General features: G+C 71.5%; 54 protein-coding genes and 1 pseudogene (1 of these 55 running past the window's edge). 14 read left to right on the top strand and 41 right to left on the bottom strand.

The window, feature by feature from the left end; all coding sequences use genetic code 11:
• The 3 genes from rpe to fmt all read right to left on the bottom strand — a co-directional run.
• Nucleotides 1-284 carry the beginning of a ribulose-phosphate 3-epimerase gene (rpe, locus tag AWC19_RS09835; RefSeq protein WP_085077868.1) on the bottom strand. Its footprint begins 415 nt before the window's first position, so the window shows 284 of its 699 coding nt (coding positions 1-284); it begins with the start codon at nucleotides 282-284; the stop codon falls past the left edge of the window.
• A gap of 143 nt (nucleotides 285-427) precedes the next feature.
• Complete coding sequence (locus AWC19_RS09830; RefSeq protein WP_085077867.1) at nucleotides 428-1,804, bottom strand: RsmB/NOP family class I SAM-dependent RNA methyltransferase; 1,377 nt, start codon at nucleotides 1,802-1,804, stop codon at nucleotides 428-430.
• Nucleotides 1,801-2,733 (bottom strand): methionyl-tRNA formyltransferase, encoded by a 933-nt coding sequence (gene fmt, locus AWC19_RS09825; RefSeq protein WP_085077892.1) that lies wholly within the window; start codon nucleotides 2,731-2,733, stop codon nucleotides 1,801-1,803. The genes AWC19_RS09830 and fmt overlap by 4 nt, the downstream gene beginning before the upstream one ends.
• A 122-nt stretch (nucleotides 2,734-2,855) precedes the next feature.
• Between fmt and AWC19_RS09820 the strand changes: the two genes are divergently transcribed.
• Nucleotides 2,856-3,674 (top strand): class I SAM-dependent methyltransferase, encoded by an 819-nt coding sequence (locus AWC19_RS09820; protein WP_085077866.1) that lies wholly within the window; start codon nucleotides 2,856-2,858, stop codon nucleotides 3,672-3,674.
• A 25-nt stretch (nucleotides 3,675-3,699) separates the two neighbouring features.
• Here AWC19_RS09820 and AWC19_RS09815 read toward each other — a convergent pair whose 3' ends face one another.
• From AWC19_RS09815 to AWC19_RS09805, 3 genes are all read right to left on the bottom strand, one after another.
• A complete protein-coding gene (locus AWC19_RS09815) occupies nucleotides 3,700-4,188 on the bottom strand; it encodes a MarR family winged helix-turn-helix transcriptional regulator (protein ID WP_085077865.1) in 489 nt (162 codons plus the stop codon).
• Between the two features lie 134 nt (nucleotides 4,189-4,322).
• A complete protein-coding gene (locus AWC19_RS09810) occupies nucleotides 4,323-6,281 on the bottom strand; it encodes a primosomal protein N' (RefSeq protein ID WP_085077891.1) in 1,959 nt (652 codons plus the stop codon).
• A gap of 66 nt (nucleotides 6,282-6,347) precedes the next feature.
• Entirely contained in the window at nucleotides 6,348-7,094 is a 747-nt protein-coding gene (locus AWC19_RS09805; RefSeq protein ID WP_085077864.1) for a lysoplasmalogenase, read from the bottom strand.
• Between AWC19_RS09805 and AWC19_RS09800 the strand changes: the two genes are divergently transcribed.
• From AWC19_RS09800 to AWC19_RS09790, 3 genes are all read left to right on the top strand, one after another.
• Nucleotides 7,093-8,049, top strand: coding sequence for an alpha/beta hydrolase (locus AWC19_RS09800; RefSeq protein ID WP_085077863.1), 957 nt, complete (start codon nucleotides 7,093-7,095; stop codon nucleotides 8,047-8,049). The genes AWC19_RS09805 and AWC19_RS09800 overlap by 2 nt on opposite strands.
• 22 nt (nucleotides 8,050-8,071) lie before the next feature.
• The gene (locus tag AWC19_RS09795; protein ID WP_085077862.1) at nucleotides 8,072-9,046 is read left to right on the top strand and encodes an alpha/beta hydrolase; all 975 of its coding nucleotides are present in this window, start codon (nucleotides 8,072-8,074) and stop codon (nucleotides 9,044-9,046) included.
• Between the two features lie 157 nt (nucleotides 9,047-9,203).
• Nucleotides 9,204-10,682: a flavin-containing monooxygenase gene (locus AWC19_RS09790; RefSeq protein ID WP_085077861.1), complete on the top strand. Its 1,479-nt coding sequence runs from the start codon at nucleotides 9,204-9,206 to the stop codon at nucleotides 10,680-10,682.
• On the opposite strand, the gene AWC19_RS09785 is transcribed toward AWC19_RS09790, so the two are convergent.
• A complete protein-coding gene (locus AWC19_RS09785) occupies nucleotides 10,683-12,302 on the bottom strand; it encodes a GMC oxidoreductase (RefSeq protein WP_245848878.1) in 1,620 nt (539 codons plus the stop codon).
• Nucleotides 12,303-12,530: 228 nt separating this feature from the next.
• Between AWC19_RS09785 and AWC19_RS09780 the strand changes: the two genes are divergently transcribed.
• Nucleotides 12,531-13,622, top strand: a complete 1,092-nt coding sequence (locus tag AWC19_RS09780) for an alkane 1-monooxygenase (RefSeq protein ID WP_372508672.1) — start codon at nucleotides 12,531-12,533, stop codon at nucleotides 13,620-13,622.
• Here AWC19_RS09780 and metK read toward each other — a convergent pair.
• From metK to mihF, 5 genes are all read right to left on the bottom strand, one after another.
• Nucleotides 13,606-14,817 carry a methionine adenosyltransferase gene (metK, locus tag AWC19_RS09775; protein ID WP_085077858.1) on the bottom strand — a complete coding sequence of 404 codons (1,212 nt, stop codon included), beginning with the start codon at nucleotides 14,815-14,817 and terminating at the stop codon, nucleotides 13,606-13,608. The genes AWC19_RS09780 and metK overlap by 17 nt on opposite strands.
• 94 nt (nucleotides 14,818-14,911) lie before the next feature.
• Entirely contained in the window at nucleotides 14,912-16,177 is a 1,266-nt protein-coding gene (gene coaBC / locus AWC19_RS09770) for a bifunctional phosphopantothenoylcysteine decarboxylase/phosphopantothenate--cysteine ligase CoaBC (protein ID WP_085077857.1), read from the bottom strand.
• A 12-nt stretch (nucleotides 16,178-16,189) separates the two neighbouring features.
• The gene (rpoZ, locus tag AWC19_RS09765) at nucleotides 16,190-16,513 is read right to left on the bottom strand and encodes a DNA-directed RNA polymerase subunit omega (protein ID WP_067114083.1); all 324 of its coding nucleotides are present in this window, start codon (nucleotides 16,511-16,513) and stop codon (nucleotides 16,190-16,192) included.
• Nucleotides 16,514-16,602: 89 nt separating this feature from the next.
• Nucleotides 16,603-17,196: a guanylate kinase gene (gene gmk / locus AWC19_RS09760; RefSeq protein ID WP_085077856.1), complete on the bottom strand. Its 594-nt coding sequence runs from the start codon at nucleotides 17,194-17,196 to the stop codon at nucleotides 16,603-16,605.
• 13 nt (nucleotides 17,197-17,209) lie between these two features.
• A complete protein-coding gene (mihF, locus tag AWC19_RS09755; RefSeq protein ID WP_067114085.1) occupies nucleotides 17,210-17,524 on the bottom strand; it encodes an integration host factor, actinobacterial type in 315 nt (104 codons plus the stop codon).
• 452 nt (nucleotides 17,525-17,976) lie between these two features.
• Between mihF and AWC19_RS09750 the strand changes: the two genes are divergently transcribed.
• The gene (locus AWC19_RS09750) at nucleotides 17,977-18,399 is read left to right on the top strand and encodes a TOBE domain-containing protein (protein ID WP_085077855.1); all 423 of its coding nucleotides are present in this window, start codon (nucleotides 17,977-17,979) and stop codon (nucleotides 18,397-18,399) included.
• A gap of 15 nt (nucleotides 18,400-18,414) precedes the next feature.
• On the opposite strand, the gene pyrF is transcribed toward AWC19_RS09750, so the two are convergent.
• Genes pyrF through pyrR form a run of 7 tightly spaced genes read right to left on the bottom strand, consistent with a single transcriptional unit; the run spans nucleotide 18,415 to nucleotide 27,127 of the window.
• Nucleotides 18,415-19,242 (bottom strand): orotidine-5'-phosphate decarboxylase, encoded by an 828-nt coding sequence (gene pyrF, locus AWC19_RS09745; protein ID WP_085077854.1) that lies wholly within the window; start codon nucleotides 19,240-19,242, stop codon nucleotides 18,415-18,417.
• Nucleotides 19,239-22,640 carry a carbamoyl-phosphate synthase large subunit gene (gene carB / locus AWC19_RS09740; protein WP_085077853.1) on the bottom strand — a complete coding sequence of 1,134 codons (3,402 nt, stop codon included), beginning with the start codon at nucleotides 22,638-22,640 and terminating at the stop codon, nucleotides 19,239-19,241. The genes pyrF and carB overlap by 4 nt, the downstream gene beginning before the upstream one ends.
• Complete coding sequence (gene carA, locus AWC19_RS09735; protein ID WP_085077852.1) at nucleotides 22,640-23,782, bottom strand: glutamine-hydrolyzing carbamoyl-phosphate synthase small subunit; 1,143 nt, start codon at nucleotides 23,780-23,782, stop codon at nucleotides 22,640-22,642. The genes carB and carA overlap by 1 nt, the downstream gene beginning before the upstream one ends.
• Complete coding sequence (locus AWC19_RS09730) at nucleotides 23,783-24,295, bottom strand: PH-like domain-containing protein (protein WP_085077851.1); 513 nt, start codon at nucleotides 24,293-24,295, stop codon at nucleotides 23,783-23,785.
• Nucleotides 24,292-25,584: a dihydroorotase gene (locus AWC19_RS09725; RefSeq protein WP_085077850.1), complete on the bottom strand. Its 1,293-nt coding sequence runs from the start codon at nucleotides 25,582-25,584 to the stop codon at nucleotides 24,292-24,294. Before AWC19_RS09725 ends, AWC19_RS09730 begins: the two co-directional genes overlap by 4 nt.
• Entirely contained in the window at nucleotides 25,581-26,558 is a 978-nt protein-coding gene (locus AWC19_RS09720) for an aspartate carbamoyltransferase catalytic subunit (protein WP_085077849.1), read from the bottom strand. The genes AWC19_RS09725 and AWC19_RS09720 overlap by 4 nt, the downstream gene beginning before the upstream one ends.
• Nucleotides 26,555-27,127, bottom strand: a complete 573-nt coding sequence (gene pyrR / locus AWC19_RS09715; RefSeq protein ID WP_085077848.1) for a bifunctional pyr operon transcriptional regulator/uracil phosphoribosyltransferase PyrR — start codon at nucleotides 27,125-27,127, stop codon at nucleotides 26,555-26,557. Before pyrR ends, AWC19_RS09720 begins: the two co-directional genes overlap by 4 nt.
• Nucleotides 27,128-27,260: 133 nt before the next feature.
• Between pyrR and AWC19_RS09710 the strand changes: the two genes are divergently transcribed.
• From AWC19_RS09710 to AWC19_RS09695, 4 genes are read left to right on the top strand one after another with little or no spacing between them, the layout of a single operon-like run.
• Entirely contained in the window at nucleotides 27,261-28,538 is a 1,278-nt protein-coding gene (locus AWC19_RS09710; protein WP_085077847.1) for an HNH endonuclease, read from the top strand.
• A 1-nt stretch (nucleotide 28,539) separates the two neighbouring features.
• Nucleotides 28,540-29,175, top strand: coding sequence for a class I SAM-dependent methyltransferase (locus AWC19_RS09705; protein WP_142281096.1), 636 nt, complete (start codon nucleotides 28,540-28,542; stop codon nucleotides 29,173-29,175).
• A 10-nt stretch (nucleotides 29,176-29,185) separates the two neighbouring features.
• Nucleotides 29,186-30,400, top strand: a complete 1,215-nt coding sequence (locus AWC19_RS09700) for a serine hydrolase domain-containing protein (protein WP_245848876.1) — start codon at nucleotides 29,186-29,188, stop codon at nucleotides 30,398-30,400.
• A 4-nt stretch (nucleotides 30,401-30,404) separates the two neighbouring features.
• Nucleotides 30,405-30,944 carry a GNAT family N-acetyltransferase gene (locus AWC19_RS09695; RefSeq protein WP_085077844.1) on the top strand — a complete coding sequence of 180 codons (540 nt, stop codon included), beginning with the start codon at nucleotides 30,405-30,407 and terminating at the stop codon, nucleotides 30,942-30,944.
• 7 nt (nucleotides 30,945-30,951) lie between these two features.
• On the opposite strand, the gene AWC19_RS09690 is transcribed toward AWC19_RS09695, so the two are convergent.
• From AWC19_RS09690 to AWC19_RS09665, 6 genes are read right to left on the bottom strand one after another with little or no spacing between them, the layout of a single operon-like run.
• Nucleotides 30,952-33,639, bottom strand: coding sequence for a fumarate reductase/succinate dehydrogenase flavoprotein subunit (locus AWC19_RS09690; protein ID WP_211284890.1), 2,688 nt, complete (start codon nucleotides 33,637-33,639; stop codon nucleotides 30,952-30,954).
• Nucleotides 33,636-34,373, bottom strand: coding sequence for an ABC transporter ATP-binding protein (locus AWC19_RS09685; protein ID WP_085077842.1), 738 nt, complete (start codon nucleotides 34,371-34,373; stop codon nucleotides 33,636-33,638). Before AWC19_RS09685 ends, AWC19_RS09690 begins: the two co-directional genes overlap by 4 nt.
• The gene (locus AWC19_RS09680; RefSeq protein WP_085077841.1) at nucleotides 34,370-35,227 is read right to left on the bottom strand and encodes an ABC transporter permease; all 858 of its coding nucleotides are present in this window, start codon (nucleotides 35,225-35,227) and stop codon (nucleotides 34,370-34,372) included. The genes AWC19_RS09685 and AWC19_RS09680 overlap by 4 nt, the downstream gene beginning before the upstream one ends.
• A complete protein-coding gene (locus AWC19_RS09675) occupies nucleotides 35,224-36,612 on the bottom strand; it encodes an ABC transporter substrate-binding protein (RefSeq protein ID WP_085077840.1) in 1,389 nt (462 codons plus the stop codon). The genes AWC19_RS09680 and AWC19_RS09675 overlap by 4 nt, the downstream gene beginning before the upstream one ends.
• Entirely contained in the window at nucleotides 36,612-36,839 is a 228-nt protein-coding gene (locus tag AWC19_RS09670; protein WP_085077839.1) for a 4Fe-4S dicluster domain-containing protein, read from the bottom strand. Before AWC19_RS09670 ends, AWC19_RS09675 begins: the two co-directional genes overlap by 1 nt.
• On the bottom strand, nucleotides 36,836-37,609 hold the full coding sequence (locus tag AWC19_RS09665) for a GntR family transcriptional regulator (protein ID WP_085077890.1): 774 nt from the start codon (nucleotides 37,607-37,609) through the stop codon (nucleotides 36,836-36,838). The genes AWC19_RS09670 and AWC19_RS09665 overlap by 4 nt, the downstream gene beginning before the upstream one ends.
• Before the next feature lie 197 nt (nucleotides 37,610-37,806).
• Between AWC19_RS09665 and AWC19_RS09660 the strand changes: the two genes are divergently transcribed.
• Nucleotides 37,807-38,976 (top strand): MFS transporter, encoded by a 1,170-nt coding sequence (locus tag AWC19_RS09660; protein WP_142281099.1) that lies wholly within the window; start codon nucleotides 37,807-37,809, stop codon nucleotides 38,974-38,976.
• Here the strand turns inward: AWC19_RS09660 and AWC19_RS09655 are convergent.
• From AWC19_RS09655 to AWC19_RS09640, 4 genes are all read right to left on the bottom strand, one after another.
• On the bottom strand, nucleotides 38,960-41,803 hold the full coding sequence (locus AWC19_RS09655; RefSeq protein WP_085077837.1) for an aminotransferase class I/II-fold pyridoxal phosphate-dependent enzyme: 2,844 nt from the start codon (nucleotides 41,801-41,803) through the stop codon (nucleotides 38,960-38,962). The two genes, AWC19_RS09660 and AWC19_RS09655, sit on opposite strands and share 17 nt — an antisense overlap.
• 63 nt (nucleotides 41,804-41,866) lie before the next feature.
• On the bottom strand, nucleotides 41,867-42,343 hold the full coding sequence (gene nusB, locus AWC19_RS09650) for a transcription antitermination factor NusB (RefSeq protein WP_085077836.1): 477 nt from the start codon (nucleotides 42,341-42,343) through the stop codon (nucleotides 41,867-41,869).
• Nucleotides 42,340-42,903, bottom strand: coding sequence for an elongation factor P (gene efp, locus AWC19_RS09645; protein ID WP_085077835.1), 564 nt, complete (start codon nucleotides 42,901-42,903; stop codon nucleotides 42,340-42,342). Before efp ends, nusB begins: the two co-directional genes overlap by 4 nt.
• 139 nt (nucleotides 42,904-43,042) lie before the next feature.
• Nucleotides 43,043-44,143 (bottom strand): M24 family metallopeptidase, encoded by a 1,101-nt coding sequence (locus AWC19_RS09640; RefSeq protein ID WP_085077834.1) that lies wholly within the window; start codon nucleotides 44,141-44,143, stop codon nucleotides 43,043-43,045.
• 33 nt (nucleotides 44,144-44,176) lie between these two features.
• On the opposite strand from AWC19_RS09640, the gene AWC19_RS09635 reads away from it, so the two are divergent.
• A complete protein-coding gene (locus AWC19_RS09635; RefSeq protein WP_085077833.1) occupies nucleotides 44,177-44,866 on the top strand; it encodes a B-4DMT family transporter in 690 nt (229 codons plus the stop codon).
• Here AWC19_RS09635 and aroQ read toward each other — a convergent pair.
• The 10 genes from aroQ to AWC19_RS09585 all read right to left on the bottom strand — a co-directional run bounded on the left by aroQ (nucleotide 44,863) and on the right by AWC19_RS09585 (nucleotide 54,439).
• The gene (gene aroQ, locus AWC19_RS09630) at nucleotides 44,863-45,297 is read right to left on the bottom strand and encodes a type II 3-dehydroquinate dehydratase (RefSeq protein ID WP_085077832.1); all 435 of its coding nucleotides are present in this window, start codon (nucleotides 45,295-45,297) and stop codon (nucleotides 44,863-44,865) included. The two genes, AWC19_RS09635 and aroQ, sit on opposite strands and share 4 nt — an antisense overlap.
• Nucleotides 45,298-46,383 carry a 3-dehydroquinate synthase gene (gene aroB, locus AWC19_RS09625; RefSeq protein ID WP_085077831.1) on the bottom strand — a complete coding sequence of 362 codons (1,086 nt, stop codon included), beginning with the start codon at nucleotides 46,381-46,383 and terminating at the stop codon, nucleotides 45,298-45,300.
• On the bottom strand, nucleotides 46,380-46,913 hold the full coding sequence (locus AWC19_RS09620) for a shikimate kinase (RefSeq protein WP_085077830.1): 534 nt from the start codon (nucleotides 46,911-46,913) through the stop codon (nucleotides 46,380-46,382). Before AWC19_RS09620 ends, aroB begins: the two co-directional genes overlap by 4 nt.
• Entirely contained in the window at nucleotides 46,913-48,118 is a 1,206-nt protein-coding gene (gene aroC, locus AWC19_RS09615; protein WP_085077829.1) for a chorismate synthase, read from the bottom strand. The genes AWC19_RS09620 and aroC overlap by 1 nt, the downstream gene beginning before the upstream one ends.
• A gap of 125 nt (nucleotides 48,119-48,243) precedes the next feature.
• Nucleotides 48,244-48,645, bottom strand: coding sequence for a prepilin peptidase (locus tag AWC19_RS09610; RefSeq protein ID WP_085077889.1), 402 nt, complete (start codon nucleotides 48,643-48,645; stop codon nucleotides 48,244-48,246).
• Between the two features lie 31 nt (nucleotides 48,646-48,676).
• Nucleotides 48,677-49,513, bottom strand: coding sequence for a shikimate dehydrogenase (locus tag AWC19_RS09605; protein ID WP_085077828.1), 837 nt, complete (start codon nucleotides 49,511-49,513; stop codon nucleotides 48,677-48,679).
• Nucleotides 49,491-50,735, bottom strand: coding sequence for an endolytic transglycosylase MltG (locus tag AWC19_RS09600; protein ID WP_085077827.1), 1,245 nt, complete (start codon nucleotides 50,733-50,735; stop codon nucleotides 49,491-49,493). The genes AWC19_RS09605 and AWC19_RS09600 overlap by 23 nt, the downstream gene beginning before the upstream one ends.
• Nucleotides 50,728-51,249 (bottom strand): Holliday junction resolvase RuvX, encoded by a 522-nt coding sequence (gene ruvX / locus AWC19_RS09595; RefSeq protein ID WP_085077826.1) that lies wholly within the window; start codon nucleotides 51,247-51,249, stop codon nucleotides 50,728-50,730. The genes AWC19_RS09600 and ruvX overlap by 8 nt, the downstream gene beginning before the upstream one ends.
• Complete coding sequence (gene alaS, locus AWC19_RS09590) at nucleotides 51,250-53,973, bottom strand: alanine--tRNA ligase (RefSeq protein WP_085077825.1); 2,724 nt, start codon at nucleotides 53,971-53,973, stop codon at nucleotides 51,250-51,252.
• A gap of 76 nt (nucleotides 53,974-54,049) precedes the next feature.
• Nucleotides 54,050-54,439, bottom strand: coding sequence for a secondary thiamine-phosphate synthase enzyme YjbQ (locus tag AWC19_RS09585; RefSeq protein WP_211284891.1), 390 nt, complete (start codon nucleotides 54,437-54,439; stop codon nucleotides 54,050-54,052).
• 170 nt (nucleotides 54,440-54,609) lie between these two features.
• Here AWC19_RS09585 and AWC19_RS09580 point away from each other — a divergent pair, with 170 nt between their 5' ends.
• Complete coding sequence (locus AWC19_RS09580) at nucleotides 54,610-55,233, top strand: hypothetical protein (protein ID WP_085077823.1); 624 nt, start codon at nucleotides 54,610-54,612, stop codon at nucleotides 55,231-55,233.
• 17 nt (nucleotides 55,234-55,250) lie between these two features.
• On the opposite strand, the gene AWC19_RS09575 is transcribed toward AWC19_RS09580, so the two are convergent.
• Nucleotides 55,251-55,586 carry a YciI family protein gene (locus AWC19_RS09575; protein WP_085077822.1) on the bottom strand — a complete coding sequence of 112 codons (336 nt, stop codon included), beginning with the start codon at nucleotides 55,584-55,586 and terminating at the stop codon, nucleotides 55,251-55,253.
• Nucleotides 55,583-56,941: a replication-associated recombination protein A gene (locus AWC19_RS09570; RefSeq protein ID WP_085077821.1), complete on the bottom strand. Its 1,359-nt coding sequence runs from the start codon at nucleotides 56,939-56,941 to the stop codon at nucleotides 55,583-55,585. The genes AWC19_RS09575 and AWC19_RS09570 overlap by 4 nt, the downstream gene beginning before the upstream one ends.
• Before the next feature lie 106 nt (nucleotides 56,942-57,047).
• Between AWC19_RS09570 and AWC19_RS31575 the strand changes: the two are divergent.
• Nucleotides 57,048-57,149 (top strand): annotated as a pseudogene (locus AWC19_RS31575) (hypothetical protein); the annotation flags it as partial.

Here is a 57,149-nt window from a genome sequence, read left to right as displayed (position 1 = left end):
AAGGTGACGTTGTAGGCGCCCGCCTCGGCGTACGGGGGCGCCCAGCGGTCCGGGTCCTCGATCATCAGATGGCAGTCCATCGGGATGCTGGAGGCGGCCAACAGGCTTTCCACCACCGGCAGGCCGATGGTCAGGTTCGGCACGAAGTGGTTGTCCATCACGTCGACATGCAGCCAGTCGGCGCCGCGCACGGCGGCCGCTTCGTCGGCGAGCCGAGCGAAGTCCGCGGACAGGATCGACGGCGCGATCAGAGGCCCCCCGGGGGGTCCCGCACTGCGAGGCATGAGCGACAGACTACGCAGCCCGGCGCCCTATCTCACGTCAGGCGCGGCGCAGCGCGGCGGCAAACATGGTTTGGTTCGCCGCCACGCTACCCCGGCAAGCGGCGCAGCGCGGCGGCAGCCTCATGGTTTGGTTCGCCGCCACGCTACCCCGGCAAGCGGCGCAGCGCGGCGGCAAACATGGCATCGGTGCCGTGCCGGTGCGGCCACAGCTGCACCGAGCCCTCCGCGGGACCCTCCGCCAGGTCCGCGGGCTCGAACAGCGGCGTCGTGTCCAGCGCCGACACGGGCTGGCGGCGCAGCGCGTCGCCCACGACCCCGACGGTTTCGGCGAGGTGCGGCGAACAGGTCGCGTACAGCACCACGCCGCCGGGCCGGGTCAGCGCGATCGCCGCGGCCAGCAGCTCGCGCTGCAACTTGGCCAGCACCGGCACGTCGGCCGGCTGGCGCCGCCACCGGGCCTCGGGCCGGCGGCGCAACGCGCCCAGGCCGGTGCAGGGCGCGTCGACGAGCACCCGGTCGAAGATAGGCTCGAGCCCGCTGTCCCGCCCGTCGACGCGCAGCACGTCGACCGGAAGCCCGCGGGTGTTCGCCACCACCATGTCGGCGCGGCGCGGCGCCGACTCGACCGCCGTGACCCGGGCGCCGGCTTTGGCCCCCAGCCCGGCCAGCAGCGCGGTCTTGCCGCCGGGCCCCGCGCACAGGTCCAGCCACCGCCCGGTGTCGCCGTCGACCGGCGCCAGCGTCAGCGCGCGGGCCACCAGCTGGCTGCCCTCGTCCTGGACCAGCGCCGCCCCGTCGCGCACCGGCGCCAGCCGCCCGGGATCGCCGCCCGGCAGGTACACCGCGTACGGCGAATAGCGGCCGAGCGTGCCGCCCACCGCCTCGGCCAGCTCGGCGGCGCCAAGCACCCCGGGCCGCGCCGCCAGGTGCACCTGGGGACGGGCGTCGTCGCTGGCCAGCACCGCGTCGAGCTCGGTGGCGGCCGCCCCCAGCGCGTCGGCGAACGCCTGGGCGATCCAGCGCGGGTGGGCGTGCACGAACGCGGCGTGGCCGACCGGGTCCCGCGACGGGTCGGGGGCCAGCTCGTCGACCCAGGACTTCTCGTCCCGGATGGCGATGGTGCGCAGCACCCCGTTGACGAAACCCGCTCGCGCCGAGTCGAATTCGATGGCGGCCTGTTCGACGGTGGTGGACACCGCGGCGTGCGCGTCGACCCGGGTGCGCAACAGCTGATAGGCGCCCAGCCTGAGCAGGTCGAGCAGCACCGGGTCGATGGCTTCCGGCGGGCGTCCGGCCGCCGCGCCGATGATCGCGTCGAGCAGGCCGCGGGTGCGGCAGGTGCCGTAGGTCAGTTCGGTGGCGAAAGCGGCGTCGCGGCCGCCGATTCCGCGCTCACGCAGCAGCGCGGGCAGGGCCAGGTTCGCGTACGCGTCGCGCTCGGTGACGGCGCGGAGCACCTCGAACGCCGCGGCACGTGCGGGGTCCAGCGGCCGGCGCCGCCGCTGCGGTTTGCGGCTCATGACGCCCGCGCGGCGGGGGCGAGTCGGGCGCCTCGCGCCCAGTCGACGGCGTTCATGAATTTCTTTCCGGGCGGCTGGATCTGGCCAAGCCGCACCGGATCCGAACCGGTGCCGACCCAGACGCTCTTGCGGTCGGCGCGAATCGCGCCGGGCGGCAACGGTTCCGGCGCGGCCGCGTCGATCTGCACCGGCCCCAGCTTGACCCGCAGGTCACCGATCAGCGTCCAGGCGCCCGGGTTGGGCGTGACGGCGCGAATCCGGCGCTCCACCACCGCCGCCGGCAGGTTCCAGCGTACCCGGGCCTGCTCGACGGTGACCTTCGGCGCGACGCTGACCCCGTCGGCCGGCTGCGGCCGCGGCACCAGCGTCCCGTCTTCGATCCCGTCCAAGGTGGCCGACAGCAGCGCCGCCCCCGAAACGGCAAGGCGCTCAAGCAGATCGCCCGCGGTGTCGGTCGGCCGGATAGCTTCGGTGACGACGCCGTAGACCGGTCCGGAGTCCAGGCTCGGTTCGATCCGGAAGGTGGTCGCGCCGGTGATGGTGTCCCCGGCGGCGATGGCGGCCTGCACGGGCGCCGCGCCGCGCCAGGCGGGTAGCAGCGAGAAGTGCAGATTCACCCAGCCGTGCGGGGGCACGGCGAGCAGGTCCTTGCGCAGCAGCGCCCCGTAGGCCACCACCGGACAGCAGTCCGGCGCCAGCCCGGCGAGCTCGGCGACGAACTCCGGCGAGTTCGGCCGCGACGGCCGAAGCACCGGAATGCCGCGGTCCAAAGCCTCCCGGGCCACCGGCGACGGCTCGGGCCTGCCGCGCCGGCCGGAGGCCGCATCGGGCCGGGTCAGCACGGCGATCACCTCGTGTCGCGGCGAGTCGGCGAGGCGACGCAGCGCGGGCAGCGCGGGCTCGGGGGTGCCGGCGAAGACGAGGCGCACCGGCACAGTCTAGGAACTTTCCCGCGGCGCGCCCCGATCAGTTGCATTAGTATACTGTTGCTAACACATACAATTGTCGGTAGTAAGGGTTCGCGCTAGAGCCCGCACCAAAAGGAGGTCGGATGACTCTTGAGACCACTGCTCGCGACGAGATCGCGGCGGCGCACCGGACGATGTGGGCGCTGGGTGACTACGCGCTGATGGCCGAGGAGGTGATGGCGCCGCTGGGTCCGATCCTGGTGGCCGCCACGGGCATCGGGCCGGGCGTTCGGGTGCTCGACGTCGCCGCGGGCTCGGGGAACATCTCGCTGCCCGCCGCCAGGGCGGGGGCGACGGTCGTCTCCACCGACCTCACCCCCGAGCTGCTGCAGCGGTCGCAAGCCAGGGCCGCGGCGCAGGGGCTGACGCTGGAATACCGCGAAGCCAACGCGCAGGCGCTGCCGTTCGGCGACGGCGAGTTCGACGCCGTGATATCGGCGATCGGCGTGCAATTCGCACCGCAGCAGCAGCGCGCGGCCGACGAACTGGTCCGGGTCTGCCGACCCGGCGGGACGATCGGCGTGATCAGCTGGACCCCCGAGGGATTCTTCGGCCGGATGCTGGCCACCATCAGGCCGTACCGGCCGAGCCTGTCGCCGGCGGTGCCCCCGGCGGCGTTGTGGGGACGCGAAGGATACGTCGCGGGCCTGTTCGGCGACCGCGTCGAGCCCGTCAGGACGGCGCGGTGCGACCTGCACGTCAACCGGTTCGACAGCGCCGACGCCGTGCACGGCTACTTCAAGGCGCACTACGGTCCGACGATCGAGGCGTACGCCAACATCGGCCACAACCCGGTGCTGGTCGCCGAGCTCGACGCGCAGCTCGTCGAACTGGCGCAGCAGTACCTGGTCGACGGCGCGATGCGGTGGGAGTACCTGCTGTTCACCGCCCGAAAGCGCTGAGCCGGCGTGCGCGCGCCGAGAGCGGCTAGAGATCGATCTCCGCGTCGAGGTGGACGTCCGGCTCGCCGCCGGCGGCGGTGAACGCGGTCAGCGCCCGCACCAGGCCGTGGCGCTCGGGCGGCGGCATCTTCTCCACGATGGCGGCGATCTCGGCGCGCCGGTACTCGGTGACCCGGCGCACGACCTCGCGTCCGCGCTTGGTCAGCGCGGCCAGCAGTTCGCGCCGGGACGTCGGGTGCGGCAGGCGGTCGATGAGCCCGGCCGCCACCAGCCTGTCGACCATGCGTCCCGTCGCCGACGGCTGCACGCCCAGCAGACCGGCCAGCGTGGCCAAATTGACCGGGCCCCGGTTGGACAGGATCACCAGCGTCCGAAACTGCGGAATGGTGATCGTCTCGTCGACCTGACCCACCGAACGCGCCGATATCGCCATCAGCAACCGGGAGGCCGTCAGCAACGCATCGGTGATCACGTCCAAAGACTCGTCGGCCGTCGTCGTGTTGTCCGCCGCCATCGCGCCCCTCCTCCGGGTGCCCCCGGGCTATCAGCGGGCCAAAGAGTAGGCCAATGAGTAGGAAGTGTAAAAGCCTTCCAATGTCGAACTCAGGAACTGTTTCCCACCCATACTATCGCCCAAGGGGCGATTCGCTAACCGATGTGCAGCGGGTCGACCTGCACCCGCACCGGCTCGGTGTTCTGCCGGGCGCTGAGCACCCCCACGCCGCGGCGCAACGCCGACGCCAGCGTCAGGCCGTGCTCGCGGGGCACCCGCACCAGCATCCGGGTCACCGGCACGTCCGGGGGCGTGCCCGCCGGGCGGCGCACGCCGGGGGGAAGGTCCACCGGGCCGAGCACGTCGGCCCCGTCGGGCAGCCGGACCTCGTCGAGCAGCGCCGAAACCGCCTCGGCCGCACCGTCGATCGCGGCCATGTGCACGCTGGGCGGCAGGCCGACCTCCGCCCGCGCCGCCAGCTCGGCCTCGGCGTGCCCCACCGGATCCCAGCGGATCAGCGATTGCACTGTGGGGATTGTTGATTCGGCGACTACCATCACCACCCCGCCGTCGCCGCGGGCCCGCACCAGCGCGGCGGCGGTCATCCAGCGCCACAGCGCGTCCTCGGCCGCGCGCAGGTCCTGCCGCCCCAGCAGCGCCCAGGTGTCCAGCAGCAGGGCGGCCCCGTAGCCGCCCGCCGCGCGCGGCTCGGCGCCCGGCGTGGCGACGACCAGGGCCGGCCGGGCGGCCACCTCCGCCACGATCGCCTCGCCCGCCGACGTGACGACGGGGGTACCGGCGAACGCCCGGCCCAGCTCCTCGGCCGTGCGCCGCGCCCCGACGACCACCGCCCGGATCGCCTCCGAGCCGCACCGCGCGCAGCGCGGCGCCGGATCGAAGCGCCCGCACCAGCGGCACACCACGCCGGGCGCGCCCCGGTCCTGCAGGGACTCGGCCAGTGAGAGCGGGCCCGTGCAGTGCCGGCAGCGCGCGATGGCGCGGCACCGGGCGCAGGCCAGCGAGGGCACGTAGCCGCGACGGGGCACCTGCACCAGCACCGGCGCACCGGACTGCAGCGACGAGCGGGCGGCGCGCAGCGCGGTCGACGGGATCCGCGCGGTGCGGGCCGCGGGGTCGCGTTCCTGCGCGTAGCCGCTGTCGTCGAGGGCGACCACCCGCGGGGTGCGGGCCCGCACCACCGGCCGGGCCGCGACGATGTCGTGCGCCCACCCGCTGCGCACCAGCGCGTGGGCTTCGGCGGTCCGCGCGTAGCCGCCGATCAGCGCCGCACAGCGCGCCTGATGCGCGCGCAGCATCGCCACCTCCCTGGCGTGCGGGTACGGCGCCCGCGGCTCGGCCAGGCTGTCGTCGGCGTCGGCCCACACCATCACCAGGCCCAGGTCGCTCAGCGGCGCGAATACCGCACTGCGCGTGCCGATTACCAGCCGCGCGGTGCCCCGCAGCGCCGCGAGCCAGCGCCGGTAGCGGGCCGCCGGGCCCAGGCCCGCCGACAGCGCCACGACGCGGCGCTCGTCGATCCGGGCGGTCGCGGCAAGCCACAGGGTGTCCAGGTCGCGCTGGTCGGGCACGATCGCCAGCGCGGAGCGTCCGGCCCGGACGGTTTGCGCGGCGGCGTCGGCGAATCGGTCGGCCCACGACTCGCCCGGCAGCGCCTGCCACACGGCGCGGGCGGCGCGCGACTCGGCCAGGGCCGCCAGGAACTGCGCGCCGCGCCCGTACGCCTCCCAGCCCGAGGGGTCGACGGGCCCGACCGCCGGCGACGGCAGCGCCGGCGCCGGCTCCCGCTCGACCCGGGCGTGCCGCGGGGGCACCGCGAGCCGCAACACGTCGGCCCGGGTCCCCGCGTAGCGCGCCGCCACCGCGTCGACCAGCCGCCGAATCTCCGTTGTCAGCACCGGTTCCGGCGACACGACGCGGTCCAGCCAGCCCAGCTTGCCGGCGTGGTCGGTGTCGTTGCGGCGCTCCAAAACGAACGCGTCCACCAGCCGGCCGTGGAACCGCACCCGCACCCGAACGCCCGGCTGGGCGTCGTCGGACTGCTCGGCGGAAACCAGATAATCGAACTCGCGGTCCAAGTGGGGCACCGAGAGCATCGGCAGCACCCGGGCGATCGGTTCTACCTCGACGGCAATTACCTTGCTGGGCAACAGAACCGACAATTATCCTTCGTCGGGCTCGTAATAGTCCTCGTAGTCCGGCTCGTAGTAGGGCTCCTCGCGCCCGAAGAAGAACCCCGCCGTGATCAGGACCTGGGCCGCGGCGTACAGCCACCAGATCGGCACCGCCAGCGCGTCGTTGTACAGGATGAACCGGCCGATCGCGATCATCGCGTCGGACGCCGCAAAACACACCGCCCCCACCGCCGTCCAGATCGTCGGCAGGTCGGCCAGCAGCGCCATGCAGACCATGGCGGTCAGCACGATCATGTACAGCGTCACCGGAATCGTCAGCCTGTCACGCGCGAGGTGCGGCCAGAACAACGCCAACAACGACACCGACAGCAGGCACATCAAAACGATTGCGGCCAGCCGCGCGCGCGACACCCGGGCCAACGGAAACAGCGCGCCGATGAAACACAAGTGCGCCAGCAGGAATGCGGCCAGCCCGAACCCGAACGACATGGTCCACCACGGGATCGCCAGCAGCCAGTCGCCGACGGCCGACAACAGCAGCGCCGGCATCAACCACCGGCGCTCGCGCACGATCGGGTGCGCCACCGCGGCGGCGGCCAGCAACACCGCCATCGACGCCTTGAACGGCGGCTGCAGAATCCAGTGCCCCGTCAACGCCGTTCCGGGCGGCGAGCGCAACGCGAGCACGGTCAGGTAGACGCCGTAGCCGAGGCCCGCCCAGCCGGCCACCACCCAGCCGCCGGACACCAGGCGGGGTGCGTACGGTACTTCCATGCCCAGCTTGGACACCGCCGACGAGAAACCCGGTATCGACCCCATTCTGCTGAAGGTACTGGATGCGGTTCCGTTCCGGTTAACAACTGACGATGGTGTCGACGCGGCGCGGCAACGGTTCCGCGACCTGCCGCGCCGGCCGTTGCATCCCGAGCTGCGGGTCGAGGATCGCACCATCGCCGGCCCGGCCGGCCCGATACCGGTGCGGATCTACTGGCCTCCAAGCCATCCCGACGGCGGCGCCCCCGTCGTGCTGTTCTTCCACGGCGGCGGCTTCGTGGTGGGCGACCTCGACACCCACGACGGCACGGCGCGCCAGCACGCGGTCGGCGCCGACGCGATCGTGGTGTCCGTCGACTACCGACTGGCGCCGGAGCACCCCTACCCCGCCGCGGTCGAAGACGCTTGGGCCGCAACGCTGTGGGTCGCCGAGCGCGGCGGCGAGCTCGGCGCCGACGCGTCGCGGATCGCGGTCGCCGGGGATTCGGCCGGCGGGACCATCGCCGCGGCGACCGCGCAGGCGAGCCGTGACAACAGCGGGCCGGCGCTGCGTTTCCAGCTGCTGTGGTATCCGTCCGCCATGTGGGACCCGTCGCTGCCGTCCTTCACCGAGAACGCCACCGCCCCGATCCTCGACACGCACGCCATCGCCCAGTTCTCCCGTTGGTACGCAGGCGAACTCGACCCGAGCGACCCACCCGCGGGGCTCGCCCCGGGGCGGGCGACGAACCTGTCGAACCTGCCGCCGGCCTACATCGGAGTCGCCGGCCACGACCCGCTGCGCGACGACGGCATCCGCTACGGCGAGCTGCTGGCCGCCGCCGGCGTCCCGGTCGAGGTGCACAACGCCGAGACGATGGTGCACGGCTACCTCGGCTACGCCGGCATCGTGCCCGCCGCCACGGCCGCGCAGGAACGGGGACTCGCGGCGCTGCGCAATGCCCTGCACGGGTGAACACCGGGCGTACGGTGAACCAATGATCGAGCCGACCCCCGAGCCGGCCAGGGCCCGGCCGGGCATCGACCCGACGTTGAAGATGTTGCTGGACGCCTTCCCGATGACCTTCAACGCCGCCGACGGCGTCGAGGTCGCGCGCTCGAGGCTCCGGCAGCTCAAGGTGCCCCCGGAATTGCTGCCCGACCTGCGGACCGAGGAGCGCACGATCGGTTACGGCGGGCTCGCCGGCATTCCCGTCCGGATCTACTGGCCGGCGAGCGCATCCGGGGCCCTGCCCGTCGTGGTCTTCTGCCACGGCGGCGGGTTCGCGCTCGGGGATCTCGAGACCCACGATCCGCTGGCCCGCGTGCACGCCGTCGGCGCCGGGGCCATCGTCGTGTCGGTCGCCTACCGGCTGGCCCCGGAGCACCCGTTCCCGGCCGGGGTCGACGACTGCTGGGCCGCGCTGCGGTGGGTGGCCGAAAACGCCGCCGAGCTGGGCGGTGACCCGAACCGGATCGGCGTGGCCGGCGACTCGGCCGGGGGTAACCTCGCCGCGGTGATGGCGCACCTGGCCCGCGAAAATGGCGGGCCGGCGCTGCGATTCCAGCTGCTGTGGTACCCGGTCGTGACCGCCGACCTGTCGCTGCCGTCGCACACCGAGAACGCCCACGCGCCCATCCTGGACAAAGACGTGATCGACGCGTTCCTGTCGTGGTACCTGCCCGACCTGGAGATCACCGATCCCACGCAGCTACCGGTCACACTGGCCCCGGCCAACGCCGCCGACCTGTCCGGATTGCCGGCCGCCTTCATCGGCACCGCCGAACACGATCCGCTGCGCGACGACGGCGCCCGCTACGCCGAACTGCTCGACGCCGCGGGTGTGGCCGTCGAGCACCGCAACGAGCCGAACCTGGTGCACGGCTACGCCAGCTTCTCGCTGGTGATACCCGCCGCCGCGGAAGCCACCCAGCGCGGGCTGGCCGCGCTGAGCAAGGCCCTGCACGCCTAGGACGGTGCGCGCCGCGCATATTCGATGGGCGCCCCTTGCGCCGTCAACCCGTTAACAGCCGCCCGCTTCGGCCATACAGTGGGGAGATGGCGACGCTCAGCGTCGAGCGGGGACCCGCTCGCAGGCCTAACCCCCGGACGATCGACTGCGAGCGCGCATGAAGCCCGAGTACCACGCCCTGATAGTCGGCGCCGGCTTCTCCGGCATCGGCGCGGCGATCGAGCTGGACAAGGCGCGGCTACCCGACTTCCTGGTGGTCGAGGCCGGCGACGGCGTCGGCGGGACCTGGCACTGGAACACCTATCCCGGTATCGCCGTGGACATTCCGTCGTTCTCGTATCAGTTTTCCTTCGAGCAGAGCCCGCGCTGGTCGCGCACCTACGCCCCGGGCCACGAGCTCAAGGCCTACGCCGAGCACTGCGTAGACAAATACGGCCTGCGCTCGCGGATCCGGTTGAACACCAAGGTCGTATCGGCACAGTTCGACGACGAGAACCACCTGTGGCGGGTGCGGACCGAACCCGGCGGGGACCTGACCGCCCGCTTTTTGATCAGCGCCAGCGGCGTGCTCACCGTGCCGAAGCTGCCCGACATCGACGGCGTGGACTCGTTCGCCGGCACCACCATGCACACCGCCCGGTGGGATCACACCCAGGACCTGACCGGCAAGCGCGTCGCCGTCGTCGGCACCGGCGCCTCGGCCGTACAAGTCATCCCCGAGATCGCACCAATCGTCAAGCACCTCACGGTGTTTCAGCGCACGCCGATCTGGTGCTTCCCCAAGTTCGACGTCCCGCTGCCGGCGCTGGCCCGCTGGGCGATGCGCATCCCGGGCGGCCGGGCGCTGCAGCGGCTGGTCAGCCAGGCCTTCGTCGAGCTGACCTTTCCGATCGCCGCGCATTACTTCACGGTGTTCCCGCTCGCCAAACGCATGGAGTCCGCCGGGCTCGCCTACCTGCGCCAGCAGGTCAAGGACCCCGAGGTGCGCGACAAGCTCACCCCGCGCTACGCCATGGGCTGCAAACGCCCCGGCTTCCACAACGGCTACCTGGCCACCTTCAACCGCGACAACGTCCGGCTGGTCACCGAGCCGATCGACAAGATCACCCCCGACGCGGTGGCCACCACCGACGGCGAGGCCCACGAGATCGACGTGCTGGTGCTGGCCACCGGCTTCAAGGTGATGGACACCGACAACGTGCCCACGTTCGCGGTGACCGGAAGCGGCGGGAAATCACTGAGCCGGTTCTGGGACGACCACCGGCTGCAGGCCTACGAGGGGGTCAGCGTTCCGGGATTCCCCAACATGTTCACCGTGTTCGGGCCCTACGGTTACGTCGGCTCTTCGTATTTCGCGCTGATCGAGATGCAGAGCCACCACATCGTGCGCTGCCTGAAACGGGCCCGCCGCGACGGCGCCACCCGCGTCGAGGTGACCCAGGAGGCCAACGACCGGTACTTCGCCGAGATGATGCGGCGCCGGCACCGCCAGGTGTTCTGGCAGGACAGTTGCCGGTTGGCCAACAGCTACTACTTCGACAAGAACGGCGACGTGCCGCTTCGCCCCTCCAGCACGGTCGAGGCCTACTGGCGCAGCCGGCGGTTCGATCTGGACGACTACCGCTTCACCGCGTGATCACCTGCGGCCCTGCAGGATTCCCTCGATGTTGCGCTCGGCGAGCGCGGTGATGGCCATGAACGGGTTGCAGCCCAGGAAACCGGGCAGCAGCGACGCGTCGTTGACGTAGAGCTTGTCGTACCCTTTGACCCGGCCGTAGCCGTCGGTGGCCATGCCCCGCACCATCCCGCCCAGCGGGTGAACGGTGTTCGGCGCGAACGCCGTTCCCTCGAAGAGGTCGTCACGGTAGTCCACGCCGTTGGCCGCGGTCACCTTGTCGAAGACCAGCTGCGCCCGCTGGCGCAGGTGGTCGGTATGGCCCTGCGGCCACTTGATGGCGACGGAATCCTTGGCCCGGTCGTAGCTGATCTCGGCGCGGTCGCCGGTGCGCACCATCGCGTAATAGCCCAGCGCGAACGTTTCGACCGGAAGGGGCAGCGAGAACATGCTGGCGTACACGGGGTTGTCCGGATCGTCCCGGCCGTCGAGGTTGATCATCCCCATCAGCGACTGCTGCGTGCCCGCGGGATCGCCGGGCGCCAGCATGTGGGCGACCATGATGTCGCCGTTGTTGCCGTAGCCGCGGCCGACCTCCTGGCTCAGGTCCGGCAGCGTCCCCTTCTCCCTGGCCCGCAGCAGGATCTCGGTGGTCCCGAGCACTCCGGCGGCGAGAAATAGTTGCTCACAACCGATTTCGGCACGCGCGAGCTCCCTGCCGAACCGGTCGATCTCGCGGGTGGACACCACGTATTCGCCGGAACGCTCGCGGCGGATCCCGGTCACCTCGGTCAGCGGCTTGAGGGTGACGTTGCCGGTGGCCACCGCGGCCGCGATGTACGTCTGGTCCACGCTGCCGAGCCGCCCGTAGTTGTTGCCGTACTGCTGTTCGAAGTTCAATGCCGAGCGCGGAACCCGTTGCGCCTCTTCGAGTTCCATGTAGTCGAACGAGTACGAGCTGCCGTTGTAGTCGACCTTGTAGCCGGCCGCCTCGGCATACCGCCGGCCCACCCGCGCGTACTGGAACCACGGGGTCTTCTCGAACCAGTCCATGTCGCGATAGCTGATCCGCAGCATGGTTTTGGCCCGTTCGATGTAGGTCCCGAGGAACACCGCGGGGTCGATGTCGGGGAAGGCGGCGCGGACCTGGCCCTCGGTCGGGATCGCCGCGATCCCGGCGTTGACCATCGATCCGCCCCCGACGGCCGTGCCACGGAACACCGTGTGCGCGCCGTGGGTCGCCTTGTCGCAGATCCCGGCCTGCACCGGTTGCGGCGACGGCGCGTGCTTGGCGACCTGTGACATCGAGACGCCCCGGTACGACGGCACCAGGCTCGGCGGCACCGAGGTGAACCAGCCCGCGCGGTTGTCCGCGGGCAGCATCCGCGAGAACCGCTTGCCGTCCTCGTCGGGCGTGTTCCACCACCGGCCCTTTTCCAGGATCAGGGTCTCGATGCCGGCCTGGCCGAGCCGCAGCGCCGTCACCCCGCCGCCGTAGCCGCTGCCCACGACGATGGCCCGGTAGTGGGACCGCGTGGTGGTCGCGGCGCGGCCCATCGCGGCTTCGATGGCCCCGGCGCTTACCGCACCCGCGGCCAGCCCGGCCGCGGCCCCGAGAAAACGTCTCCGCGAGAAAGCCACTTTCCTTGCCTCCGCCCCCCGGCCGCCCGGTTACATAACGAACTGTGATTTAAGTAACTTGGCAATAAGCATACTCGAAGTATGCTATCTGCGCTACTGTACGTTGACATGGCAGGCTTTTCGTCGGAAATTGGACTTTTGTCCCGCACTCGCGTGGCGGTCTGTCGAACGCCAACCCCACGGTCGCGCGCGGCCGCGAGCTGGAAGCAACCCAGGCGGTACCTGTGGTTGCTGGCGGCGGCCGTCCCGGTGCTGGTGTTCCCGGCCTGGCTGGTGGTGTGGTCGACCGGCCTCGGCGCGTTCTGGTGGGCGGTGCCCATCCTGGCGTTCGCGGTCATCCCCGTCCTCGACCACCTGGTCGGGCCCGACTCGACCAATCCCGCCGACAGCGTGCTGGCCTGGCTGGAGCACGACCGGTTCTATCGCTGGGCCACCTACCTGTACCTGCCCGGGCAGTACTTGTCGCTGGTGTTCGGCTGCTGGCTGTGGAGCGGCGGGGGCTGGCTGCGGATGAGCCTCGTCGACAAGGTCGGGTTGATGATGACGGTCGGCCTCATCGGCGGCCTGGCCATCAACGCCGCGCACGAGCTGGGGCACACGCGCGAACAGCGGGAACGGCGCCTGAGCAAGGTCGCGCTGGCGCAGACCTGCTACGGACATTTCTTCGTCGAGCACAACCGCGGACACCACGTCCGGGTGGCCACCCCCGAAGACCCCGCCAGCGCCCGGTTCGGCGAGAACCTCTACGCCTTCATCCCGCGGTCGGTGGTCGGCAGCCTGCGCTCGGCGTGGGGCCTCGAGGCCGCGCGGCTCGCGGCCCTGGGAAAATCGCGCTGGACTCTGGCCAACGACGTGCTCAACGCCTGGCTGCTGAGCGTCGCGCTGTTCATCGTACTTTCGGTATGGTTCGGCCCCGTCGTGCTGCCGTGGCTGGCGGGCCAGGCGATCATCGGCTTTTGCCTGCTGGAGACGGTCAACTACATGGAGCATTACGGGCTGCGGCGGCAACGGCTGCCCAACGGCCGCTACGAGCGGGTCCGGCCGTCGCACAGCTGGAACAGCAGCTCGGTGATCGCCAACGTCCTGCTATTCCACCTGCAGCGGCATTCCGACCACCACGCCAACCCGCTGCGCCCCTACCAGGTGCTGCGCCACGTCGACGAGGCCCCCCAGCTGCCCAGCGGGTACAGCGCGATGCTGTTGCTGGCGCTGGTCCCGCCGTTGTGGCGGCGGGTGATGAACCGCCGGGTGCTCGACTTCTACGGCGGCGACACCCGGTTGGTCGCCACCAAGCCGCGTGGGCCTAGATCGCGCGCTTGAGCTCGTCGACCTTGTCGAGCCGCTCCCACGGCAGGTCGATGTCGGTGCGGCCGAAGTGGCCGTAGGCGGCGGTCTGCGCGTAGATGGGACGCAGCAGGTCCAGGTCGCGGATGATCGCGCCGGGCCGCAGGTCGAACACCTCGGGCACGATCTTTTCGATCTTGACCGGGTCGACGGTCGCGGTGCCGAACGTCTCGATGAAGAGCCCGACCGGGGCGGCCTTGCCGATGGCGTAGGCGACCTGCACCTCGACCCGCTCGGCCAGGCCGGCGGCGACGATGTTCTTGGCCACCCAGCGCATCGCGTAGGCCGCCGAGCGGTCCACCTTGGACGGGTCCTTGCCGGAGAAGGCGCCGCCGCCGTGGCGGGCCCACCCGCCATAGGTGTCGACGATGATCTTGCGGCCGGTCAGGCCGGCGTCGCCCATCGGGCCGCCGAGGACGAACTTGCCGGTCGGGTTGACCAGCACCCGCGTCGACGACGAATCCAGGGTCTCGTGGGCCAGCTCGTCGAGCACGGCCTTGAGCACGTGCTCGCGGATGTCGGGATCCAGCGTCTTCTCCAGGTCGATCCCCTCGGCGTGCTGGGCGGAAACGACCACGGTGTCCAGCCGGACCGGGACGTCGTCCTCGTAGGCGATGGTCACCTGCGTCTTGCCGTCGGGGCGCAGGTAGGGCAGCACGCCGTTCTTGCGCACCTCGGTGAGCCGCCGGGACAGCCGGTGGGCCAGCGCGATGGGCAGCGGCATCAACTCCGGGGTGTCGTTGATGGCATAGCCGAACATCAGGCCCTGGTCGCCGGCGCCCTGGGAGTCCAGCGGGTCGGCGGCGCCCTCGACGCGGGCCTCGTGGGCGGTGTCGACGCCCTGGGCGATGTCGGGCGACTGCGCGCCGATGCCGATGTTCACCCCGCACGACGCCCCGTCGAAGCCCTTGTCCGACGAGTCGTAGCCGATGTCGAGAATCCGCGCGCGCACCGTGTTCGTGATGTCGGCGAACGCCTCCTTGGCCGACGTCGTCACCTCACCCACCACGTGTACCTGGCCGGTGGTGACGAGCGTTTCGACCGCGACACGTGAGCGGGGGTCGTCCGCGAGAAGCGCGTCGAGGACCGAGTCGCTGATCGCGTCGCAGATCTTGTCGGGATGCCCCTCGGTCACCGACTCACTGGTGAACAGACGACCCTTTTCGCTCACAATCCCAGTCCCTTCCAATAATTAGTTAGTCGAATTATATCTTGCGCGCGTCCATCGTCCAGCACCCGCGGGGGCCGCGCGGTGCCAGCCCCGGCTACCCGCTGCCGCCGTGCAGGAAGGAGACGATCGCATCCACGATACGACTGGCCACCAGCGTCTTGGACCCGTGCTGCAGCGCGGACTCCGTACCGTCGGATGCCAGCAGCCAGCCGTCGTTGCTGTCCACCTCGAACGCCTTGTTGTCACCGACGGCGTTGACCACCAACAGGTCACAGCCCTTGCGCCGCAGTTTCGCCCGGGCATGGAACAGCACGTCGCCGTTGGCGTCGCCGGTCTCGGCGGCAAAGCCGACGATGGCGCGCATCCGGGGCAGCTGCCCGTGGGCGCGGGCGCGCACCGCCCCAGCCAGCACGTCGTCGTTGCGCACCAGCGTGATCAGCGGCGCGTCGTCCTGCTCGTTGGGCCCCTTCTTGATCTTGGCGGCGGCGACCTGTGCGGGCCGGAAGTCGGCGACCGCGGCGGCCATCACCAGCACGTCCGCCTCGGGCGCGTGCTTGGACACCGCCTCGCCGAGCTGCTGCGCCGAGCTGACGTGCACCACGTTGACGCCGGCGGGGTCGATCAGCCCGGCGGTGTGCCCGGCGATCAGGGTGACCTCGGCGCCGCGCTGGGCGGCGACCCGCGCCACCGCGTAGCCCTGCTTGCCGGAGCTGCGGTTGCCGATGAAGCGGACCGGGTCGATCGGCTCCCGGGTGCCGCCGGCGGTGACCAGCAGCCGGCAGCCGGCCAGGTCGTAGGGCAGCGCGTCGTGACGCTCCAAAAGCAGCTGGGCCAGCGTGGTGATCTCCTCGGCCTCGGGCAGCCTGCCCGCGCCGCTGTCGGTGCCGGTGAGCCGCCCGAACGCGGGCTCGAGCACGACGGCGCCGCGGCGGCGCAGGGTGGCCACGTTGTCAACGGTGGCCGGGTGCAACCACATCTCGGTGTGCATCGCCGGCGCGAACATCACCGGACATCGCGCGGTCAGGAGCGTCGCGGTCAGCAGGTCATCGGCCCGGCCGGACACGGCCCTGGCCAGCAGGTCGGCGGTCGCCGGCGCCACGACGACCAGGTCGGCGTGCTTGCCAAGCTGGACGTGCGGGACCTCCGGGACGTCGTCGAAGACGCCGGTGTGCACCGGCTGGCCCGACAGCGCCTCGAAGGTGGCGGCCCCGACGAAGCGCAGCGCGGATTCGGTGGGGATGACGCGGACCTCGTGGCCGGCCTCGGCGAGCTGGCGGACGACGGTGCACGCCTTGTAGGCGGCGATGCCGCCGGAGACGCCGACTATGACCTTTTTCGCGGTCCGACTGCGCTCGTCCACGGCGCCGGCCCGTTACTCGCCCTCGGTGTGCTCGAGCAGGTCGGCGTGGATCTCACGCAGCGCGATGGACAGGGGCTTTTCCTGCAGGCCGGGCTCGACCAGCGGCCCGACGTACTCGAGGATGCCCTCGCCGAGCTGGTTGTAGTAGTCGTTGATCTGCCGCGCCCGCTTGGCCGCGTAAATCACCAGGGCGTACTTGCTCGACACGCGGTCGAGCAGCTCGTCGATGGGCGGGTTGGTGATGCCCAGCGGGGTGTCGTAGGCGCCCTGACCGCCTGCCGACGGATCGAACTGGTCCACGGCGGTCAGCGACGCGTCGGACTGCGGAATGCTCACGTAAGTCAATCTCCTGGCGGATTAAAGCCGTTACGGCTGAAACACTTCGATGCTTGAATCTGATCGGGCGGCTGGTCTGGCCGGGCGATTCATGCCGGGCCCGGCGCAGTTCCCACCAGCAAGGATACCAATTCGGCGCACGCGGACTCCAATCGACGGTTGACCACGACCTCGTCGAAGTCGTCCTGGGCCGCCATTTCGACCCGCGCGGTGTCCAGGCGGCGCCGCATCGCCTCGGGCGTCTCGGTGCCGCGGCCGACCAGCCTGGCTTCCAGGTCCTCCCAGCTGGGCGGCGCCAGAAACACCGTGAGGACCTCGGGCATCGCCTTCTTGATGGCCCGCGCCCCGGCAAGGTCGACCTCGATGAGCACGGGGAGCCCGGACGCGATGGCGTCGCGCACCGGCTGGGCCAGGGTGCCCGAACGGTGCAGACCGCCGTGAATTTCCGCCCATTCCAGCAGCTCGCCCCGGTCGATCAGCTGCTGGAAGCGCTCGGGCGTGACGAAGTGGTAGTCGACGCCGTCCACCTCCCCCGGGCGGGGCGCACGGGTGGTGGCCGAGACGCTGAACTGCAGGTTGGGGATCCGCTCCCGCAGACACCGGACCACGGTCGACTTGCCCACCGCGGAAGGACCGGACAGGACGACGACGCGGCCCGCGCCCGGTCCCCCGCCGGCGCTCACCGGCGCCCCTGGGTTAGGAGCCGAACTTTTCCAGCAGGGCCTTGCGCTGGCGGTCGCCCAGGCCGCGCAGCCGGCGGGTGGGGGCGATCTCCAGCTCGGTCATGATCTCCTGCGCCTTGACCTTGCCCACCTTCGGCAACGCCTCGAGCAGGGCAGACACCTTCATCTTGCCCAGGACTTCGTCGCTCTCGGCGTCCTTGAGCACCTGGGACAGGTTGGTGCCGCCGCGCTTGAGCCGGTCCTTCAGCTCTGCTCGCGCTCGACGTGCGGCAGCAGCCTTCTCCAACGCGGCCGCGCGCTGCTCGTCGGTCAACTGGGGAAGGGCCACGATTCCTCCGTATCTGATCAATCGATCTGATCGATCTCTGTGTCTTCGCCGGTACTTCTGCCAGCGGAGACGACCGTACTCAGCCTTCCTGACGAAATCTAACCCGCCCCCCTGGTTAATGGGCCAAAAGCCCAGCATGGGCGCGCCGCGGCGCGCCGTCACGCGGCGTTCCGGGCATCGCTGGCGACGGTCTCGGGGGCGTGCGCGACGATCCTCGGCGGTGCCCCGGAAATCCGTCCTAGCTGCGGTTTTAGGCCCGCGGACGCCGCGACGACGGCCGCCGCGGGCCCCGGCCCGAGGTAGCCACGCGGGGCCGTGCCCCGCGTCACGGATTTTCGGCTCGCGCGTCGCGCGTGTCGCGCCGGTCAACCCGCAGGTGGGAGGCTTGGCCGGTCGGCTTGGCCTGCGTCGTTTCAGCGAATGCCGCGCCCTCCATCGGCTACGATCGGGCCGTGCCGAACCTGCGCATCCGTCAGGCGGCCGAGCTGCTGGGGGTCAGCGACGACACCGTCCGGCGCTGGATCAACCAGGGCACGCTGGCGGTCAGCCACGACGCCGTCGGCCGCAAAGTCATCGCCAGCGAGGACCTGGCCGAGTTCTCCCGCAACAACGCGCCCGCCCCGCCGCCGGATCCGCTCAGCATCGGCAGCTCCGCGCGCAACCGGTTCGTCGGCCTGGTCACCCGGGTCGTCAGCGACACCGTGATGACGCAGGTCGAGATGCAGTGCGGCCCGTTCACCGTGGTCTCGCTGATGAGCACCGCGGCGGCCGAGGAGTTGAGCCTGCGGCCGGGCAGCGTCGCCGTGGCCGTCGTCAAGGCCACCACCGTCATCGTCGAAACGGCAAGGCCCGATACGGCGATCGCGTCCGACTAGCTTTCGCGCCGGCCGCTACGGGGCGGCCAGGTAGGCGACGGCGTCGCGCATCCGTTCGGCGGCCGCCCGCAGGTCGCCCACGCGCGGTCCGGCCTTGAGCACCTCGCGCGCCACCGCGGGCAACAGCTGGCCGGGCGCGGCGCCGCCCAGGCCGCCGAGCGCCTCGGGCCGCCCGCCCTGCACGCCGACGCCGGGCACCAGCACCGGCCCGCCCAGCTGGCTGACGTCGGGCGCCTCGAACACGGTGGCGCCCAGCACCACGCCGACGTATCCCGGGTCGTGGGGCCTCGCCGACCGATTCACCACCGCGGCCTGGTCCACGATCAGCTGGGCCACGGTGCGGCCGTCGAAGGCGGCGCGCTGGACGGTGCCGCCCTCGGGGTTGGAGGTGGCGGCCAGCACGAACACCCCGCGGTCGTTGGCCGCGGCGGCCTCCAGCAGCGGGCGCAGCGAGCCGAACCCCAGGTACGGCGAGGCCGTCACCGCGTCGGCGGCCAGCGGCGAATCGCCGGCCCAGGCGGCCGCGTAGGCCGCCATCGTCGACCCGATGTCGCCCCGCTTGGCGTCGGCCAGCACCAGCACCCCGGCCGACCGCAGCGCGGCGATCGTTCGCTCCAGCACGGCGAACCCGGCGGCGCCGTGGGCTTCGAAGAAGGCCACCTGGGGTTTGACGACGGCGAAGCCCGCGAAGGCCTCGACGCAGATGTCGCAGAACGCGGCCAGCCCGTCCGCGGTGGTCGGCAGGTCCCAGGCCCGCAGCAACTCCGGGTGGGGGTCGATGCCCAGGCACAGCGGGCCGCGGGCCAGCTTGGCCGCCGCCAGCCGGGCGCCGAACCCGCTCACCGGGCGCCCGCCGGCCCCATCGCCCGTGCGCTTCGCGCACCGATGGCCCCCGCTGCGCTTTGCGCACCGATGGCGCTGTGCAGCTCCTGCAGCGACCGAACGCCGATGTCGCCGCGGATCCCCGCCTCGATGCCCTGCACGGCGGCCGACGCCCCCTGCACCGTGGTGACGCACGGGATGCTGACCGACACTGCCGCCGAACGGATCTCGTAGCCGTCGACGCGCGGGCCGGAGTTGCCGAACGGCGTGTTGATCACCAGGCTGACCTCGCCGGCCTTGATCGCGTCGACCGCAGACATCGCGGGGCGCCCCGGCCGCGGCGGCTCGAAGTGCTTACGCACCTCGTCGCAGGGAATGCCGTTGCGGCGCAACATCTCCGCGGTGCCCTCGGTGGCCAGCACCCGAAATCCCAAGTCCGCCAGCCGCTTGACCGGGAAGACCAGCGACCGCTTGTCGCGGTTGGCGACGGAGACGAATATCGTTCCCTCGGCGGGCAGCGATCCGTAGGCGGCGGTCTGGCTCTTGGCGAAGGCGGTGCCGAAGTCCCGGTCGATGCCCATCACCTCGCCGGTCGACTTCATCTCCGGCCCGAGCAGCGAGTCGATGGCGGCCCCGTCGACGCGGCGGAAGCGGTGGAACGGCAGCACGGCCTCCTTGACCGCGATCGGGGCGTGCGGCGGCGCGTGGGCACCGTCCCCCTCGGCGGCCAGCACGCCCTCGTCGCGCAGCTGGGCGATGGTGGCGCCCAACATGATTCGGGAGCACGCCTTGGCGAGCGGGACGGCCGTGGCCTTGGAGACGAAGGGCACGGTGCGGCTGGCGCGCGGGTTGGCCTCCAGGACGTAGAGCACGTCGTCCTTGAGCGCGTACTGCACGTTGAGCAGGCCGACCACCCCGATGCCGTGCGCGATCGCCTCAGTGGCACGGCGCACTTTCTCGATGTCGCTGCGCCCCAGCGTGACCGGCGGCAGCGCGCAGGCCGAGTCGCCGGAGTGGATGCCGGCCTCCTCGATGTGCTCCATGATGCCGCCGATGTAGACCTCTTCGCCGTCGCACAGCGCGTCCACGTCGATCTCGACCGCGTCTTCTAAGAACCGGTCCACCAGCACCGGGTGCTCGGGCGAAAGCTCGGTGGCGCGGGTGATGTAGCCCTCGAGCGTGTCCTCGTCGTACACGATCTCCATGCCGCGACCGCCCAGCACGTAGGACGGGCGCACCAGCACCGGATACCCGATGTCCTCGGCGATCCGGCGGGCCTGCGCGAACGACGTGGCCATGCCGTATTTGGGGGCCGGCAGGCCGGCTGTGGCCAGCACGTCGCCGAACGCGCCGCGGTCCTCGGCGAGATCGATGGCTTCCGGCGGCGTGCCGACGATCGGGACCCCGGCGTCGAAGAGCCGTTGCGCCAGGCCGAGTGGGGTCTGCCCGCCGAGCTGCACGATGACGCCGACGACGCCGGGCCCGCCGGCACCCGACTGCGCCTCGGCGTAAAACACCTCGAGGACGTCCTCGAACGTCAGCGGCTCGAAATACAGCCGGTCGGCGGTGTCGTAGTCGGTGGACACCGTCTCGGGGTTGCAGTTGACCATCACGGTCTCGAAACCCGCCTGGGACAACGTCGTTGCGGCGTGCACGCAGCTGTAGTCGAATTCGATGCCCTGCCCGATGCGGTTGGGCCCGGAGCCCAGGATCAGCACCTTGGGCCGCTCGGCCTGCGGGGCCACCTCGGTCTCGGCGGCGGGGTCGAGCTCGTAGCTGCTGTAGTGGTAGGGGGTCTTGGCCTCGAACTCCGCGGCGCAGGTGTCCACCGTCTTGTAGACCGGGTGGATCCCCAGCCGCTCGCGCAACGAGCGCACGCCGTCCTCGCCGGCCAGTTCCGGTCGCAGCGCGGCGATCTGGCGGTCCGACAGGCCGCTGTGCTTGGCGCGGCGCAGCAGCTCGGCGTCCAGCACCGCGGCGTCGGCGATCTCGCCGCGCAGGTTGACCAGCTCGCCGATCTGCGCGACGAACCACGGGTCGACGCCGGAGGCCGCGCTGGCCTGCTCCACCGAGGCGCCCAGCCGCAGCGCCAGTTCGATGTCGTAGAGCCGGCCCTCGGTCGGGGTCTGCAGCCGGGTCAGCACCTGCTCGAGGTCGCCGCGGGGGTCGGGCTTGGTCCAGAAGCCGGCGCGGGTCGTCTCCAACGACCGCATCACCTTGCCGAGCGCCTCGATGAAGTTGCGGCCCAACGACATCGCCTCGCCGACGGATTTCATGGTGGTGGTCAGCGTGGGGTCGGCGCCGGGAAACTTCTCGAACGCGAACCGTGGCGCCTTGACAACGACGTAGTCGAGGGTGGGTTCGAAGCAGGCGGGCGTTTCCTTGGTGATGTCGTTGACGATCTCGTCGAGGGTGTAGCCGATGGCCAGCTTGGCGGCGATCTTGGCGATCGGGAAGCCGGTGGCCTTGGACGCCAGCGCGCTGGACCGCGACACCCGCGGGTTCATCTCGACGACGATCAGCCGGCCGTCGCGCGGGTTGACGGCGAACTGGATGTTGCAGCCGCCGGTGTCCACGCCCACCTCGCGCAGGATCGCGATGCCCAGGTCGCGCATCCGCTGGTACTCGCGGTCGGTCAGCGTCATGGCCGGCGCGACGGTGACCGAGTCGCCGGTGTGTACCCCCATCGGGTCGACGTTCTCGATCGAGCACACCACCACCACGTTGTCGTGGCCGTCGCGCATCAGCTCGAGCTCGAATTCCTTCCAGCCGTAGATCGATTCCTCGATAAGCACGTTGGCGCTCGGGCTCGCGGCCAGCCCGGCGCCGGCCATCCGCTCGACCTCCTCGGCGGAGTGCGCCATGCCCGAGCCCAGGCCGCCCATGGTGAAGCTGGGCCGCACCACCACCGGCAGGCCCACCTCGTCGACCGTCTCGCGCACCTCGTCCATGGTGAAACAGACGCGGCTGCGGGCGGATTCGCCGCCAACCTTGGCCACGATGTCCTTGAACCGCTGCCGGTCCTCGCCGCGCTGGATGGCGTCGAAGTCGGCGCCGATCAGCTCGACGCCGTAGCGCTCCAGCGCCCCGTTCTCGTACAGGGCCACCGCGGTGTTGAGCGCGGTCTGCCCGCCCAGGGTGGCCAGCAGCGCGTCGATCTTGTTGCCGCGCTGTGCCTGCTGGGCGATGACCCGCTCGACGAACCCCGGGGTGATGGGTTCGACGTAGGTGAAGTCGGCGTACTCCGGGTCGGTCATGATGGTGGCCGGGTTCGAGTTGATCAGGCTGACCTGCAGCCCCTCGGCGCGCAGCACGCGGCAGGCCTGGGTTCCGGAGTAGTCGAACTCGGCGGCCTGCCCGATCACGATCGGGCCCGAGCCGATCACCAGCACGTGCCGTAAGTCGGTGCGGCGCGGCACTAGCGCCCCCTTTCGCCGTGGTGGGCGGCCATCAGGTCGACGAATTGATCGAAAAGGTATTCCGCGTCGTGCGGGCCGGCGGCGGCCTCCGGGTGGTACTGCACCGAAAACGCCTTGCCGTCGGCGAGTTTGACGCCTTCGACCACCCCGTCGTTGGCGCAGGTGTGGCTGACGATCGCCCGGCCGAACGGCGTGTCGAAGGATTGGCCCGCTTCGCCTTCCAGCGCGAAGCCGTGGTTCTGCGCGGTCACCGCGACCCGCCCGGTGGCGTGGTCGATGACCGGGACGTTGATCCCGCGGTGGCCGAACACCATCTTGTAGGTGGACAGGCCCAGCGCCCGGCCGAGGATCTGGTTGCCGAAACAGATGCCGAACAACGGGATTCCGGCCCCGACCACCTCGCGGGTGAGCTCGACGACGTGGTCGGCGGTGGCCGGGTCGCCGGGGCCGTTGGACAAGAACACGCCGTCGGGTTTGATCTCGGCGATCTGCTCGAACGTCGCCGTCGCGGGCAACACGTGGCTGCGGATGCCGCGCCGGGCGAAGTTGCGCGGGGTGTTGGTCTTGATGCCCAGGTCCAGCGCGGCCACGGTAAACCGTTGTGTGCCATCGGGTTCCACGATGTAGGCGCTCCCGGTGCTGACCTCGCCGGCCAGGTCGGCGCCCAGCATCGACCGCTGGCCGCGCACCCGCTTTAGCAGTACATCTATATTCAAGGGTTCGGCCAGCGCGTCGCCCGAGAACACCCCCGCCTTCATCGAGCCGCGGCTGCGCAGGTGGCGCACCACCGCGCGGGTGTCGATGCCGGCGATCCCGACGATGCCCTGGCGGATCAGCTCGTCCTCGAGCGTGCCGCTGGCGCGCCAGTTGGAGGCGCGCGGCGACGGGTCGCGCACCGCGTAGCCGGCGACCCAGATCTTATCGCCGCGGCTTTCGGCGTCCTCGCCGTTCCAGCCGGTGTTGCCGATCTGCGGGGCGGTGGCCACCACGATCTGGCGGTGATAGCTGGGATCGGTCAGGGTCTCCTGGTAGCCCGACATGCCGGTGGAAAAGACCGCCTCCCCGAGCGTCTGGCCGATCTTGCCGAACGGCGTGCCGGTGAACACGCGGCCGTCCTCGAGCACCAGTACCGCTTTATTCACTCACGCAACCTCTCCCTGCCGGCCGTCTTTCACCCAGTCGTCGTAGTCGCTCCGGCTGTTGGCGCGGAAGCCGATGTCGAGCTCGACGCCGGACGGCAGCCGCCACCGGATCGCCAGGATCCCGACGCGGGCGACCACCTTGCCGGCCAGGCCGCGCTCCATCCGGATGGCAACGACCGAATCCGTGGGAATCCAAATGGGTTTGGCGTGGGTGCGTTCCAGCAGTATCCCCTCGGGATAGCGGGTCAGCACCGCCTTGCTGCGGTACCCCAGATCACCCGCCGTGATCCGCTCGTTCCACTCCGGCGCCATCGTGCAGCCGCAGTAGACGCCGCGGGTGGTGACGAGCGCGGTGCCCACCGTGTCGGGCACGTCGGGCAGGCCGCCCAGCAGCTCGGCTTGCCGCTGCGCGCGGCGCTGCCAGCCGCGCATCATCAGCTGGATGACGACCGTGAGCACCACCACCAGCACGGCCAGGAATATCAGCGACCCGGCCATCGTGCCCGAATTCATGCCGGGCTCTTTCCGTCGCGCGCGGTGACCTTGCCGCGCAGCAGCGTCGCGGTCACGGTGGCGGGCAGAGTCATCGACTCGTACGGCGTGTTGGCCGACCGGCTGGCGAGGTCGGACCCGGCGACGGTCCAGGTGGCGTCGGGGTCGACCACGGTCAGGTTGGCCGGCTCCCCCACCTCCAGCGGCCGGCCGTGATCGGGCAGCCCGACGATGCGTGCGGGGTTCTCGCTCATCACCTTCGCGACGTCACGCCAGGTCAGCAGCCCCGGCACCACCATGGCCTGCGCCACCACGGACAGCGCGGTCTGCAGGCCGAGCATGCCGGGCCGCGCCGCGCAGAACTCGACGCACTTCTCGTGCTCGGCGTGGGGGGCGTGATCGGTGGCCACACAGTCGATTACCCCGTCGGCCAGCGCTTGACGCAGCGCGACCGCGTCGGCGGCCTCGCGCAGCGGCGGGTTGACGCGGTTCACCCCGTCGTAGCTGGCCAACCTGCTGTCGTCGAGCAGCAGGTGGTGCGGGGTGACCTCGGCGGTGATCGAAATGCCTTGGCTCTTGGCCCATTTGACGATCTCGACGGTGCCCGCGGTGGATGCGTGGCAGATGTGTACCCGGGCGCCGGCGTCGCGGGCCAGCAGCGCGTCGCGGGCGACGATGGATTCCTCGGCGGCCCGCGGCCAGCCGGACAGTCCCAGCCGCGCCGCGGTGGGCCCCTCGTGGGCGACGGCGCCCGCGGCGAGCCTGGGCTCCTCGGCGTGCTGGGCGATCAGCACCCCGAGGCCGGTGGCGTACTCGAGGGCGCGGCGCATCACCAGCGGGTCGTGCACGCAGACGCCGTCGTCGGAGAACATCCGCACCTGCGCGGCGCCGGCGGCCATCATGCCCATCTCGGTGAGCTCGGCCCCGGCCAGCCCGACGGTGACGGCGCCGACGGGATGGACGTCGACCAGGCCCACCTGCTGGCCGCGGTGCCAGACGTGGTCGGTGACCACCGGGCTGTCGGCGACGGGGTTGGTGTTGGCCATCGCGAACACCGCCGTATAGCCACCCAAAGCCGCTGCCGCCGAACCGGTTTCGATGTCCTCAGCGTATTCGCGGCCCGGCTCGCGCAGGTGGGTGTGCAGGTCGACGAGCCCGGGGAGCAGCACCTGGTCCGTCGCGTCGATGACGTCGGCCGTGTCGGGAATCGGAAGGCCGGGGCCGATCTCGGCGATCTGGCCGTCGTCGACGAGCACGTCGACCCGGTCGCCCTCGCCGTAGAGCCGGACCCCGCGCAGCAGCACGCTCACGCTACGCCCTCCTTGGCCTTCTGCCCGGCCGACTCGGTGCCGACCAGCACATGGAACAACACCGCCATCCGCACGTGCACCCCATTGGAAACCTGTTGCAGCACAGCCGATTGCGACGAGTCGGCCACCGTCGACGAGATCTCCATGCCGCGGAGCATCGGTCCCGGGTGCAGCACCACGGCGTGGCCCGGCAGCATCGCCTGCCGGCGTTCGGACAGCCCGTACAGGGACGAGTACTCGCGCACCGACGGGAAGAAGCCGCCGTTCATCCGCTCGGCCTGCACCCGCAGCATCAGCACGGCGTCGGCGGCGGGCAGTTCGGCGTCGAAATCGCCTGCGACGGTCACCGGCCAGCCGTCGACGCCGACCGGCAGCAGCGTCGGCGGCGCGACCAGCACCACCTCGGCGCCCAGGGTCGAAAGCAGCATCACGTTGGAGCGGGCGACCCGGCTGTGCAGGATGTCGCCGACGATGACGACGCGACGGCCCTCGATGCCGCCGAGCCGCTGCCGGATGGTCAGCGCGTCGAGCAGCGCCTGGGTGGGGTGCTCGTGCGTGCCGTCGCCGGCGTTGATCACCGACGGGCCCGTGCCATCGGCGGACTTTGCCGCCGAAGTCCACTCGGCGAGCAAATGCGCGGCGCCGGACGCCGAGTGGCGGATGACCAGCGCGTCGGCGCCGGCGGCCCGCAGCGTCAGTGCGGTGTCGCGCAGCGACTCCCCCTTGCCCACCGAGGATCCGCTGGCGCTGACGTTGATCACGTCGGCGCTCATCCACTTGCCGGCCACCTCGAACGACACCCGGGTGCGAGTCGAATTTTCGTAAAACATCGTGACGATGGTGCGGCCGCGCAGCGTGGGCAGCTTTTTGATCTCGCGGCCCACCAGCGCCTGCGCGAACCGGTCGGCGTCGTCGAGGATGGCGGTGGCCTCGTCGCGGGTCAGGTCGCCGGCGGCCAACAGGTGGCGCGTCATCGGGAGAGCACCACGCCGTCGCGGCCGTCGTGTTCGCTCAGCAGGACGTGCACGCTCTCGCTGCGCGAGGTGGGCACGTTCTTGCCGACGTAGTCGGCCCGCAGCGGCAGCTCGCGGTGGCCCCGGTCGACCAGCACCGCCAGCTGCACCACCCGCGGGCGGCCGACGTCGCGCAGCGCATCGAGGGCCGAGCGCACCGAACGCCCGGAGTAGAGCACGTCGTCGACGAGGATGACCAGCGCGTCGTCGATGCCGCCGGCCGGGATCAAGGTCGCCTCCAGCGGCCGCGGCGGCTTTTGCATCAGGTCGTCGCGGTAGAGCGTGATGTCGAGGCCGCCGTGGGGCACCTTGACGCCGCTGTATTCGCCGATGTTGGTGGCCAGGCGTTGGGCCAGGATCACGCCGCGGGTCGGAATGCCCAGCAGCACCACGCGCGGGGCGTCGGGCCCGTCGAGCGCGGTCTTTTCGATGATCTGATGCGCGATGCGGGAAATGGTGCGGCCCACGTCGGCCGCCGACATCAATTCCCTGGATTCACCGCCGAAGCCGGCGTTATCCGCGGCGCCCATGCGCTATTTGACCTCCTTCTCCGCCTCTCTGGACGGATCGTTAAAGGATGTCGACTGCACGGCAGCGTAGCACCTGAGCTCGCCGGGCCCGCAAAGCGGTCGCGTGTCGGTGGTGTGCCCTACCATCGAAACTATGTTCGAACCGAGCGACGATCCCCGCGCCGGCGAGGCCGCCCTGATCGCGCGGATCGCCGAGCTGGAGCGGGTCAAGTCGGCGGCCGCCGCAGCTCAGGCGCGTGCCGCCGCGGCGCTGGACGCCATGCGCCGCAACAACGAGGCGGCCGCCGGGGTGCCTGCCGACCAACGGGGCCGCGGGCTGGCGAGCGAGATCGCGCTGGCCCGGCGCGACTCCCCGGCGCGCGGCGGCAGGCACCTCGGGTTCGCCAAGGCCCTGGTGCACGAGATGCCGCACACCCTGGCGGCCCTCGAGGCCGGGCGGCTGTCGGAGTGGCGGGCCACGCTGATCGTGCGCGAGAGCGCCTGCCTGGACGTCGAGGACCGCCGCGCGCTGGACGCCGAGATGTGCGCGGATATGTCGAAGTTGGAGGGCATGGGCGACGCTCGGATCGCCGCCGCCGCGCGGGCCGTCGCCTACCGGCTGAACGCTCAGGCGGTGGTCGATCGCGCCGCCAAGGCCGAATCCGAACGCACGGTGACGATCCGGCCGGCGCCCGACACCATGACGTGGGTGACGGCGCTCCTCCCGGTCGCCCAGGGGGTGGCGGTGTACGCGGCGCTCAAGCGGGCCGCCGACACCACCTTCGACGAGCGCAGCCGCGGCCAGGTGATGGCGGACGCGTTGATCGAACGGGTCACGGGACGGCCCGCCGAGGCGGCGCCGCCGATCGCGGTCAACCTGCTCATCTCCGACGCGACGCTGCTGGGCGGCGACGACAGCGCCGCGGTGGTCGACGGGTACGGCCCGATTCCGGCGGCCGTGGCCCGCCGCCTGGTCGGCGACGCGGCCCTCGACAGCCGCTCGCGGGCCACGCTGCGCAGGCTCTACCGGCATCCGGGGTCGGGCGCGCTGGTGGGCATGGAGTCGCGCGCGCGTCGGTTCCCCAAGGGGCTGGCCGCGTTCATCGGGCTGCGCGATCAGGGCTGCCGCACGCCCTACTGCGACGCGCCCATCCGGCATCGCGACCACGCCCGGCCCCATCGACGCGGCGGCCCGACCAGCGCGGCGAACGGGCTCGGGTCGTGCGAACGCTGCAACTACGCCAAGGAGGCGCCCGGCTGGCGGGTCACCGCCACCGTCGACGAGATGGGCAGGCACTCCGCCGAATTCGAGACGCCGACCGGGATGCGGTATCGCTCCGGCGCGCCGCCACCGCCCGGCCCGTTCAAGGTAGACGTCAGCGAGGTCGAAGCGCGGGTCGCTATCGCACTCATCGATCTGCACGCGGCCTAAGCTGGCGGGCATGGACTTCGACGCCCTCTACCGCGGCGAGAGCCCCGGCGAAGGAATCCCCCCGATGCCCACGCCGCCGTGGGACACCAAGGCGCCCAAGGACAACGTCATCGGTTGGCACACCGGCGGCTTCGTCCACGGCGACGTCCTCGACATCGGCTGCGGGCTTGGCGACAACGCGATCTATTTGGCCAAGAACGGCTACAACGTCACCGGGCTGGACATCTCGCCGACCGCGCTGATCACCGCCGAGCGGCGGGCCCGGGACGCGGGGGTCGACGTGAGGTTCGCGGTCGCCGACTCCACCAAGCTCGAGGGCTACGCCGACGCGTTCGACACCGTCGTCGACAGCGGCATGTTCCACTGCCTCGACGACGAGGGCAAGCGCGCCTACGCCGCGGCGGCGCACCGCGCGACCCGGCCCGGCGCCACGCTGCTGATCAGCTGCTTCTCCGACACCAACCCGATAAACGAAAACTGGCCCCGCCCGGCCGTGTCCGAGGAGACGCTGCGCGATGTCCTCGGCGGAGCGGGCTGGGACATCGAATCGCTCGAGCCGGCGACCGTGCGTCGCGAAGTCGATGGCACCGAGGTCGAAATGGCGTTCTGGTACGTCCGGGCGAAACGGCGCTACTAACCTGAACCGGGTGAATCGCTCGACGCTTGGCGCCAACGCGGCCCCGGTCCGTGAGGTGTGCGACGCCGGCCTGCTGGCCGGGGCGGTGACGATGGTCTGGCAGCGCGGAGAACTGCTGCAGGTCAACGAGATCGGCTACCGCGACATCGGCGCCGGCCTGCCGATGCAGCGCGACACGCTGTTTCGCATCGCGTCGATGACCAAGCCGGTGACGGTCGCGGCGATCATGAGCCAGGTCGACGAGGGCAAGCTGGCGCTCACCGACCCGGTCACGCGCTGGGCGCCGGAGCTGGCCGACGTGCGGGTGCTCGACGACCCGCACGGCCCGCTGGACCGCACGCACCCGCTGCGCCGAGCCATCCTGATCGAGGACCTGCTCACCCACACCAGCGGCCTGGCCTACGCCTTTTCGGTGTCCGGGCCGATCTCGAAGGCCTACATGCGGCTGCCCTTCAACCAGGGACCCGACGCCTGGCTCGGCGAGCTGGCCAAGCTGCCGCTGGTGCATCAGCCCGGCGAGAAGGTCACCTACAGCCACTCGATCGACCTGTTGGGCGTCATCGCTTCCCGCATCGACGGCAAGCCGTTCCACCAGGTCCTCGACGAGCGGGTGCTGGGCCCGGCGGGCATGCCCGACACCGGATTCTTCGTCACGCCGGAGGCGCGCCGCCGCGCGGCGACGATGTACTCCCTCGACGAGGATCACCAACTGCGCCACGACGTGATGGGCCCGCCGCACATCACGCCGCCCTCGTTCTGCAACGCCGGCGGCGGGCTGTGGTCGACGGCCGACGACTACCTGCGGTTCGTGCGGATGCTGCTGGGCGACGGCACCGTCGACGGCGTGCGGGTGTTGTCGGAGGAGTCGGCGCGCCTGATGCGGACCGACCGGCTCACCGACGAACAGAAGCGGCACAACTTCCTGGGGGCGCCGTACTGGGTGGGCCGCGGCTTCGGGCTGAACCTGTCGGTGGTGACCGACCCGGCCAAGTCGATCCCGCTGTTCGGGCCGGGCGGGCTGGGGACGTTCAGCTGGCCCGGCGCGTATGGAACCTGGTGGCAGGCCGACCCCAGCGCCGACCTGATCCTGCTGTATTTGATCCAAAATCTCCCCGATTTGACCGTGCACGCGGCCACGGCCGTCGCGGGCAACACGTCGCTGGCCAAACTCCGCACGGCCCAACCGAAATTCGTCCGCCGCACCTACCAGGCGCTCGGGCTCTGACACGATGGCCGTGTACCCGCCCGACCGCATCGACGGCGCGCGGGTGCTGTTGCGTCCGCCGGTGCTCGACGACGCCGGCGTGTTGTTCCAACGGGTCGCCCGCGACCCGCACGTCACGAAGTACCTCTTGTGGACCCCGCACGCCGACGTGGCCGCCACCCGACGGGTGATCACCGAGAAACTGAACGCCAGCGACGACGAGCGAACGTGGGCAATCACGTTGCGGCACAGCGGCGAGGTCGTCGGGTTGACCAGCTGCCGGCGCCCGGTGCCGCACTCGGTCGAGATCGGGTATTGCCTCGGGCGGCGGTGGTGGGGCAAGGGCTACATGCCCGAGGTGCTCGACCTGCTGCTGGCCGCACTGCACGCCGACGGCGGCGTGTACCGGGTGTGGGCCACCTGCCACGTCGACAACGACCGCTCGGCACGCGTGCTGCAACGGGCCGGGTTCGAGCTGGAGGGCCGGCTGGCCCGCTACGCCGTCTACCCCACCCTGGGGCCCGAGCCGCAGGACGCCCTGCTGTACGCCAAGGTGCTGCGCTGAGGCGCCGCTACCCGTCCAGGGCCCGCCGCGCGTAGGCGCGCACGTCGGCGTCGCCGTCCTTCAGCGCGATACCCAGGGCGTCGCGGGCGGCGGGATCGCCAGCCGACCGCGTCAGGCTCAGCACGGCGGCCTTGCGCACGTCGAGGTGCGCGTCGCCCAGCGCCTCGGCCAGCCTGGGCACCGCGACATCGGCGGCCGCGCCGGCGAGCGCCCGCGCCGCGCCCTCGCGCACCTGCCACGCCGGAGCCCCCAAGGCGCGGTCGACGGCGGCCAAATCCTCGTCCCGGCAACCCAATTGACCCAGGGCGGCGAGCGCGGCGGCGCGCACCAGCGGGTCGGGGTCGGCGAGCAGCGCCCGCACGGCGTCGCCGCCGCCGCCCAGCGTGGCCAGGCCGGCGGTCGCCGCGATGCGGACCTCCCGGTTCTCGTCCCGCGTGGCGATGACGACGCCGTCCACGTCGTCGACCGACACCAGCGCCCGCACCGCCTCGATCCGCACCCGGTGGTCCGAATCAGCCAGCGCATCAAGGTATTCCGCGGCTTCGCCGGCCCGCCGAGCGGCCAGCAGGTAGACGGCGGCCGCGCGCACCACCGTGTCGCGCGAGCCGAGGTGGGCGCGGACGGCGCCCGGGTCGGGCAGCACCTCGACCAGCTCCCGGACGCCCTCGGCGGCGGCGCGGCGCACCGAGGCGTCGGCGTCGTCCAGCGCCGCATAAAGCGCACGGGCATACCCGTCGGGGATGTGCTCGGTCAGCGTCGCCACCGCGGTGCGGCGCACCCCCGGATCGGCGTCGGCGAGATAGGGGTGCAGGTCGGCGATCGTCGGCTCCTCGAGCGCCAGCACCGAGGCGATGCGCGGGGAGGGCGGCTCGAAACCCGTTGGTGCGGACTGGATCCGCGATGCCGCGGTGGCCGGCGCCTGGCCGCCGATCAGCGGCGGCTGCGCCACCTCGTGCACGGTCTGATCCGACGGCGGCAACCCGTCGAGCTCGGGCACCGAAACCAGGTACGGGGCCACCGGCCGCTTGAGGAACACCATCTGCCCGTCGGGCCCCTTGCGCAGGTTCAGGTGATAACCCCACTCGCCGTCGTCGCGGACGGGCAGGTCGGCGCGGTCGTGGTAGAGGCCCCACCGCGATTCGGTGCGGGTCAGCGACGAGCGGGCGGCCATCTCGGCGCAGTCCCGGATGAACGACACCTCGACGGCGCGCATCAGCTCGTGCGGGTTGCGGGCGCCCATCTCGGCGATCTCGTCGCGCATCCGGTCGAAGGTCCGCACCGCGATGGACAGCTTGGCGGCCGTCTTGGGCGGCGCCACGTAGTCGTTGACGAAGCGGCGCAGCTTGTATTCGACCTGCGGCTGCGGCGGCCCGTCCGGATGCCGCAGCGGCCGGTAGATCAGCTCGTGCGCGGCCCGCAGCTGGTCCGACGGAAGCTCTTGTGGTGCAGCGGTTTTCGTGCTCACCGACGCGGCGTCGGTGCCGGCCAGGTCGCCGAACACGAACGCCCCGATCATGTAGTTGTGCGGCACGCAGGCCAGGTCCCCCGCCGCATACAGCCCCGGCACCGTGGTGCGGGCGTGCTCGTCGACCCAGACGCCGGACGCGGAATGCCCACTGCACAGCCCGATTTCGGAGATGTGCATCTCGACGTCGTGGGTGCGGTAGTCGTGACCGCGGTTGGCGTGGAACGTGCCCCGGGTCGGGCGCTCCGTGGTGTGCAGGATGTTCTCCAGCGCGGTCAGCGTCTCGTCGGGCAGGTGCGACACCTTCAGGTAGATGGGGCCGCGGGCGGAGTCGATCTCGCCCTTCACCTCGGCCATCATCTGGCCCGACCAGTAGTCCGAGTCGACGAACCGCTCCCCCAACGCGTTGACCTGATAGCCGCCGAACGGGTTGGCGACATAGGCACAGGCCGGGCCGTTGTAGTCCTTGATCAGCGGATTGACCTGGAAGCACTCGATCCCCGACAGCTCGGCGCCCGCGTGATAGGCCATCGCATACCCGTCGCCGGCGTTGGTCGGGTTCTCGTAGGTGCCGTACAGGTACCCCGAGGCGGGCAGCCCCAGGCGCCCGCAGGCGCCGGTGGCCAGGATCACCGCCTTGGCGCCCACGGCGACGAATTCGCCGGTGCGCGTGTGCAACGCCGCGGCGCCGACCGCCCGGCCCCCTTTGTCGGGGTCGGTCAACACCCGCACGGGCATCAGCCGGTTCTCGATGCGGATCTTCTCCCGCATCGAGCGCTGCCGCAGCACCCGGTACAGCGCCTTCTTGACGTCCTTGCCCTCCGGCATGGGCAGCACGTAGGAGCCCGAGCGGTGCACCCGGCGCACCGCGTACTCGCCGTGCTCGTCCTTTTCGAACTTCACCCCGTAGCGCTCCAGCCGCTGCACCATCGCGAAGCCTCGGGTGGCGGTCTGATAGACGGTGCGCTGGTTGACGATCCCGTCGTTGGCCCGGGTGATTTCGGCGACGTAGTCCTCGGGCTCCGCCTTGCCGGGGATGACGGCGTTGTTGACGCCGTCCATGCCCATCGCCAGCGCGCCGGAGTGCCGCACGTGCGCCTTCTCCAGCAGCAGCACCTGCGCGCCGTGCTCGGCGGCCGACAGCGCCGCCATGGTGCCCGCGGTGCCGCCGCCGATCACCAGCACGTCGCAGTCGAGGCGGACCGGGTCCAGGCCCGGGATCTCCATCATGCCGCCACCGAATGATCCAGCGCGCCAAGTACTTCGGCCCGCAGTTCCGGGCGCGGCACGTCACTGCGCGGGTCGGGCACGTCCAGCACCGCGCGCACCGGCTCGCCGGCGCGGCCCAGCACGACGATCCGGTCGCCCAGCGCCAGCGCCTCGTCGACGTCGTGGGTGACGAACACGATCGTGGTCGGGTGGGTGCGCCAGGTGTCGACGAGCAGCCGCTGCATGGCGGCGCGGGTCTGGGTGTCCAGCGCCCCGAACGGCTCGTCCATCAGCACGGCGCGCGGCGCCCCCGCGAGCCCGCGGGCGAGCTGAACCCGTTGGCGCATGCCGCCGGACAGGCTCTTGGGCAGGTAGTTGCCGAACCCCGTGAGCCCGAGCTCGTCGATCCACCGCTCGGCCGCCGCGCGCCGGCCGGCGCGCGGGACCCCCCGCAGCCGCAGCGCGAGCTCGATGTTGGACCGCACGGTGCGCCACGGCAGCAGCGCGTTGTCCTGGAACACCATGGCGCGGTCGCCGGAGGTGGTGGTGACCGCGGCGCCGTCGGCCAGCACCCGGCCCCCGTCGGGCGACAGCAGGCCGGCCAGCGCGCGCAGCACCGTCGACTTGCCGCACCCCGACGGCCCGGTCAGCACCAGAATCTCCCCCGGCCGCACCGTCAGGCTCAGCCCGTCGATCACCGGAGTCCCGGTGTAGGACAACCGGACTCGATCCAGTTCCAGCGCCAGGGCCGTCACCGCGCCACCTCCCCGCCCCGCGGCAGCCAGCGCGTCACGCGGCGGCCCACCAGTTCGACGGCCGCCGACGTCGCGAACCCCAGCACGCCGATCGTGATGATGCCGACGAACACCTGCGGGTAGGCCAGCACGGTGTAGTCCTGCCAGGTGCGATAGCCGACGCCGAGCCGGCCCGAGATCATCTCCGCGGAGATCACGCAGATCCACGCCACCCCCATGCCGACCGACAGGCCGCCGAACACGCCCGGCAGGATCCCCGGCAGCACCACCTGACTCAGCACCGCCCACCGGCCGCCGCCCAGGGTGCGCACCGAGTCCTCCCAGAGCGTGGGCAGCGCCCGCACCGCGTGCCGGGTGCTGACCATGATCGGGAAGTAGGCGGCCAAGAACGTGATGAACACGATGCCGGCCTCGTCGGTCGGGAACAGCAGGATCGCCACCGGCACCATCGCGATCGCCGGGACGGGCCGGGCCAGCTCGGCCAGCGGGCCGAAGATGTCGGCGAACCAGCGGGAACGGCCCAGCAGCACGCCGGTGGCCACGCCGATCACGGCGGCCAGCCCGAAGCCGGTCAGGATCCGCAGCAGCGACTGCGCCAGGTCGAGCCAGTACTCGTAGGCGCCCAGCCGGCGCTGCAGCGCGTGCACGATCGACGTGACCGTCGGCAACGTGTCGAAGCGCAGCAGCAGCCGCACCTTGCCCGCGGTGAGCGCCTGCCACAACACGATCGCCGCGGCCACCGACGCCAGCCGCACCGCGCGCGACCGCCACGGCGAGGCGGGCCGCCGCGGCGGCGCCAGGGCGGGCGCAGCGACCGTGTCGAGCGCCTGATCGACCACTACGTGGGCCGTCATACCGAACCTCCCAGTGCCTCTTGGTAATCCACGGCGACGCTGCCGGGATGTGCGGTGATGTAGCGGCGCGCCCCGGCCGGGGTGCCGAAGGGGTGATAGGTCTGGCCGTCTTTCACCCAGACCGCCTTGTCGGCGAACCAGCGGGTGCCCAGCTCGGCGTCGGGCACGTAGGCCGCCCGGACCTTGGCGCCGCGGGCGGTCGCGTCCCGGACCGCGCGCAGCAGGTCCGTCGGGGTGGCGACCGTTTGGGTCGCGTCGGTCCCGTCCAGCCACAGTTCGCTCGCCTGGGCGGGGTCGCCGGCGAGCAGCGACGGGTTGGCGGCGCGGGCCAGGGCCGCGTCGTAGTCCAGGCCGCGGGCGGCGAACACGGCGCGCAGCGGCGCGTCCACCACGAACTTCCCCACGTCGAGGTCGGCGAAGTCGCCGATCGACTTCAGGTAGGGCACATCGCTTTTCAGCGCGTCGATCAGCGACGGCTTGAGGGTGGTGTCGAACGACGTGCCGCCCGGGCCGTTGTAGAGGTACACCACCTCCTGCGGCAGCCCGCTGGCCTGGGCGACGATGCGGGCGGCCTGCAGCGGCTTGTCGTTGAGGAAGTCGGTGGCGTCCAGCTGTGCCTGCAAAAACGCCGCCAGCACCTCCGGGTGCGACGACGCGTACGAGCGGCGCACCACCACCCCGTGCAGGGTGGGCAGGTTCAGCTCGGCCCCGTCGTAGAGCAGCTTGGCCTTGCCCTGGTACACCAGCAGCCCGGGCCACGCCACGAACTGCGAAAGCCCTTGCACCTGACCGGATTCCAGCGCGGACGCCCCGATCTGCGGTTGCTGGTTGAGCACCTCGACGCCGTTGATGCCGGCCCGTTGCAGCGCGCGCACCAGCGTGCCGTGGCCGGCTGAGCCCACGCTGGCCGAGACCTTGGTGCCGGCCAGGTCGGCCAGCCCCGTCGCCGGCGAATCCGGCTTCACCACAACCATGTTCAGCGCGCCCTTGGGGTTGTAGCCGGTGATCGACACGATCTCGGTGCGCGCCAGCGGGTTGGCCTGCGTCTTGGAGCCGTTGATCAGCATCGGGTAGTCGCCCATCGAGCCGATGTCGATCTTTTCGGCGAGCATCTGCGCGGTGATCGGCGCGCCGGTGTCGTAGTCCTGCCAGCGCACCGCGTACCGGGTGCCGGTGCGCGACGTGATGTCGGCCAGCCGGCGCTCCAGGTAGCCCTGCGCGCGCAGCAGCGTGCCCGCGGTGACGGTGTTGATGGTCTTGGACTGGTAGCCCACCACGACGTTGACCACGCCGGAGGATTGCGACAGCGATTCCAGCGAGCAACCGGAGACGGCGGCGACGATCACGGCCGCCACCGAGATCAGCCGCGCGGCTTGGCGTTTCATCAGCGGATCAGATAGGGCATGTTGACCGTGACGGCGCCCGTCGGGCAGCGGGCCGCGCACGGCCCGCAATACCAGCACTCGTCGACGTGCATGTAGGCCTTGCCGGTTTCGGGGTTGATGGCCAGCGCGTCCAGCGGGCAGACCTCGACGCACAGCGTGCAGCCGTCGATGCACAGCGACTCGTCGATGGTGACCGGGACGTCGGCGCGATGGTTGACCAGCGTCATGGCTTGCTCCTGCTCGGGTTGGCTCTAATGAGGTTGCCCCGCATGGTGATTCGATCACCACGCATCCGGATGTATTCCAGGTCCACGGGCCGGCCGTCGTCGAGGCTGGTGAGCCGCTCCAGCATCAGCAGCGCCGCCCCGTCGGGCACCTGCAGGGTGGCCGCCGAGTGCGCGTCGGCGGGGATGGCTTCCAGCGCCAGCGACGCCGATCCCAGCCGCTGCCCGCTGACCTGCTCGATGAGGGCGAAGATGTCGTTCGTTTCCAGCGGATGCTTCAAGATGCGCGCCCCGACGTCCGGTGCCAGGTAGGTCAGGTCGAGGCTCAGCGGCAGGTCGCCCAGGTAGCGCAGCCGTTCGACGAACACCGCCTGCTCGCCCGGTTCCAGCCGCAGCCGCCGGGCCACCGCCGGCGGGGCGGTCACCGGCATGGCGGCCCGCACCTCGTTGCGGACCTCGCCGAGGTGCTTGAACGTTTCCTTGAGCCCCAGCAGCGAGTCGAGCCCGTGCGAGAACTTGCGCTGCGCGACGTGGGTGCCGACCCTGGGCCCGCGCTCGATCAGGCCCTCGCGTTTGAGGACGGCCAGCGCCTCGCGAACGGTGTTGCGCGACACCGAGAATTCGGCCGCCAATTCGGCCTCGGCCGGCAACCCGTCGGCGTAGGCGCCGGCGTGGATCTGCTGGCGCACCACGTCGGCGACCCGGCGGGCCCGGTCGGACCGGGACCCCTCCAACGGTCCGCGTATCGGTACAGGTTGCGCCACGGGAGTCACGCTATCGCCGGTCAGCGGCCTTTTCGGGCGGCCGGCCGGGCCCGACGAGAGCGCCCCAACGCATTGCGCCGGTTGCGATTCGGCGGCGACCAGCCCAAACCGGCCCGCGCCGCGCGATTGCGCCACCCCGGTGCGCGCACGGGCTTTGCGATCCCACTGAGCGGAATCCGCGCGGCGTTGCTATAACTTTGCAGGTGCTGGCAAGCTGGCTCACCCGCAACGTGCTGGTGCTGTCGCTGGTGTCGCTGCTGCAGGACGCGGCCAGCGAGCTGCTGTACCCGCTGCTGCCGATCTATTTGACCACCGTGCTGGGCGCCCCGCCGGGGGTGGTGGGCGCGGTGGAGGGCGCCGCCGAGGGCGCGGCCTCGCTGACCAAGATCGCGTCCGGCCCGCTCGGTGACCGGTTCGCCCGCCGCCCGCTGGTCGGGACCGGCTACGGGATGGCGGCGCTGGGCAAGCTCGTCGTCGCCGCGGCCGGGGCGTGGCCCGGGGTGCTGGTCGGGCGGGTGGCCGACCGGTTGGGCAAGGGGCTGCGCGGCGCGCCGCGCGACGCGCTGCTGGTCGACGGCGTCGGGGCCGCCGAGCGCGGCCGGGTGTTCGGGTTTCACCGCACCATGGACACCCTCGGCGCCGTCGTCGGCCCGCTGCTCGGGCTGTCCGGTTACGAGCTGTTCGACCACCGCATCGGCCCGGTGCTCTACCTGTCCGTGATCCCGGCGGTGCTCAGCGCGCTGTTGATCGCCTGGGTGCGCGAGCGGCCCCGAAACCCCGCGCCCGCGGCCCGGCCGCCGATTTTCGCCGGCGCCCGGCGGCTGCCCCGGCGGTATTGGGGGCCGGTCGGCTTCCTGGTCGCGTTCAGCGTGGTCAACTTCCCCGACGCGCTGCTGTTGTTGCGGCTCAAGCAGATCGGCTTTTCGGTCGTCGGCGTCATCCTCGCCTACGTCGGCTACAACGCCGTCTACGCGCTGGCGAGCTTCCCGGCGGGCGCGCTCGCGGACCGCTTCGGCCGGCCGGTGGTCTACGGCGTGGGGCTGGCGTTCTTCGCGGTCGCCTACTGCGGTGTGGGCCTGACCACCGACACCGCCACCGCGACGGCGCTCGTGGTGGCCTACGGCGTCTTCACCGCCTGCTACGACGGCGTCGGAAAGGCCTGGATCTCAACGGTTGTCGGAGACGACCTGCAGTCTTGCGCCCAGGGCCTCTTCCAGGGCCTCAGCGGGCTGGCGGTGCTGGCCGCCGGGCTGTGGGCCGGCCTGCTGTGGGGCGCCAAAGGGCAGCTGCCCCTGCTGATTTCGGGCACGGTCGGCGCGGTGTTCGCGGTTGTGTTGCTCGCCGCCACGCCGACGCTGGCTAGGCTTTCTCGGTAACCACCCGGGCCGCGCCGTCGCCGTTGCGCGCCGAACCGTCCGAGGCCTTGCCCGGCAGCTCGAACGCCGACAACGCCGACCCGACCGCCGCGGTCGCGGCGTTGCGCTGGGCCTCCATCCGGGCCAGCGCCGCCTCGGTGAACACCGACAACCCGAGTTCGGGGTTGTAGCCGTGGATCTCCTTGACGTCGAGCTGCGCCAGGAAGTAGACGATCTCCTTGGACACCACCTGGCCCGGCACCAGCACCGGAAAGCCCGGCGGGTAGGGCACCACGAACGTGGTGGACACCAGGCTCTTGCCCTCGGCCAGCCGCCGGCCCGCCCGGCCGATCAGCACGTGCTCGCGGTCGGACTCCTCGTAACCGGCGTAGAAGGCCGACCGCATGTCGCCGAACTTGCAGGCGTCGACGGGACGGAAGGCCACGTCGAACTCGGAGAAGTCGGGCAGGTGCGGCAGGTCCTCGGTGATCTCCTCCACCCGGCGCGCCTGCAGCGCGCGGTCCTCCTTGCCGCCGATGCTCTGGCTGCGCTCGAAATCGCAGGCGATGCGCCGCAGCACGTCGAGCAGGTAGTGCACGCTCGACCAGGTGACCCCGATGGTGAAGATCAGCAGCACGCTGTTGATCGAGGTCTTGTTGATCTGGATGCCGAAGCGGTCCATCAGGATTTTCTCGCGGAAGTCGTAGCCGTTCATCCCGGTCTTGCCGACGAACAGGGTGACCCGGGTGGCGTCCAGCACGAACTGGTCGGACCGCCACGCCTCGTTCCATTCGGCGAGCGCGCCCTGGCGAACCTGGCGGTAGGAGCTGACGGACGAGGCGCGGAACTCGTCGGGCACCAGGTCGGACTCGTCGAGGATGCGGAACCACTTGCTGATCAGCCGGTCCTTGCGGACCCGGTGCCGAAAGACCAGCGCCATGTTGTAGACGTTGCGCACCAGCTCGAAGCCCTCGATGTCGACCTGCCGGCGCGCCAGGTCCAGCGAGGCCAGCAGCTGCTGGTTCGGCGAGGTCGAGGTGTGGGTCAAAAACGCCTCGCCGAACGCGTCGCGGGTCAGCGCCTTGAAGTCCTGGTCGCGGACGTGGATCATCGACGCCTGCCGAAGCGCCGACAGCGACTTGTGCGTGGAGTGCGTCGCATACACCCGCACCCGCGCGCGGGCGGGGTCGGGCAGCAGCCGCCGGTCGACCCACTCCGACCGGTCGACGCCTTCCATCCCCGCGGCCCAATCCCGGTACTCCGCGGCGTATTCCGGGGAGGCCAGCATCTGCTCGAGGCGCTCGGCGGCCACCATCGCGGTGCGCTGGCGCGCCCAGGGCACCGCCGTCGCGAACGCGTACCACGCCTCGTCCCACAAAAAGCAGATGTCGGGCTTGATGGCCAGCACCTCTTCCATCACGCGGCGCGGGTTGTACACGACGCCGTCGAAGGTGCAGTTGGTGAGCAGCAGCATCCGCACCCGGTGCAGCTGCCCGGCGGCGTCGAGATCCAGCAGCGCCTGCTTGATCGTGCGCAGCGACACCGCCCCGTAGATGGCGTACTGCGGCAGCGGGTAGGCGTCCAGGTACAGCGGGTAGGCGCCGGCCAGGACCAGGCCGTAGTGATGCGACTTGTGGCAGTTGCGGTCGATCAGCACGATGTCGCCCGGGCGGGTCAGCGCCTGCACGACGATCTTGTTGGCCGTCGACGTGCCGTTGGTGACGAAGTAGGTCTCGTTGGAGTTCCAGGTGAGCGCGGCCTTGTTCATCGCGGAGCGGAGGTTGCCGTGCGGGTCCAGCAGCGAGTCCAGCCCGCCCGAGGTGGTCGACGTCTCGGCCATGAAGATGTTGCGGCCGTAGAACTCGCCCATGTCCTGCAGCGACTTGGAGTTGAAGATGCTGGCGCCCCGCGCGACGGGAAGCGCGTGGAACTGGCCCACCGGGGCCGCCGCGTAGGCGCGCAGCGCGTCGAAAAACGGTGTGGCGAAACGGTTTCGCAGGCCGGCCAGCACGGTGCTGTTCAGATCGGTGACGTCGTTGAGCCGGTAGAACGTGCGGTCGTAGACGTCGGGTTCGTCCTCGGTCTGCGCGGCGATCGACTCGTCGGTGAGCAGGTACCGGTCGATGTGGGGCCGCAGCTCTTTGATCCATTCCGCGCACTCGACCCAGTCCTGGGTGTCGTCGGTGACGGCGTCGTCGCCGTCGGTGCCCAGCAGCGTCGTCATCAGCGGCACCCGGTCGCGGGACCGCAGCGGCAGGTCGTGGCGGATGATCGCCGCCTGGATCTCGCCGTTCAGCGCGACCGCGGTGATCGCGTCCTCGATGCTGCCCACCACCAGCAGCTCGTATTGCAGATCGTCCGACGGGTTGCGCAGCGCGCGAAGGCATTCCGCGAGGCTGTCCGGGGCCGTCGCCGGGGCGTCGTCGGCCAGCAGCACGGTGTAGAACTGCTGCTTTTTGGCCTGCGCGACCAGCTCCTGCTCGGCCAGCGACGCCGAGGTGTCGAACAGCCCGGCCCGGTCGCCGTACTCGGACAGCAGCCGCACGGCCAGCGACACCTCCTCGGCCAGCCGCACCGTCGACAGGCTCTCCAGGTGGGCGCGAAACGTCGCCAGGTTCTGCACGCCGGGGTAGAGCCAGTACCGCTCGTAGGCCCCGATGCGGTCCATCAGCCGCTTCACCTTGGCGATGTCGTGGGTCTTGTCCAGCCCGGCCAGGTCCACCTCGGCGAGGTGCCGGCAGGCGTCGTCGAGCAGGTTCCAGGTGTCCAGGCGGGTGTACGACGGGTTGGCGACCGCCGCGAGCGCGGACACACGAAGTCGGCGCGGGCGCGCGCTGTCTCGGTTCATCTCAGTCATTGTGCCCGCGGACGGGCGCCCCGCGGGATCGTTTCGCTCAGCGATCCGGCCGGGTCACCCCTCGGTGCCCCTGACGGCGCGCGCGGCGGCCCGGATCTGCGGCGTCACCAGCATGACCTGGCCCAGCACGCCGTTGACGAAGCCGGGCGAGTCGTCGGTGGACAGCTCCTTGGCCAGCCGCACGGCCTCGTCGACGGCGACCGGCTCGGGCACGTCCTCGGCGTACAGCAGCTCCCACACCGCGACCCGCAGGATCGCCCGGTCCACCGCGGGAAGGCGGTCCAGCGTCCAGCCCTGCAGGTGCGAGCTGAGCAGGTCGTCGATGTGGGCGGCGTGCTCGCCGACGCCCCGCGCCGCCGCGACGGTGTAGGGGTGCAGCGCCGCCACGTCCGGGTTGGAGCCGGCCAGGGCGGTGCGGACGTCGACCACCTCGGCCGGGCTCAGGCCCCGCGCCTCGGCCTCGAACAGCAGGTCGACGGCCCGCTTGCGGGCCTGGTGGCGTCCTTTAACGGGCCGCGCGGGCCGGCTCACGCGTTGACGCGCCCCAGGTAGCTGCCGTCGCGGGTATCGACCTTGAGCTTGTCGCCGGTGTTGATGAACAGCGGCACCTGGATTTCCGCGCCGGTCTCCACCGTGGCGGGTTTGGTGCCGGCGCTGGACCGGTCGCCCTGCAGGCCGGGCTCGGTGTGGGTGACCTCCATTTCGACCGACACCGGCAGCTCGATGTACAGCGGCGACCCGTTGTGGAACGCGATCTGCACCGGCAGGCCCTCCAGCAGGAACCGGGACGCGTCGCCGACCAGCGATTCGGGCAGCGGGTGCTGCTCGAAGTCCTCGCTGTCCATGAACACGTAGTCCGAGCCGTCGTGATACAGGTACGTGGCGTCGCGGCGGTCGACGGTCGCGGTCTCGACCTTGACGCCCGCGTTGTAGGTCTTGTCAACGACCTTGCCGGAGACGACGTTCTTGAGCTTGGTGCGCACGAAGGCCGGCCCCTTGCCGGGTTTGACGTGCTGGAACTCGACGATCTGCCACAGCTGGCCGTCGATCACCAGCACCAGTCCGTTCTTGAAGTCGGCGGTCGATGCCACGGTCGGTGTATCTCCTACAGGGATGGCCTGTGATTTAAAACGGGGCTCGGCCCGTCGTCGGCTAACTACCCGAGCGAGCTTACCCGTGGCCACATCGACCGGGACCGGCTGGAGGGCGGGACCAACGGGAGCCGCCCGCCTAGGTCAAAACGGCCAGGTCCTTCGGGAACCGGGTCAGCAGTTCCGGGGCATGCCCCTCGGCGACGGCCAACGTGTCCTCGATGCGGACACCGCCGCGGCCGGGCAGGTAGACGCCGGGCTCGACGGTCACCACGGAGCCGGCAAGCAGCGTCCCCGTGGACGTGGCCCCGATCCCCGGCGCCTCGTGGATCTGAAGGCCCACACCGTGCCCCAACCCGTGGCCGAAGTTCTCGCCGTAGCCGGCGTCGGCGATCAGCTGGCGCGCGGCGGCGTCGACGTCGCGCAGCCCGGCGCCGGGCTTCAGCGCCTCGCGCCCGGCCCGCTGCGCGTCGGCGACCAGCTGGTAGATCTCCAGCTGCCAGTCGGCGGCCCTGCCCAGGATGAACGTGCGGGTCATGTCGGAGTGGTAGCCGGCGACCAGCGCGCCGAAGTCGATCTTGACGAAGTCGCCGTCGGCCAGCACCGCGTCGGTCGGGCGGTGGTGCGGGATCGCCGAGTTCGGCCCGGCGGCCACGATCGTCTCGAACGAGATCGCGTCGGCGCCGTGGTCGAGCATCAACGCTTCCAGCTCGCGGCTGACCTCGCGCTCGGTGCGCCCGGGCCGCAGCCCGCCGCGGGACACCAGCTCGGTCAGCGCGGCGTCGGCGGCCTCGCAGGCCAGGCGCAGCAGCGCCAGCTCGCCGGCGTCCTTCACCTCGCGCAGCGCCTCCACGGTTCCGGCGGCCCGCACCAGCTCGGTGGCCGCGTTTCGCTCGCCGAGTTCGCTGGTCAGGGCGTCGAAGCCGTCGACGGTGACGACGTTGCTCTCGAAGCCCAGCTTTCCCACGCCCTCGTCGGCGGCCCGGCCCGCCAGGTGACGCCCGACCGCCCGCTCGATGGCGATCTCGAGGTCGGGCGCCTGGTCGGCCGCCTGGGTGCGGTAGCGGCCGTCGGTGGCCAGCACGGCGCCGCGGTCGTCGGCGAATACCAGCAACGCGCCGTTGGACCCGGTGAATCCGGACAGATAGCGGACGTTGACCAGGTCCGTGACCAGCATCGCGTCCAATCCGCTGGCCCCGATCTGCGCTTTCAGCCTGTCTCGACGCTGGGAATGTGTCACGACCCTTGACGGTACTCGCTACGCTTTTGCCTCATGAGGAACTGGATGCTGCGCGGACTGGTGTATGCGGCCGCCATGGTCGTCGTCCGAGTGTTTCAGGGAGCACTGATCAACGCGTGGCAGACCCAGGCCGGGCTGATCAGCATCGTGCTGCTGCTGTTGTTCATCGCCGGCGTCGTCGTGTGGGGGGTGCTGGACGGCCGGGCGGACGCCAAGGCCCAGCCCGACCCGGACCGCCGGGAGGACCTGGCGATGACCTGGCTGCTGGCCGGGCTGCTGGCGGGGATCCTCAGCGGCGCGGTCGCGTGGCTGCTCGCGCTGGTCTACAAGGACATCTACACCGGCGGCCTGCTCAACGAGCTGACCACGTTCGCGGCGTTCACCGCGCTGATCGTCTTCGTGCCGGCGGTGATCGGCGTGGCCTTCGGCCGCTGGCGCATCGACCGCAATCCCCCGCCGCGGCGGGCCGGCGACGACGAGGAGCGCGCCGACACCGACGTCTTCTCCGCCGTCCGCGGCGACGACGCGCCGACCGGCGAGATACCGACGCAGGCGTCGCCCGAGGCGCGCACCGAGGAACGCCCGTCGGCGGTCGCGGTCGCCGATCGGGGCGCCGACGCGCCCACCGAGACGATCCCGACGCGCGGCGACGACGCCAAGACCGAGGTGATCCGCACCGACACCGACGCCCGGCACGGCAAGCCGGGGCCGGAGCAGGGTTAGCCCTCCAACGCCAGATACCGCAGGGCCAGCACGTAGCCCTGGATCCCGAGCCCGACGATCACCCCCGTCGCGACCGGGCTGATGTAGGAGTGCCGCCGAAACTCCTCACGCGCATGCACATTGGAGATGTGCACCTCGATCAGCGGGGCGCTCAGCTCGGCGCAGGCGTCGCGCAGCGCGACCGAGGTGTGGGTGAGGCCGCCGGCGTTGAGGATCACCGGTTCCCCGGCGTCGGCCGCGGCGTGGATCCAGTCCAGCAGCTGCGCTTCGCTATCGCTTTGCCGCACAACGGCTTTGAGTCCGAGGGCGCTGGCTTCCCGCTCGATCAGGGCGGCCAGCTGATCGTGGGTGGTGTGACCGTAGACGTCGGGTTCGCGCAGGCCCAGCCGGCCCAGGTTGGGGCCGTTGACGACGTGCACCGTGGCGGTCATTCAGGCCTCCAGCCCCGCGTAGGCCGCGGCCAGCAGCGACGGGTCGGGCCCGGTCAGCCGGCCCGGCTTGGCCAGCCCGTCGAGGACCACGAACCGAAGCACCCCGGCGCGGCTCTTCTTGTCCCCGGCCATGTATTCCAGCAATTGCGGCAACGCGTCGGCGTCGTAGCTGACCGGCAGGCCGAGCGAGGTCAGGATGCTGCGGTGGCGCGCGGCGGTGGCGTCGTCGAGCCGGCCGGCCAGCCGGGCCAGCTCGGCGGCGAACACCAGCCCCACCGACACGGCGGCGCCGTGGCGCCACCGGTAGCGCTCGCGGCGCTCGATCGCGTGCCCCAAGGTGTGGCCGTAGTTGAGGATTTCGCGCAGCTCCGACTCCCTCTCGTCGGCGGCGACAACCTCGGCCTTGACGGCGACGGCGCGCCGGATCAGCTCGGGCAGCACGTCACCGGCCGGGTCCAGCGCGGCCCGCGGGTCGGCCTCGATGAGGTCCAAAATCACCGGGTCGGCGATGAATCCCGCCTTGACCACCTCGGCCATCCCGGCCACGAGTTCGTTGGGCGGCAACGTTTTCAGCGTCTGAAGGTCGGCCAGCACGGCCAGCGGCTGGTGGAACGCGCCGACCAGGTTCTTGCCCGCCTCGGTGTTGATGCCGGTCTTGCCGCCGACGGCCGCGTCGACCATGCCCAGCAGCGACGTGGGCACGTGCACGATGTCGACGCCGCGCAGCCAGGTGGCCGCCGCGAAGCCGGCGACGTCGGTGGCCGCCCCGCCGCCGAGGCTGACCAGCGCGTCCTTGCGGCCCAGCCCGATGCGGCCGAGGACCTCCCAGATGAATCCCACAACCGGCAGGTCCTTGCCGGCCTCGGCGTCGGGGATCTCGATGCGGTGCGCGTCGATCCCCTTGTCCGCCAAGCCGTTCCGGATCACCTCGGCGGTCTCGGCCAGCACCGGCTGGTGCAGGATCGCCACGCGGTGCCGGCCGGCCAGCAGGCCGTCCAGTTCGGTGAGCACGCCGGCGCCGATGATCACGGGGTAGGGCGGGTCGACGGCCACCGGCACGGTGACCGGCCCGGCGCCGTCGGTCATCGGCCGGCCGCCGGGACGCTCTGGGGTGCCTGCAGCCGCGACAGGATGTAGCGCACCACCGCGCCGGGGTTGCGGCGGTTGGTGTCGACCCGGATGGTGGCGACGCGCCGGTACAGCGGGACCCGCTGGGCCATCAGGGCTTTGTACTTCTCGGCGCGGTCGGGGCCGGCCAGCAGCGGCCGCACGGTGTTGCCGCCGGTGCGCCGCACGCCTTCCCGGGCGCCGATCTCGAGGTAGACGACGGTGTGCCCGGCCAGCGCCTCGCGCACCCCGGGGGTGGTGACGGCGCCGCCGCCCAGCGACACCACCCCGTCGTGGTCGGCCAGCGCCGCGCGCACGGCCTGCTCCTCGAGGCGGCGGAATTCGCGCTCCCCGTCGGTGGCGAAGATCTCGGCGATGCTGCGGCCGGTCTGCTGCTCGATGGCGGCGTCGGTGTCGAGCAGGCCGACGCCGAGCGCCCTGGCCAGCCGGCGGCCGATGGTGGACTTGCCCGAGCCCGGCAGCCCCACGAGAACCGCTTTGGGGGCCATCACGCGGTACCCCGGGCCGCCGGCGCTTCCCGGTCGGCGACCGCGCGCCGGTAGGCCTCGATGTTGCGGCGGGTCTCGGCCAGCGAATCGCCGCCGAACTTCTCCAGCGCCGCGCGGGCCAGCACGAGCGCCACCATGGTCTCGACGACGACCCCGGCGGCCGGCACCGCGCACACGTCGGAGCGCTGGTGGATCGCGACGGCTCCGTCGCCGGTGGCCATGTCGACGGTGGCCAGGGCCCGCGGCACGGTCGAGATCGGCTTCATCGCGGCCCGGACCCGCAGCGGCTGGCCGTTGGTCATGCCGCCTTCCAGGCCGCCGGCGCGGTTGGTCGAGCGGACCACACCGTCGGGGCCGGGGTACATCTCGTCGTGCGCGCGGCTCCCGCGGCGGCGCGCCGTTTCGAAGCCGTCGCCGATCTCGACGCCCTTGATGGCCTGGATGCCCATCACGGCGGCGGCCAGCTGGCTGTCCAGCCGGTTGTCGCCGCTGGTGAACGACCCCAGCCCGACCGGCAGGCCCAGCGCCACCACCTCGACCACGCCGCCGAGGGTGTCGCCGTCCTTCTTGGCCGCCTCGATCTCGGCGATCATGGCCTGCTCGGCCGCCTTGTCGAAGGCCCGCACCGGGCTGTCGTCGATCGCCGGTAGGTCCGCCGGCCCCGGCGGCGGCCCGTCGTAGGGCGCCGACGGGCCGATCGCGACGACGTGGGACAGCACCTCGACGCCGAGCGCCTGCCGCAGGAACGACCGCGCGACGGTGCCGGCCGCGACGCGGGCGGCGGTCTCCCGGGCGCTGGCGCGCTCCAGCACCGGGCGGGCGTCGTCGAAGCCGTACTTGAGCATGCCGGCGTAGTCGGCGTGGCCGGGCCGCGGGCGGGTGAGCGGGGCGTTGCGCGCCGAATCCTTTAGCTCCGTCGCGTCGACCGGGTCGGTGGCCATCACGGTCTCCCACTTCGGCCACTCGGTGTTGCCGATCTCGATGGCGATGGGCCCGCCCAGGGTGACGCCGTGCCGGACCCCGGACAGCACGGTCACCTCGTCGCGCTCGAACTTCATCCGCGCGCCCCGCCCGTAGCCCAGCCGGCGGCGGGCCAGCTGGTCGGCGATCTCGGCGGAGGTGACCTGCACGCCGGCGACCATGCCTTCGAGCACGGCCACCAACGCGCGGCCGTGCGATTCCCCGGCGGTGATCCAGCGCAACACCCGGCTATTCTCCCACGATGTCCGGCCTGGCCTCGCCACGGTGCGGCTGGCGGGGGCGTTTGCGATTCGACCATGGCTTCGACCGTGCCGTCGAACCGTGCCGAAGCCGGGCGCGCTCGACGCGCTCACCCGAGCAGCGCCACCGCGACCGCGGTGGCCAGGCACATCGACGGCCCGTGGGGCACCGCGGCGACGCCCCGCACCGCCGCGGCCGCACCCCACAGCGCCGTCAGCAGCGGCGCGGCCAGGGCCGCGGCGAACCACGCCGCGGCGCCGAAACAGCCGGCCAGCGCGCCCAGGCCGATCGCCAGCTTCACGTCGCCGGCGCCCATCCCGGCCGGCGCGATCAGATGCACCAGCAGATACAGCCCGGTCAATGCCGCGGCCCCGGCCGACGCCGGCGCGCCGCGCCCGGCGCACGCGGCGACCAGCAGGATCACGCCGGCCCCGGGCAGCGTCAGCAGGTTGGGCAGCCGGCGCCGCCGGATGTCGCAGCAGCTGCACGCCACCAACCAGGCGGCCACCATCGCCGCCGCCGTCACCCGCACCCGAGGGACGTTAATCCAGCGCCGCCAGCGCCGCCTCCATCGCCGCTCGCGGCGCGGGCATCCCGGTGAACTGCTCCACCTGCGCGAACGCCTGGTGCAGCAGCATCTGCAGGCCGCTGATCACCCGGCCGCCCGCGGCGGCCACCGCGGCGGCCAGCGGCGTGGGCCAGGGGTCGTAGACGGCGTCCAGCAGCACCGGGATCGCGGCGAACGCGCCCGCGTACCGCGCCGCCACGTCGGCCGGGATCGTGTTGACCAGCACCTCGGCGGCCGCCACCTCGTCGGCCAGCCCGCCGGCGTCCAGGTCGCAGAACCGCGTCGCCACCCCGACCCGCTCGCCCAGCTCGATCAGCCGGGCCGCCTTCGCCGCGTCGCGCGCCACCACCGTGACGCCGCCGACCCCGAGCCGGGCCAGCCCGGCGACGGCCGCCGGGGCGGTGCCGCCCGATCCACAGACCAGCGCCCATCCCGAGGCGCCGATCATCGGCCCCACGGCGCCGGCGACCCCGTCGACGTCGGTGTTGTCGGCCCGCCACCCGCCCGGCGTGCGCACCAGGGTGTTGGCCGAGCCGACCAGCTCGGCGCGCTCGGTGCGCTCGTCGGCGAAGCGCAGGGCGGCGAACTTGCCGGGCGCGGTCACCGACACCCCGACCCACTCGGGGCCGAAGCCGCCGACCACGCCGGGCAGCTCCGCGGCGCCGCACTCGATGCGCTCGTAGGTCCAGCCGCGCAGGCCCAGCGCGCGGTAGGCGGCAAGGTGCAGCTGCGGGGAACGCGAATGGGCGACCGGCGAGCCGAGGACGGCGGCTTTCCGGGCCCCCTGTTCAGCGCGTGCTGTCGAGGACACCGTTGCGCTTAGCCAGCTCGATGTTGGCCAAATGCTGCTGATAATCCTTGGTGAACAGCGTCGTGCCCTGGCCGTCGATGGTGACGAAGTACAGCCAGTCGCCCGGCTCGGGGTGCTCGGCCGCGCGCAGCGCGTCGACGCCGGGCGAACAGATCGCGGTGGCCGGCAGCCCCTGGGAGACGTAGGTGTTCCACGGCGTCTTCTGGGCGCGGTCGGCGTCGGTGGTGGCGACCTCGCGGCGGTCCAGCGGGTAGTTGACCGTCGAGTCGAATTCCAGCGTGTGGTGGGCGTGCAGGCGGTTGTAGATGACCTGCGCCACCTTGGCGAAGTCCTGCGTGTTGGATTCCTGCTGCACCAGCGACGCCACCACCAGGATGTCGTAGGGCGACAGCCCCATCGCCTGCGCCGAGTCCAGCAGGCCCGACTTCGTGTACTCGACGGCGCCCGCGCCGATCAGGCTGGCCAGGATGCTTTCGGCCGACGCCGAGGGATCGACGTTGAACGTCCCCGGCGCGATCAGGCCCTCGATCCGGCGGTGGTCCTTGCCCAGCTCGGTGACCGGCTCGACGGCCCACGGCGGCACCGCCAGCGCCTGCGGGGTCACGCTGGAGGCCGCCGCGCGCAGGTCGTCGACCGAGACGCAGCGCCGGTTGCCGTCGAGGTCCACGCAGGTGGCCCTGGAGATCAGCGTCAGGATGCCCGGGTTGCGGACGTTGGTCTTCATGTCGGTGGTGTCGTCGAGCTGGCGGCCCTCCGGGATCACCAGGCGGCCCACCCGGCTGCTCGGGTCGGTCAGCCGCGCCACGGCGTTGGCGGCCGGGATCTCGGTGCGCATCCGGTAGAAGCCCGGCTGGATCGAGTTGATCGCGGAGTTGCCGTGCGCGGCGTTGACGAACGCCCGCACCGTGGCGACCACGCCCTGGTTGTGCAGCGTCTCCCCGACCATCGTGGTGGAGTCGCCGGCCTGGATCTGGATCACGACGTCGCGCTTGCCGCCGCCGGTGTAGTCGTCGCCCGAGCCGAACACCGTGTGCCACAGCCTGGTGCCGACGAACACGACGACGACCACGATCACGACGAGCAGCGCGAGCACGATCCGGCGGGCGAGGCGCTTGCGCCGCTTGCGTTGTTCCACCCGGTTGCGGGCGACCCGGCTCGTCCGGCGCCGGGGCGGCCCGACGGCCTCGGGCTCGGCCCGCTGGCCCCTCGCGCTGTCAACCATCGGCGACCCCCCCGGTCGGCGACGCGCGCCGCTGGTCGAGCCAGCTCTGCAGGATCGCGACCGCGGCCGCCTGGTCGATCACCGACCGCTGGTCTTTGGCCTTGACGCCCGCCGCGCGCAGCGACCGCTGGGCGCTCACGGTGGTCAGCCGCTCGTCGGCGAGCCGCACCGGGACCGGGGCGATCCGGGCGGCCAAAGCCCCGGCCACCTCGATCGCGTCCCGGGCCGACGGGCCGGTGCGGTCGGCCAGCGTCCGGGGCAGGCCGACCACCACCTCGACCGCCTCCAGCTCGGCGGCCAGCGCGGCCAGCCGGCGCAGGTGCTTGCCGGACCGGTCCCGGCGCACCGTCTCCACCGGGGTGGCCAGGATGCCGTCGGGGTCGCTGACGGCCACGCCGATGCGCACGCTGCCGACGTCTATACCCAGGCTTCTTCCGCGTCGGCGCCCGCGCCCCGGCGTGTCCTGATCGGGATCGCCGGGCCGGTCGGGGAGGCGGTGCTGTGCCAAGACCACTCAGCCGACCCGCGCTCTCGCGGCGATCTCGGAGCGCAGCGCCTCGAGTGCCGTGTCGATGCCGGCCGGATCCTTGCCCGAGCCCTGCGCCAGGTCGGCCTTGCCGCCGCCGCGGCCGTCGACGGCCACGGCGAGCTGCTTGACCAGGTCGTTGGCGCGCAGGCCCAGGTCCTGCGCGGCGGCGTTGGCGGCGATAGCGTACGGCACGGCGCCGCCGTCGCCCCCCGAGTTGTCCGAGATCAGCGCCACCACCGCGGGGTCGGCGCCCAGCTTGCCGCGGATGTCGCCGACCAGGGAGCGCAGGTCGCCCGCCGTCATCCCGCCGGACATGCGCTGCGCCACCACACGCACGTTACCGATCCGCTCGGCGCCGGCGGCGGCGTTGGCCGCGGCGGCCCTCGCGCTCGCCAGCCGGGCGCGTTCGAGTTCCTTCTCGGCGGCCTTGAGGCGCTCGACCAGGTTGGCCACCCGGGCGGGCACCTCCTCGGAGGGCACCTTCAGCGACGACGCCAGCCCCGCCATCAGGGCGCGCTCCTTGGCCAGGTGCCGGAACGACTCCAGCCCGACGTAGGCCTCGACCCGGCGCACGCCGGAGCCGATCGAGGATTCGCCCAGGATCGTCACCGGCCCGATCTGCGCTGAGTTGTGCACGTGCGTGCCGCCGCACAGCTCCAGCGAGAACGGGCCGCCGATCTCGACGACGCGCACCTCGTCGGGATAGCTCTCGCCGAACAGCGCCATCGCCCCCATGGCCTTGGCCTTGTCCAGCCGCTCGGTGAAGGTGTGCACCTCGTAGTCGGCCTGCACGGCCTCGTTGGTGACCTCTTCGATCTGGGTGCGCTGCTCCTCGGTCAGCGGCCCCTGCCAGTTGAAGTCGAACCGGAGGTAGCCCGGCCGGTTCAGCGAGCCCGCCTGAACGGCGTTGGGGCCCAGCACCTGTCGCAGCGCGGCGTGCACCATGTGGGTGCCCGAGTGGCCCTGGGTGGCGCCGCGGCGCCAGCGGGGGTCCACCGCGGCGACGACGGTGTCGCCCTCCACGAACTCCCCGGACTCCACGTTGACCCGGTGCACCCACAGGGTTTTGGCGATCTTCTGCACGTCGGTGACGGCGGCGCGGGCGCTCTCGTTGGCGCCGGTGCCGCTGATGGTGCCCTCGTCGGCGATCTGGCCGCCCGACTCCGCGTACAGCGGGGTGCGGTCCAGCACCAGCTCAACCCGGTAGCCCCCGCCCCCGTCGGGTTGCGGGCCGTGCGCGACCACCGGGACCCGCTTGCCGTCCACGAAGATGCCGAGAATCCTTGCCTCGGAGCTCAATTCGTCGAACCCGGTGAACTCGGTGGGCCCGGCGTCGACCAGCTCCCGGTAGGCGCTCAGGTCGGCGTGCGCGTGTTTGCGCGCGGCGGCGTCGGCCTTGGCGCGGCGGCGCTGCTGCGCCATCAGCTCCCGGAAGCCGACCTCGTCGACCTGCAGCCCGGCCTCGGCGGCCATCTCGAGGGTGAGCTCGATCGGGAAGCCGTAGGTGTCGTGCAGCGTGAAGGCGTCCGAACCCGACACCACTTCGGCGCCCGCGGCCCTGGTGGCCCCGGCGACCTCCTCGAACAGCTTCGAGCCCGAGGACAGGGTGCGGTTGAACGCGGTCTCCTCGGCGACGGCGATCCGCCGGATCCGGTCGAAATCGGTGACCAGTTCGGGATACGACGGGCCCATCGCGTCGCGCACGGTGGCCATCAGGTCCCCGACGATGGGCTCCTCGATGCCCAGCAGCTTGGCCGAGCGGATCACCCGGCGCAGCAGCCGGCGCAGCACGTACCCGCGCCCGTCGTTGCCGGGGCTGACGCCGTCGCCGATCAAAATGGCCGCGGTGCGGCTGTGGTCGGCGATGACGCGGTAGCGCACGTCGTCGGAGTGGTTGCCGACGTCATAGGGGCGCGGGGCGCGCGTGGCGACGAGGTCGATGACGGGCCGCAGCAGGTCGGTCTCGTAGACGTTGTGCACGCCCTGCAGGATGAACGCGACCCGCTCGACGCCCATGCCGGTGTCGATGTTCTTGCGCGGCAGCGGCCCGAGGATCTCGAAGTCGGCCTTGCCGGTGCCCTCGCCGCGCTCGTTCTGCATGAACACGAGGTTCCAGATCTCGATGTAGCGGTCCTCGTTGGCGATCGGGCCGCCGCCCACGCCGAACTCCTCGCCGCGGTCGTAGTAGATCTCCGACGACGGGCCGCACGGCCCGGGGATGCCCATCGACCAGTAGTTGTCCTCCATGCCGCGGCGCTGGATCCGCTCGGCCGGCAGCCCGGCGACCTCCTGCCACAGCGCAAACGCCTCGTCGTCGTCGAAATAGACCGTGGCCCAAAGCCGTTCGGGGTCCAGGCCGTAGCCGCCGTCGTCGCGGCCGTTGGTCAGCAGCGACCAGGCCAGCTCGATGGCCCGGCGCTTGAAGTAGTCGCCGAACGAGAAGTTGCCGGCCATCTGGAAGAAGGTGTTGTGGCGGGTGGTGATGCCCACCTCGTCGATGTCGGGCGTGCGGATGCACTTTTGGATGCTGGTGGCCGTGGCGTAGGGCGGCGTGCGCTGGCCCAAGAAGTACGGCACGAACTGAACCATGCCGGCGTTGACGAACAGCAGGTTGGGGTCGTCGAGGATCACCGAGGCGCTCGGCACCTCGGTGTGGCCCGCCTTCACGAAGTGATCGAGGAATCGCTTCCTGATCTCGTGTGTCTGCACTGTTGTTCGCTCTTCCCGTCAGCCCGTCAGCCCCGCCGTACCTTGCCAGCCTATTCGCCGGTGCAGTGCGCCGCCGCTAACCCTCCAGGAAGCTCAGCCGGACCGACCGCCGCGGGTTGTCCCGGTTGAGGTCGACCAGCACGATGCTTTGCCAGGTGCCCAGCTGCGGGTCGCCGCTGGCCACGGGCACCATGACCGACGGCGCCACGAGCGCCGGCAGCACGTGGTCGGCGCCGTGCCCCGGGGAGCCGTGCGAATGCCGGTAGCGGTCGTCGCGCGGCAACAGCCGCTCCAGGGTCTCGACCAGGTCGTCGTCGGAGCCGGCGCCGGTCTCGATGATCGCGACACCGGCCGTCGCGTGCGGGACGAACACGTTGCACAGACCGTCGCCGTAGCTGAAACAGAACCGGCGCACCGCATCGGTCAGGTCGACGACGCGGCGACGGGCGGTATCCACCTCCAGCACATCGGTATGCACCCGGTCAAGCCTACGGCGCAGCGAGCGCCACCGGCCAATCGGTTGTGAGCCCGGCCACACCCCCGGGGGGCATTGCGGGGGCCGATCGGCAGGAGGAACGTATTTGGGTGGACCGGTGGCGCCACCGGGGCGCTGCCCCGACAACGAGGGGGTGGATCGTGTACGCACGCTCTACCACTATCCAGGCGCAACCTCTGTCGGTCGACATCGGCATTGCGCACGTTCGCGACGTCGTGATGCCCGCGCTGGCCGAGATGGACGGGTTTGTCGGGCTGTCGCTGTTGGTGGACCGCCAGTCCGGCAGATGCATCGCCACCAGCGCCTGGGAGACCATCGAGGCGATGCGCGCCAGCGCCGAGCGGGTGGCGCCCGTCCGGGACCGCGCGGCGTTGATGTTCGACGGCAGCGCCAAGGTCGAAGAGTGGGACATCGCGTTGCTGCACCGCGATCACCGCTCGCGCGACGGGGCGTGCGTGCGCGCCTCCTGGCTCAAGGTGGTGCCGGATCAGCTGAGCCGATCGCTGGACTTCTACCGGCACTCGGTGCTGCCGGAGATGGAGGAGCTCGACGGGTTCTGCAGCGCCAGCCTGATGGTCGACCACCCCGCGTGCCGGCGGGCGGTGTCGTGCTCGACGTTCGACAGCATGGACGCGATGGCGCGCAACCGCGACAAGGCCACCGAGCTGCGCAGCCGCAGGGTGCGGGACCTGGGCGCCGAGGTGATCGACGTGGCCGAGTTCGAGCTGGCGATCGCGCGGCTGCGGGTGCCCGAGCTGGTCTGAGAGCCGCGTAGGGCGGCTCAGGGCAAGGCGTCCCCGGGGAAGCCGCGGCACGGGTGCACCTGGTAGGTGAACACCCCCGCCGCCACCCCGGGGTCGCCGTCCATCAGCGCTGTGGTGTCCTCGACGGTCGCCGCGAACACCCCGACGCCGCACACGTCGGATTCGTCGGTCACCGGCAGCACCACCGCCAGCACGCCGTCGTCGCGCAGCGAAAAGTTGCGCCGCCCGTGCTCCCAGATGATCCCGGGCGACGACTCGTCGCCGAACCTGGGGCCGCGCTTGAGGATCACCACGCTGTATTCCTTGGCGGTGGGCAGCAACGCGCCCATCTCCTCGTCGGTGAAGGTCTTCACGGGCGCCCCTTCCTGCGGATGATCGCGCGCAGCCGGTCCAACCGGCCCGCCATGTCCCGTTCGAAGCCGCGGCCGGTCGGGCGATAGTAGTCCACACCGACGAGCTCGTCCGGCGGATACTGTTGCGGCACAACGCCGTCCGGGTCGTCGTGGGAGTACCTGTAGCCCTGCGCGTTGCCCAGCGCCGCGGCGCCGGAGTAGTGCCCGTCGCGCAGGTGCGGCGGCACCAGCCCGGCCTTGCCCGCCTTGATGTCGCCCATCGCCGCCGCCAGCGCGGTGGTGACCGCGTTCGACTTGGGCGCGGTGGCCAGGTGGATGGTGGCGTGCGCCAGCGTCAGCTGGGCCTCGGGCATGCCGATCAGCGCCACGGTCTGGGCGGCGGCGACGGCCGTCTGCAGCGCCGTCGGGTCGGCCATGCCGATGTCCTCGCTGGCCAGGATCATCAGCCGGCGCGCGACGAACCGCGGGTCCTCCCCGGCGACCAGCATTCGGGCCAGGTAGTGCAGCGCGGCGTCGACGTCCGAGCCGCGCACCGACTTGATGAACGCGCTGATGACGTCGTAGTGCTGGTCGCCGTCGCGGTCGTAGCGCACCGCGGCCTCGTCCAGCGATTGCTCGATGGTCTCGACGCCGACCTCACCGCCCGCCCCCACCGCTGCCCCTACCGCTTCGGAAGCCACCTCCAGCGCGGTCAGCGCGCGCCGCGCGTCGCCGGCCGCCAGCCGCACCAGCAGGTCGACGGCCTCGGGCGCCACCGCGACCCGCCCGCCCAGGCCGCGGGGGTCGTCGATGGCCCGGCGCACCACCGCACGGATGTCGTCGGCGCTCAGCGCGCGCAGCTGCAAAATCATCGACCGCGACAGCAGCGGCGCCACCACGGAGAACGACGGGTTCTCGGTGGTCGCCGCCACCAGCAGCACCACCCGGTTCTCCACCGCCGAGAGCAGGGCGTCCTGCTGGGTCTTGGAGAACCGGTGCACCTCGTCGATGAACAGCACGGTCTGCTCGCCGGAAAGCAGCGCCCGCCGCGCCTGGTCGATGACCGCGCGCACGTCCTTGACGCCGGCCGACAGCGCCGACAGCGCCTCGAACCGGCGTCCGGTCGCCTGCGAGATCAGCGCGGCCAGGGTCGTCTTCCCGCTGCCCGGCGGCCCGTACAGGATGACCGAGGCGACGCCGGAGCCCTCGACCAGCCGGCGCAGCGGCGAGCCGGGTCCCAGCAAATGGTCCTGGCCGACCACCTCGTCCAGGGAGGCCGGCCGCATCCGCACGGCCAGCGGCGCGCCGGCCGGGACACCCGGGTCGCGGCCGGTTGCCGGCGCCGCGCCGGGCAGGTCGAACAGACCGTCGGACACGCGACGATATTAATCCGCGCATGTCCAACCCATCTTTGCTAAGTTCCAGGTTGTCTACATCGGTGCGTCCCCTTCGTCATGTTTGAAGCACACAGCTAGGACGGACATGAGCCAGCCTCCGGAATATCCAGGCACTCCGGCCGACCCCCGTGGGGGACAGCACAATCCACCGGGCTACCCGCCGCCGCCCGGCTACGGTGCCCCGCCC

Source organism: Mycobacterium palustre, assembly GCF_002101785.1.
Classification (GTDB): Bacteria; Actinomycetota; Actinomycetes; order Mycobacteriales; family Mycobacteriaceae; genus Mycobacterium; species Mycobacterium palustre.
The sequence above is the reverse complement of the archived record's forward strand: the minus strand, read 5'-3'. Positions and strand labels throughout refer to the sequence as shown.

Bases quoted from the DNA above. Each gene is read 5' to 3' on its own strand.
- AWC19_RS09820 (WP_085077866.1), top strand. From the start codon at position 2,856: ATGACTCTTGAGACCACTGCTCGCGACGAGATCGCGGCGGCGCACCGG.
- AWC19_RS09830 (WP_085077867.1), bottom strand. From the start codon at position 1,804: ATGAGCCGCAAACCGCAGCGGCGGCGCCGGCCGCTGGACCCCGCACGT.
- AWC19_RS09800 (WP_085077863.1), top strand. From the start codon at position 7,093: ATGCCCAGCTTGGACACCGCCGACGAGAAACCCGGTATCGACCCCATT.
- AWC19_RS09610 (WP_085077889.1), bottom strand. From the start codon at position 48,645: ATGGTGGCCGCCTGGTTGGTGGCGTGCAGCTGCTGCGACATCCGGCGG.
- AWC19_RS09695 (WP_085077844.1), top strand. From the start codon at position 30,405: ATGGCCGTGTACCCGCCCGACCGCATCGACGGCGCGCGGGTGCTGTTG.
- AWC19_RS09680 (WP_085077841.1), bottom strand. From the start codon at position 35,227: ATGACGGCCCACGTAGTGGTCGATCAGGCGCTCGACACGGTCGCTGCG.
- AWC19_RS09670 (WP_085077839.1), bottom strand. From the start codon at position 36,839: ATGACGCTGGTCAACCATCGCGCCGACGTCCCGGTCACCATCGACGAG.
- aroB (WP_085077831.1), bottom strand. From the start codon at position 46,383: ATGACCGACGGCGCCGGGCCGGTCACCGTGCCGGTGGCCGTCGACCCG.
- AWC19_RS09675 (WP_085077840.1), bottom strand. From the start codon at position 36,612: ATGAAACGCCAAGCCGCGCGGCTGATCTCGGTGGCGGCCGTGATCGTC.
- AWC19_RS09620 (WP_085077830.1), bottom strand. From the start codon at position 46,913: ATGGCCCCCAAAGCGGTTCTCGTGGGGCTGCCGGGCTCGGGCAAGTCC.
- AWC19_RS09810 (WP_085077891.1), bottom strand. From the start codon at position 6,281: ATGCTCTCGGTGCCCCACTTGGACCGCGAGTTCGATTATCTGGTTTCC.
- AWC19_RS09690 (WP_211284890.1), bottom strand. From the start codon at position 33,639: ATGATGGAGATCCCGGGCCTGGACCCGGTCCGCCTCGACTGCGACGTG.
- AWC19_RS09790 (WP_085077861.1), top strand. From the start codon at position 9,204: ATGAAGCCCGAGTACCACGCCCTGATAGTCGGCGCCGGCTTCTCCGGC.
- AWC19_RS09635 (WP_085077833.1), top strand. From the start codon at position 44,177: ATGAGGAACTGGATGCTGCGCGGACTGGTGTATGCGGCCGCCATGGTC.
- AWC19_RS09815 (WP_085077865.1), bottom strand. From the start codon at position 4,188: ATGGCGGCGGACAACACGACGACGGCCGACGAGTCTTTGGACGTGATC.
- AWC19_RS09730 (WP_085077851.1), bottom strand. From the start codon at position 24,295: ATGAATTCGGGCACGATGGCCGGGTCGCTGATATTCCTGGCCGTGCTG.
- aroQ (WP_085077832.1), bottom strand. From the start codon at position 45,297: ATGACCGCCACGGTGCACGTCGTCAACGGCCCCAACCTGGGCCGGCTG.
- AWC19_RS09795 (WP_085077862.1), top strand. From the start codon at position 8,072: ATGATCGAGCCGACCCCCGAGCCGGCCAGGGCCCGGCCGGGCATCGAC.
- pyrR (WP_085077848.1), bottom strand. From the start codon at position 27,127: ATGGGCGCCGCGGATAACGCCGGCTTCGGCGGTGAATCCAGGGAATTG.
- AWC19_RS09710 (WP_085077847.1), top strand. From the start codon at position 27,261: ATGTTCGAACCGAGCGACGATCCCCGCGCCGGCGAGGCCGCCCTGATC.
- AWC19_RS09655 (WP_085077837.1), bottom strand. From the start codon at position 41,803: ATGAACCGAGACAGCGCGCGCCCGCGCCGACTTCGTGTGTCCGCGCTC.
- AWC19_RS09720 (WP_085077849.1), bottom strand. From the start codon at position 26,558: ATGACGCGCCACCTGTTGGCCGCCGGCGACCTGACCCGCGACGAGGCC.
- AWC19_RS09805 (WP_085077864.1), bottom strand. From the start codon at position 7,094: ATGGAAGTACCGTACGCACCCCGCCTGGTGTCCGGCGGCTGGGTGGTG.
- AWC19_RS09600 (WP_085077827.1), bottom strand. From the start codon at position 50,735: ATGGTTGACAGCGCGAGGGGCCAGCGGGCCGAGCCCGAGGCCGTCGGG.